The organism is Streptomyces sp. NPDC005551 (genome assembly GCF_042871785.1).
GTDB lineage: Bacteria > Actinomycetota > Actinomycetes > Streptomycetales > Streptomycetaceae > Streptomyces.
The window spans coordinates 112,132-161,270 of sequence record NZ_JBIAJE010000015.1; the positions used below are offsets into that span (position 1 = coordinate 112,132).

46 protein-coding genes and 1 pseudogene (1 of these 47 running past the window's edge) are annotated in these 49,139 nt (G+C 71.9%); 16 read left to right on the plus strand and 31 right to left on the minus strand.

The features are described from left to right. The 12 genes and pseudogenes from ACFYP4_RS32370 to ACFYP4_RS32425 all read right to left on the minus strand — a co-directional run. Positions 1-437: the beginning of a pectinesterase family protein gene (locus ACFYP4_RS32370; RefSeq protein ID WP_358853843.1), read on the minus strand. The gene continues 1,567 nt to the left of window position 1, outside the view; 437 of the gene's 2,004 nt are visible here — the first part of the coding sequence; its start codon is at positions 435-437; its stop codon lies off the left edge, out of view. Between the two features lie 40 nt (positions 438-477). Next, the gene (locus ACFYP4_RS32375; protein ID WP_388790319.1) at positions 478-2,175 is read right to left on the minus strand and encodes a family 43 glycosylhydrolase; all 1,698 of its coding nucleotides are present in this window, start codon (positions 2,173-2,175) and stop codon (positions 478-480) included. After that, entirely contained in the window at positions 2,172-3,014 is an 843-nt protein-coding gene (locus ACFYP4_RS32380; protein ID WP_388790322.1) for a PmoA family protein, read from the minus strand. Before ACFYP4_RS32380 ends, ACFYP4_RS32375 begins: the two co-directional genes overlap by 4 nt. Next, complete coding sequence (locus ACFYP4_RS32385; RefSeq protein ID WP_388790325.1) at positions 3,011-4,186, minus strand: Gfo/Idh/MocA family protein; 1,176 nt, start codon at positions 4,184-4,186, stop codon at positions 3,011-3,013. Before ACFYP4_RS32385 ends, ACFYP4_RS32380 begins: the two co-directional genes overlap by 4 nt. Further along, positions 4,183-4,329: pseudogene (locus ACFYP4_RS32390) on the minus strand (pectate lyase); the annotation flags it as partial. The gene ACFYP4_RS32385 and the pseudogene ACFYP4_RS32390, both read right to left, overlap by 4 nt. A gap of 32 nt (positions 4,330-4,361) precedes the next feature. Continuing rightward, positions 4,362-5,264 carry a carbohydrate ABC transporter permease gene (locus tag ACFYP4_RS32395; RefSeq protein WP_358853847.1) on the minus strand — a complete coding sequence of 301 codons (903 nt, stop codon included), beginning with the start codon at positions 5,262-5,264 and terminating at the stop codon, positions 4,362-4,364. Continuing rightward, positions 5,261-6,196 (minus strand): sugar ABC transporter permease, encoded by a 936-nt coding sequence (locus ACFYP4_RS32400; RefSeq protein ID WP_358853848.1) that lies wholly within the window; start codon positions 6,194-6,196, stop codon positions 5,261-5,263. Before ACFYP4_RS32400 ends, ACFYP4_RS32395 begins: the two co-directional genes overlap by 4 nt. Positions 6,197-6,312: 116 nt before the next feature. Continuing rightward, the gene (araD, locus tag ACFYP4_RS32405) at positions 6,313-8,034 is read right to left on the minus strand and encodes an L-arabinonate dehydratase (protein ID WP_388790329.1); all 1,722 of its coding nucleotides are present in this window, start codon (positions 8,032-8,034) and stop codon (positions 6,313-6,315) included. Next, positions 8,031-8,939, minus strand: a complete 909-nt coding sequence (locus ACFYP4_RS32410) for a dihydrodipicolinate synthase family protein (protein ID WP_358853850.1) — start codon at positions 8,937-8,939, stop codon at positions 8,031-8,033. The genes araD and ACFYP4_RS32410 overlap by 4 nt, the downstream gene beginning before the upstream one ends. After that, positions 8,936-9,592, minus strand: coding sequence for a GntR family transcriptional regulator (locus ACFYP4_RS32415; protein ID WP_358853851.1), 657 nt, complete (start codon positions 9,590-9,592; stop codon positions 8,936-8,938). Before ACFYP4_RS32415 ends, ACFYP4_RS32410 begins: the two co-directional genes overlap by 4 nt. Before the next feature lie 461 nt (positions 9,593-10,053). Further along, the gene (locus tag ACFYP4_RS32420; RefSeq protein ID WP_358853887.1) at positions 10,054-11,223 is read right to left on the minus strand and encodes a hypothetical protein; all 1,170 of its coding nucleotides are present in this window, start codon (positions 11,221-11,223) and stop codon (positions 10,054-10,056) included. 26 nt (positions 11,224-11,249) lie between these two features. After that, complete coding sequence (locus ACFYP4_RS32425) at positions 11,250-12,191, minus strand: 5-dehydro-4-deoxyglucarate dehydratase (RefSeq protein ID WP_388790333.1); 942 nt, start codon at positions 12,189-12,191, stop codon at positions 11,250-11,252. Between the two features lie 286 nt (positions 12,192-12,477). Between ACFYP4_RS32425 and ACFYP4_RS32430 the strand changes: the two genes are divergently transcribed. From ACFYP4_RS32430 to ACFYP4_RS32465, 8 genes are all read left to right on the plus strand, one after another. Further along, positions 12,478-13,302 carry an NAD(P)-dependent oxidoreductase gene (locus ACFYP4_RS32430; protein ID WP_358853853.1) on the plus strand — a complete coding sequence of 275 codons (825 nt, stop codon included), beginning with the start codon at positions 12,478-12,480 and terminating at the stop codon, positions 13,300-13,302. A 253-nt stretch (positions 13,303-13,555) separates the two neighbouring features. Beyond that, a complete protein-coding gene (locus ACFYP4_RS32435) occupies positions 13,556-14,326 on the plus strand; it encodes a DeoR/GlpR family DNA-binding transcription regulator (protein ID WP_358853854.1) in 771 nt (256 codons plus the stop codon). A gap of 113 nt (positions 14,327-14,439) precedes the next feature. Continuing rightward, positions 14,440-15,807, plus strand: a complete 1,368-nt coding sequence (locus ACFYP4_RS32440; RefSeq protein WP_388790338.1) for an ABC transporter substrate-binding protein — start codon at positions 14,440-14,442, stop codon at positions 15,805-15,807. Beyond that, positions 15,804-16,742 (plus strand): sugar ABC transporter permease, encoded by a 939-nt coding sequence (locus ACFYP4_RS32445; protein WP_358853856.1) that lies wholly within the window; start codon positions 15,804-15,806, stop codon positions 16,740-16,742. The genes ACFYP4_RS32440 and ACFYP4_RS32445 overlap by 4 nt, the downstream gene beginning before the upstream one ends. Then, entirely contained in the window at positions 16,739-17,590 is an 852-nt protein-coding gene (locus tag ACFYP4_RS32450) for a carbohydrate ABC transporter permease (protein WP_358853857.1), read from the plus strand. Before ACFYP4_RS32445 ends, ACFYP4_RS32450 begins: the two co-directional genes overlap by 4 nt. Further along, positions 17,587-18,576: a zinc-dependent alcohol dehydrogenase family protein gene (locus tag ACFYP4_RS32455; protein WP_358853858.1), complete on the plus strand. Its 990-nt coding sequence runs from the start codon at positions 17,587-17,589 to the stop codon at positions 18,574-18,576. Before ACFYP4_RS32450 ends, ACFYP4_RS32455 begins: the two co-directional genes overlap by 4 nt. A 41-nt stretch (positions 18,577-18,617) precedes the next feature. After that, on the plus strand, positions 18,618-18,839 hold the full coding sequence (locus tag ACFYP4_RS32460; protein WP_388790343.1) for a hypothetical protein: 222 nt from the start codon (positions 18,618-18,620) through the stop codon (positions 18,837-18,839). Between the two features lie 64 nt (positions 18,840-18,903). Next, the gene (locus ACFYP4_RS32465) at positions 18,904-20,076 is read left to right on the plus strand and encodes a TerD family protein (protein WP_388790390.1); all 1,173 of its coding nucleotides are present in this window, start codon (positions 18,904-18,906) and stop codon (positions 20,074-20,076) included. A gap of 435 nt (positions 20,077-20,511) precedes the next feature. Here ACFYP4_RS32465 and ACFYP4_RS32470 read toward each other — a convergent pair whose 3' ends face one another. From ACFYP4_RS32470 to ACFYP4_RS32485, 4 genes are all read right to left on the minus strand, one after another. After that, complete coding sequence (locus ACFYP4_RS32470) at positions 20,512-21,099, minus strand: TetR/AcrR family transcriptional regulator (RefSeq protein WP_358853860.1); 588 nt, start codon at positions 21,097-21,099, stop codon at positions 20,512-20,514. Positions 21,100-21,204: 105 nt separating this feature from the next. Beyond that, entirely contained in the window at positions 21,205-22,788 is a 1,584-nt protein-coding gene (locus ACFYP4_RS32475) for a TROVE domain-containing protein (RefSeq protein WP_388790346.1), read from the minus strand. Positions 22,789-23,302: 514 nt separating this feature from the next. Continuing rightward, positions 23,303-24,745 carry an alkaline phosphatase PhoX gene (locus tag ACFYP4_RS32480; RefSeq protein WP_358853862.1) on the minus strand — a complete coding sequence of 481 codons (1,443 nt, stop codon included), beginning with the start codon at positions 24,743-24,745 and terminating at the stop codon, positions 23,303-23,305. Positions 24,746-24,909: 164 nt separating this feature from the next. Beyond that, entirely contained in the window at positions 24,910-25,281 is a 372-nt protein-coding gene (locus ACFYP4_RS32485; protein ID WP_358853863.1) for a helix-turn-helix domain-containing protein, read from the minus strand. 84 nt (positions 25,282-25,365) lie between these two features. Between ACFYP4_RS32485 and ACFYP4_RS32490 the strand changes: the two genes are divergently transcribed. After that, entirely contained in the window at positions 25,366-26,274 is a 909-nt protein-coding gene (locus ACFYP4_RS32490; RefSeq protein ID WP_358853864.1) for an NAD(P)-binding domain-containing protein, read from the plus strand. 105 nt (positions 26,275-26,379) lie between these two features. On the opposite strand, the gene ACFYP4_RS32495 is transcribed toward ACFYP4_RS32490, so the two are convergent. Further along, positions 26,380-27,804: a hypothetical protein gene (locus tag ACFYP4_RS32495; RefSeq protein WP_358853865.1), complete on the minus strand. Its 1,425-nt coding sequence runs from the start codon at positions 27,802-27,804 to the stop codon at positions 26,380-26,382. Positions 27,805-28,348: 544 nt separating this feature from the next. On the opposite strand from ACFYP4_RS32495, the gene ACFYP4_RS32500 reads away from it, so the two are divergent. Continuing rightward, entirely contained in the window at positions 28,349-30,175 is a 1,827-nt protein-coding gene (locus tag ACFYP4_RS32500; RefSeq protein ID WP_388790351.1) for an endonuclease/exonuclease/phosphatase family protein, read from the plus strand. 107 nt (positions 30,176-30,282) lie between these two features. Next, positions 30,283-31,305, plus strand: coding sequence for a YihY/virulence factor BrkB family protein (locus ACFYP4_RS32505; protein ID WP_358853867.1), 1,023 nt, complete (start codon positions 30,283-30,285; stop codon positions 31,303-31,305). A gap of 379 nt (positions 31,306-31,684) precedes the next feature. Here the strand turns inward: ACFYP4_RS32505 and ACFYP4_RS32510 are convergent, their stop codons facing one another. Both ACFYP4_RS32510 and ACFYP4_RS32515 read right to left on the minus strand, forming a co-directional pair. Then, the gene (locus tag ACFYP4_RS32510; protein ID WP_358853868.1) at positions 31,685-32,179 is read right to left on the minus strand and encodes a DUF3618 domain-containing protein; all 495 of its coding nucleotides are present in this window, start codon (positions 32,177-32,179) and stop codon (positions 31,685-31,687) included. Then, positions 32,176-32,601 carry a phage holin family protein gene (locus ACFYP4_RS32515; protein WP_358853869.1) on the minus strand — a complete coding sequence of 142 codons (426 nt, stop codon included), beginning with the start codon at positions 32,599-32,601 and terminating at the stop codon, positions 32,176-32,178. The genes ACFYP4_RS32510 and ACFYP4_RS32515 overlap by 4 nt, the downstream gene beginning before the upstream one ends. 317 nt (positions 32,602-32,918) lie before the next feature. On the opposite strand from ACFYP4_RS32515, the gene dapA reads away from it, so the two are divergent. Beyond that, positions 32,919-33,899 (plus strand): 4-hydroxy-tetrahydrodipicolinate synthase, encoded by a 981-nt coding sequence (gene dapA / locus ACFYP4_RS32520; RefSeq protein WP_388790355.1) that lies wholly within the window; start codon positions 32,919-32,921, stop codon positions 33,897-33,899. 108 nt (positions 33,900-34,007) lie between these two features. On the opposite strand, the gene ACFYP4_RS32525 is transcribed toward dapA, so the two are convergent. The 11 genes from ACFYP4_RS32525 to ACFYP4_RS32575 form a co-directional block, all read right to left on the minus strand. Continuing rightward, positions 34,008-35,219 carry a WD40 repeat domain-containing protein gene (locus tag ACFYP4_RS32525; RefSeq protein ID WP_388790358.1) on the minus strand — a complete coding sequence of 404 codons (1,212 nt, stop codon included), beginning with the start codon at positions 35,217-35,219 and terminating at the stop codon, positions 34,008-34,010. Further along, complete coding sequence (locus ACFYP4_RS32530) at positions 35,216-35,773, minus strand: SigE family RNA polymerase sigma factor (RefSeq protein ID WP_358853872.1); 558 nt, start codon at positions 35,771-35,773, stop codon at positions 35,216-35,218. The genes ACFYP4_RS32525 and ACFYP4_RS32530 overlap by 4 nt, the downstream gene beginning before the upstream one ends. Positions 35,774-35,985: 212 nt before the next feature. Further along, positions 35,986-36,975, minus strand: coding sequence for a 2,3,4,5-tetrahydropyridine-2,6-dicarboxylate N-succinyltransferase (gene dapD / locus ACFYP4_RS32535; protein WP_388790361.1), 990 nt, complete (start codon positions 36,973-36,975; stop codon positions 35,986-35,988). A gap of 246 nt (positions 36,976-37,221) precedes the next feature. Further along, a complete protein-coding gene (locus ACFYP4_RS32540; protein WP_388790363.1) occupies positions 37,222-37,575 on the minus strand; it encodes a metal-sulfur cluster assembly factor in 354 nt (117 codons plus the stop codon). Then, positions 37,572-38,036, minus strand: a complete 465-nt coding sequence (sufU, locus tag ACFYP4_RS32545; protein ID WP_358853875.1) for a Fe-S cluster assembly sulfur transfer protein SufU — start codon at positions 38,034-38,036, stop codon at positions 37,572-37,574. Before sufU ends, ACFYP4_RS32540 begins: the two co-directional genes overlap by 4 nt. 15 nt (positions 38,037-38,051) lie before the next feature. Further along, positions 38,052-39,308, minus strand: coding sequence for a cysteine desulfurase (locus ACFYP4_RS32550; RefSeq protein ID WP_358853876.1), 1,257 nt, complete (start codon positions 39,306-39,308; stop codon positions 38,052-38,054). Continuing rightward, positions 39,305-40,090 (minus strand): Fe-S cluster assembly ATPase SufC, encoded by a 786-nt coding sequence (sufC, locus tag ACFYP4_RS32555; protein ID WP_358853877.1) that lies wholly within the window; start codon positions 40,088-40,090, stop codon positions 39,305-39,307. Before sufC ends, ACFYP4_RS32550 begins: the two co-directional genes overlap by 4 nt. Before the next feature lie 7 nt (positions 40,091-40,097). After that, complete coding sequence (locus ACFYP4_RS32560) at positions 40,098-40,427, minus strand: bifunctional 3-phenylpropionate/cinnamic acid dioxygenase ferredoxin subunit (protein WP_358853878.1); 330 nt, start codon at positions 40,425-40,427, stop codon at positions 40,098-40,100. Next, positions 40,427-41,644, minus strand: a complete 1,218-nt coding sequence (gene sufD, locus ACFYP4_RS32565; protein WP_358853879.1) for a Fe-S cluster assembly protein SufD — start codon at positions 41,642-41,644, stop codon at positions 40,427-40,429. Before sufD ends, ACFYP4_RS32560 begins: the two co-directional genes overlap by 1 nt. 61 nt (positions 41,645-41,705) lie before the next feature. Further along, complete coding sequence (gene sufB / locus ACFYP4_RS32570) at positions 41,706-43,127, minus strand: Fe-S cluster assembly protein SufB (RefSeq protein ID WP_358853880.1); 1,422 nt, start codon at positions 43,125-43,127, stop codon at positions 41,706-41,708. Then, positions 43,124-43,846 carry an ArsR family transcriptional regulator gene (locus ACFYP4_RS32575; RefSeq protein ID WP_358853881.1) on the minus strand — a complete coding sequence of 241 codons (723 nt, stop codon included), beginning with the start codon at positions 43,844-43,846 and terminating at the stop codon, positions 43,124-43,126. The genes sufB and ACFYP4_RS32575 overlap by 4 nt, the downstream gene beginning before the upstream one ends. Before the next feature lie 159 nt (positions 43,847-44,005). On the opposite strand from ACFYP4_RS32575, the gene ACFYP4_RS32580 reads away from it, so the two are divergent. From ACFYP4_RS32580 to ACFYP4_RS32595, 4 genes are read left to right on the plus strand one after another with little or no spacing between them, the layout of a single operon-like run. Beyond that, positions 44,006-44,905 carry an AAC(3) family N-acetyltransferase gene (locus ACFYP4_RS32580; RefSeq protein ID WP_358853882.1) on the plus strand — a complete coding sequence of 300 codons (900 nt, stop codon included), beginning with the start codon at positions 44,006-44,008 and terminating at the stop codon, positions 44,903-44,905. 11 nt (positions 44,906-44,916) lie between these two features. Further along, positions 44,917-45,840 carry an ABC transporter ATP-binding protein gene (locus tag ACFYP4_RS32585; protein WP_358853883.1) on the plus strand — a complete coding sequence of 308 codons (924 nt, stop codon included), beginning with the start codon at positions 44,917-44,919 and terminating at the stop codon, positions 45,838-45,840. Continuing rightward, positions 45,837-46,607 carry an ABC transporter permease gene (locus tag ACFYP4_RS32590; RefSeq protein ID WP_388790371.1) on the plus strand — a complete coding sequence of 257 codons (771 nt, stop codon included), beginning with the start codon at positions 45,837-45,839 and terminating at the stop codon, positions 46,605-46,607. The genes ACFYP4_RS32585 and ACFYP4_RS32590 overlap by 4 nt, the downstream gene beginning before the upstream one ends. 42 nt (positions 46,608-46,649) lie before the next feature. After that, entirely contained in the window at positions 46,650-47,657 is a 1,008-nt protein-coding gene (locus tag ACFYP4_RS32595; protein WP_358853889.1) for a COX15/CtaA family protein, read from the plus strand. Between the two features lie 3 nt (positions 47,658-47,660). On the opposite strand, the gene ACFYP4_RS32600 is transcribed toward ACFYP4_RS32595, so the two are convergent. Continuing rightward, the gene (locus tag ACFYP4_RS32600; protein ID WP_358853885.1) at positions 47,661-48,767 is read right to left on the minus strand and encodes an amidohydrolase family protein; all 1,107 of its coding nucleotides are present in this window, start codon (positions 48,765-48,767) and stop codon (positions 47,661-47,663) included. Positions 48,768-49,139: the final 372 nt, after the last annotated feature.

Sequence of the window (49,139 nt, forward strand, 5' to 3'; positions counted from 1 at the left end):
TTGTGCGTGCCGGGCCCGAGGTGCAGTTCGCCGTGCACGATCTCGCCGGTGTCGCCGACGCCGATGAGCGTCTTGTCCGAGGCCACGACGATGTCCGAACCGAAGGGCTCGACGGCGATCGCGCCCCGGACCCGGATGACGTACGGCTCCTCGGCGGCCGCGTACCGGGCCAGCGCGTCCCGGTCGGTGACCGTGACCACCCTGCCGCCCGCGCCGCCGGTGGTGCCGCCGTCGAGGGAGGCGAAACCGTGGGCACGGTCGGTCCAGCGGTCCGCCGTCCCCGCCCCGGCCGCCACGACGTCCTGGACGCCGGGAGCGGGCGCGGCCTCGGCCGGGGTGAGGGCCCCGAGCGCCAGCCAGGCCACGAGGGCGGCGGCGACGGCCGGGGTGCTGCGCGGCCCCGGCCTCGGCAAGCGCTTGCTACGGAGGTGCGTCATTGCGGCTCCCAACAGGCGTACGGCGGAAAGGAGTCGACCCTCAGGGGGTCGCGGTGATGCGGAAGTGCGTGAACGTGGCCGTGCCGGCGTGGCCCGCGCCGGCGGGCGCGACCGCGAACAGCCCGAGCAGGGCGCCGACCCAGCGCCAGGGGGTGGCGGCGAAGACCTGGCCCGACGGCTGTGGGCCGTCTCCGACGTCGTAGGAGAAGCGGCAGCGCGCTCCCGGGCCGATCTCGATCAGCAGCCGCGCCCGTCCCCTGGGGGCGAGCCGCGGATGCGCGGCGTCCCGCTCCCGCTCGGCGACCGACTCGGCGAACCGGTGCACGAGGTGGACCGATCCGTCGGCGCCCCGCTGGAGCCCGATCCAGCTGAACGCGTCCCCGAGGACGGCGAACCCGGCCCGCGCGCCCGCCTCCTCGCCCGCCAGGGCGAGTTCGACCTCGGCCGTGGCGGCGATCCCGGGCAGCCGCTGCGTGAGGACGTTCGGCAGCTTGCGCAGGTCGTGCGCGTCCGCCGTCCGTACGCAGGTCAGCCGCAGCCCGTCCGCGGAGTGCTGGGTGGCCCAGCCCTGCCGCGGGTTGGCGGTCCACTGCCACTGGCGCCCGAACCGCCCGCCGGGGAAGTCGTCGTCGGTGGCCGGCGCGGACGGCGGCTGCCGCGGCAGGTCCGGCTTGCGGTGCACGGCGACGGGAGCGCCGCCGTCACCGAGCACCGGCCACCCGGGCCCGGACCCCGAGCCCGGAGTCCCGCCGGACCCCACACCGGGGCTACCGCCGGACCCCGAGCCCGAACCCCCGCCGGACCCCGTGCCGGGGCCCCCGCCCGACCCCATGCCGGTCCCCACGCCGGGGCTACCGCCGGTCTCCGTGCCGTCGGGGGCGGGAGCGGTCTCCCAGCGCATCGGCTGGAGGTGGACGACCCGCCCGTAGGGGCCGCGTGCCTGGAAGTGCATGAACCAGTCCTCGCCGGACGCGGTGCGCACCCAGCCCCCCTGATGCGGGCCGTTGACCTCCGTGTCCCCCTGCTCCAGCACGATCCGCTCCTCGTAGGGGCCGAAGAAGCCGCGGGAGCGGAGGACGCCCTGCCAGCCGGTCTCCACTCCCCCGGCGGGCGCGAAGATCCAGAACCAGCCGTCGTGCCGGTACAGCTTGGGCCCTTCGAGGGTGAACCAGCCGGGGATCCGGTCGGCGTCGACGATCACCTTGCCCTCGTCGAGCAGCCCGGTGCCGTCGGGCCGCATCCGGTGGCCGGTGAGCCGGTTCTTGACGCCGGAGCGCGACTTGGCCCAGGCGTGGACGAGGTAGGCCTCGCCGGTCTCCTCGTCCCACAGCGGGCAGGCGTCGATGAGCCCCTTGCCCTCCTTGACCAGGTGCGGGCGGGTCCAGGGCCCGCGGATGCCCGGGGCGTTGACCTGGAAGACGCCGTGGTCGGGATCGCCCCAGAAGATCCAGAACCGTTCGTCGTGATGGCGCAGGGAGGGTGCCCACACCCCGCGGTCGTGCCGGGGCACGGCGAACTCCGCCTCGGGCTCGAGGCGTTCGAGTGCGTGGCCGACGAGCGTCCAGTTGACCAGGTCGCGGGAGTGCAGCAGGGGCAGGCCCGGGACGCGGCCGAAGCTGGACGCGGTCAGGTAGAAGTCGTCGCCGACACGGATCACGTCCGGGTCGGACCAGTCGGCGTCGAGGACGGGATTGCGGTAGGTCCCGTCACCGAGGTCCGCGCTGAAGGCGCTGTTCACGTGCCCACCGCCTTGCGCACCAGGGCCGCGGCCCCGTCCCGGTCCAGCCGGCCGTCGGCGACCACGGTGACGATCCGCCGGACGGCCGTCTCGCCGGCCCCGAGGGGCAGCCGGCCGTCGTGGGCCAGGGAGGAACCGACGCCCGGGTACTCGACGGCACGCACGAACCACGGGTCACGGCGGGTCTCCCTGGTGGCACCGGCGAAGACGAGGGTCCAGGAACTGCCGGCGAGGGCGAGCCAGTCGGCGCGGGAGCCGTGGACCGACTCCTCGCCCTCGGCGCCGGCGGTGAACACGTGCGGCGCCCGTGCCTCCTTGCGGGCCCGCCAGAAGAAGCCGCCGTAGGCCGCGCCGGGGCGCCCGTTGGTGGCGGGGCTGCCGATGGACAGCGCCCGCCCGGTCGTGTTGGTGAGGGAGAACGTGAAGTCCAGCGCCCAGGCGCTGTCGCTCAGCCCGGTGGCGGCGACCGTACGGCGTTCGTGCAGCAGCTCGGCGCCCGCGGCGACCCAGCGCAGTTCCTCGACGAAGCCGTCGGGATCGCGCAGCTGGAAGCCGGCGTGCCGCTGGGCGCCGTGGTTGTCCAGTTCGGTGGGGCCCCGGTCGCGCACATAGGTGCGTCCGCCCCAGAAGTTGTACCCCTCGACGTCGGGAACGGCGACACCGACGCCGAGGTGGTGTGCGTGGTCGGCGGGGCCGAGCTCGGTGACCGCGGTGCCCGCCAGCGTGGTGACCGGGTGCAGGTAGGGGCGCGGCGAGAGCCGGGCCGGCAGCTCGGGCCGGGTGATGTACCGGCCGACCGGGCGGCCCGCGACGCGCAGCACCGGCGAGTCGTTGTTCATCGGCTGCTCACCTCGTTCGGCGGCGCCCAGGGGGCGCCCAGTTCGGAGTAGAGGGCGAGGGAGTCGGCGGCGTCCGCCACGAGGGCGTCGATGCCGCGGACCACCCGGCGGTTCTCCCCGGGGACCGTCTCCCAGGCGTCCTTTGGCAGGGCGACCGGGTCCGGGGCCCGCCGGACCGCCTCGACGACCTTCATGAACGCGCCGGTCGACTCCGGTGTGACCAGCAGCCCGGTGCCGTCCGTCAGATGCGCGACCAGGTTCTCCAGCAGGTCCGTCCTGCCGTACTGGATCTCCTCCGGGCCGCGTCCGGACCGCTGTACGAGCACCCGGTCCTGCTTGTACCAGAAGGTGATCCGGCCGCTGCCGCCGTGCACCACGACGTACGGCTCGCCGGGGTGCTCGGCGCACAGCGTGACGGCGACGGTGATCCGGCCGCCGTCCCGCGTCGTCACGCGGACGCAGGAGGTGTCGTCGGACTCGATGTCGTTGGCCCGCAGCAGCTCGGTCTCGATTCCGGCGACGTCCTCGGCGCGCGTGCTGCCGTCGAGCGCGAGCGCGGTGGCGACGGCGTGCGCGAGAGGGTTGGTGAGCACGCCGTCGACGACGTCGGTGCCGTTCATGCGGCGTCTGCCCGCCCAGGGCGCCCGCCGGTAGTAGGCCTCGTCCCGCGCCCACGCCCCGGCCGCCCCGATTCCGGCCACCGGGCCGATGGCGCCCTCGGCGATCAGCTCGCGGACGGCGGGGACGGCGAGGGAGCCGAGGGACTGGAAGCCGATCTGACAGGCGACGCCCGCCGCGGCGATCCCGTCGGCCATCCGGCGGAACTCGGCGTACGACGGTGCGGGCGGCTTCTCCAGGAGCAGGTGCACGCCCCGTTCCGCCGCCGTCAGCGCCAGGTCGGCGTGGGTGGGGATGGGGGTGCAGATCACGGCGACCGCGGCACGGGTGGAGTCGAGAAGGGCACCGAAGTCGGCGGACTGCTCGGGGAGTCGCCCCTCGCCGGTGAAGCCGTCCAGTTCCTCCTCGGTGAGCGGGGCCAGCTCGCAGACACCCGCCAGCCGCACGAGGCCGAGGTCCTGGAGCCGGCGGATGTTCCGCAGGTGCCAGCGGCCGTGTCCGCGGGCTCCGGCGAGGACGACGGGCAGCGGCATGGCGTACTCACGTGCGGTCATCGGATCCTCCCCGCGCCGCGTTCCACGTCGCGGTCGGCCCGCCGGGCGCTGTCGACCGGTCCGTGCAGCGCGGGGGTCCAGCCGACGTCGGCGGTGAGGTCCCGCTCGCTGCCGGAGTCGTAGGCGTTGTGGATGGCCGGCAGGGCTCCGGCCGCCGTCAGGTGCAGTACGCGCCTCATCCCTTCACCGCCCCCGCGCTGAAGCCGGTGATCAGCCACTTCTGGATGAACGCGAACACGATGACCACGGGTACGGCGGCGATGATGCCGCCCGCGGCGAGCGCCCCCAGGTCGACGCTGTCCGAGCTCATCAGGGTGTTGAGGCCGACGGGGAGGGTCTGCTTGTCCTGGTTGCTGAGGAACATCAGGGCGAACAGGAAGTGGTTCCAGGCGTGCACGAACGCGAAGGAACCGACGGCGATCAGGCCCGGCCGCAGCAGCGGCAGGACGATGATCCGGAAAGCGCTGAAACGGTTGCAGCCGTCGACCCAGGCGGCCTCTTCGAGCGAGTACGGCACGTTCCTGATGAACCCGCTGATGAGGATCATCGACAGCGGCAGCTGGAACACCGTCTCGGCGAGGACGACGCTGGCGATCGAGTTGATCATCTGCAGCTTGGCGAAGATCTGGAAGAGCGGCACCAGCAGCAGGGCGCCGGGCACGAACTGCGAGCAGAGCAGCGCCAGCATGAAGGCGCGCTTGACCTTGAAGTCGAAGCGGGCGAGCGCGTAGCCGCCGGCCAGCGCGACGACCGTGGTCATCACGAGGGTGGTGACGGCGATGAGGACGCTGTTCTGGAAGTAGGTCCCGAAGCTTCGCTCGGTCCACACCTTGTCGAAGTGCTCGAAGGTCATCGGCCACGGCACCAGCGAGGTGGAGCCGGCGGGGCGCAGCGCGAAGAGCAGGATCCAGTAGAAGGGGATCAGGGTGAAGAGCAGGTAGAGCCCGAGGGGGAGGTAGATGTGCCAGCGGGGGACCTCGTCCCAGGCGCGGCGGGTGCCGCGCGGGCGCGGGCCGGGCTCCTCGGCGACCGGCGCGGGTACGGCCGGGGCGAGGGTCTCGACGTCCTTGGTGATCACTTGTCTCCGCCTCCGAACTTGCTCAGCCGCAGATAGACGATCGAGCAGAACAGCAGAATCACGAACGCGACCGTGGTCAGGGCCGACGCGTAGCCGAAGTTGTGGGCGTCGACGCTGGTGTTGGCGATGTAGAGCGGGAGCGTGGTCGTCTCGCCCGCGGGCCCGCCGCCGGTCAGGGTGTAGAGGAGGTCGACGTTGTTGAACTCCCACACCGCGCGCAGCAGTGTGGACAGGACGATGGCGTCCTTGATGTGGGGCAGTGTGATGTGCAGGAACTGCTGGAAGCGGCTCGCGCCGTCGACCTCGGCGGCCTCGTACAGGTCCTTGGAGACGGACTGGAGGTCGGCGAGGATGAGGATGGCGAAGAAGGGGACGCCGCGCCACAGGTCGGCGACCACGGCGGCCGGGAAGACGGTGGCCGTGTCGGACAGCCAGCTGGTGCCGTACTCGCCGATGCCCACGTCGGCGAGGTAACGGGTGATGCCCGTCTGGGAGTTGTAGAGCAGCACCCAGATCGCGGAGGTCAGCACTCCGGAGACGGCCCACGGCGAGAACACCAGGGCCCGGCCGATCGCCCGCCCCACGAAGGTCTGGTTGACGATCAGGGCGAGGGCGAGCCCGAACAGCAGCTGGAGTCCCACCTCGACGACGACCCACTTGGCGCTGAAGGTCAGCGTGTCCCAGAACTGGGGGTCGTCGGTGAAGGCGTGGACGAAGTTGTCGAAGCCCGCGAAGCCGTTGCGCCACGGTTTGGTGGGGTTGTAGTGCTGCAGGCTGTAGTAGAAGACGCTGATGACCGGGTAGGCGATGAAGCCCAGCATCAGCAGACCCGCCGGGGCGATCAGCAGGTACGGCAGTTTGCGCGGCGTCGACGAGCCACGGCGCCGCCGGGGTGGCGCGGGCTGTTTCGCCACGGCTGCGGCTTGGGCCATGACTGTTCTCCGATCTCGGGGTGTGCGGGTGGCGCGGAACGCACTGCCCGTAGGAAGCGCTTTCTCGTACGGTGTGCGGGAGCCCGGCCGCCCGGTGCGGGGCGGTCGTGTCGCGGTCAGCCCGCGTACGGGTCCGGTACCTTGCCCGGCCTGGCCAGGAAGGCGAAGTCGCAGCCGGTGTCGGCCTGCGTGATCTGTTCGCCGTAGAGGGCGCCGTAGCCCCGCTCGTACCGCTCGGGCGGTGGTGTCCACGCGGTCCGCCGTCGCTCCAGTTCGGCGTCGTCCACGTCGAGTCGGAGCGAGCGGGCCTCGACGTCGAGGGTGATGCTGTCGCCGGTGCGCACCAGGGCGAGCGGTCCGCCGACGTACGACTCGGGCGCCACGTGCAGGACGCAGGTGCCGTAACTCGTGCCGCTCATGCGGGCGTCGGAGATCCGCACCATGTCCCGGACTCCCTGCTTCAGCAGGTGGTCGGGGATGGGCAGCATGCCGTACTCCGGCATGCCGGGGCCGCCCTTGGGGCCGGCGTTGCGCAGCACCAGCACGCTGTCGGCGGTGATGCCGAGGGCGGGGTCGTTGATGGTCCGCTGCATGGTCCGGTAGTCGTCGAAGACGACGGCGGGGCCGGTGTGCTTGAGCAGGTGGGGCTCGGCGGCGATGTGCTTGATGACGGCGCCGTCGGGGCAGAGGTTGCCGCGCAGGACGGCGACTCCGCCCTCGGCCGCGACCGGGTGGTGCCGGGGGCGGATGACGTCGTCGTCGTGAACGGAGGCGGTCGCGAGCTGCTCGCGCATGCTGTCGTGCGCCACCGTCGGCCGGTCCAGGTGCAGCAGGTCGGTGATCCGGGACAGGAAGCCGGGCAGTCCCCCGGCGAAGTGGAAGTCCTCCATCAGGTACGGGCCGCCGCCGGGCCGGACGTTGGCGAGCACCGGCACGGTCCGGGCGATGCGGTCGAAGTCGTCGAGGGTGAGCGTGACGCCGGCGCGTCCGGCCATGGCGATCAGATGGATCACGGCGTTGGTCGAGCCGCCCAGGCCGAGGACGGTCGTCACGGCGTCCGTGAAGGCGTCCGCGGTGAGGATGTCGGACAACGTGCGGCCCTGGTGGACGAGTTCGACGATCCTGAGCCCGGAGGCCGCGGCCATGCGGTCGTGTCCGGAGTCGACGGCGGGGATGCTGGACGCGCCGGGCACGGTGACGCCGAGCGCCTCGGCGGCGGCGGTGAGCGTGGACGCCGTGCCCATGGTCATGCAGTGACCTGGCGAGCGGGCGAGTCCGCTCTCCAGTTCGGCCAGCTCGCAGTCCCCGATGAGGCCGGCGCGCTTGTCGTCCCAGTACTTCCACATGTCGGTGCCGGAGCCGAGCACCTCGTTGCGCCAGTGGCCGGGCAGCATGGGCCCGGCGGGCACGAAGACGGCCGGCAGGTCGACGGAGGCCGCCCCCATCAGGAGTGCGGGGGTGGACTTGTCGCAGCCGCCCATCAGCACCGCGCCGTCCACCGGGTAGGACCGGAGCAGTTCCTCGGTCTCCATCGCGAGCAGGTTGCGATAGAGCATCGGGGTGGGCTTCTGGAAGGTCTCGCTCAGGGTGGAGACCGGGAATTCGAGCGGGAAGCCCCCGGCCTGCCAGACGCCCCGCTTCACCGCCTGCGCACGGTCGCGCAGGTGCACATGGCAGGGGTTGATGTCGGACCAGGTGTTCAGGATCGCGATGACCGGCTTGCCGAGGTGCTCCTCGGGGAGGTAGCCGAGCTGGCGGGTGCGGGCGCGGTGGCTGAAGGAACGGAGCCCGTCGGTGCCGTACCACTGGTGGCTTCTGAGGTCCTCCGGCCGCTTCATATGGACCACCCCGCGGCTATGGCGGCGACTTCCGACCGCTCGGTCTCGGGGAGCGGCTTGCTGGGCGCCCGGACGTCGCGGCGGCACAGGCCGAGCGAGGCGAGGGCCTCCTTGACGACGGTCACGTTGTTCGCGGAGCCGTTGGCGGCCCGCAGCTCCTCGAAGCGGCGGATCTGCTCCCAGACCTTCATCGCGGCCGGGTAGTCCCCCGACCGGAGCGCTTCGATCATGTTCAGCGAGACGGCGGGGGCGACGTTCACGAGCCCCGAGGTGAATCCCGTGGCGCCCGCGGAGAAGTACGAGGGCGCGTACGGCTCGGCGAGTCCGGCCACCCACACGAACCGTTCGAGGCCGGCGTCCCGGGCGAAGGCCGCGAAGCGTGCCGCGTCCGGGACGGCGTACTTGACACCGACGACGTTCGGGCAGGCGTCGGCGAGTTCGGCGAGCCGGGCGCCCGGGAGCAGCGGGTTGCGCAGGTACGGTACGACGCCGAGTTCGGGCACGGCCTCGGCGATGGCCCGGTGGTAGTCGACCCACCCGCCGTCGGACACGTACGGATGCACCGGCTGGTGGACCATCACCATCTGGGCGCCCAGCTCACGGGCGTGGCGCGCGGAGGCGACGGCGGTCGGCACGTCGTGGCCGACGCCCACCAGGACGACGGCGCGGTCCCCCGCCTCCTCGACGGTCAGTTCCGTGACGAGCTGCCGCTCCCCGGGGGTGAGGGCGTAGAACTCGCCGGTGTTGCCGTTCGGGGTGAGGGTGCGGACGCCGCCGTCGAGCAGCCGTCGCAGCAGCACCCGGTGGGTGTCGCGGTCGATCGTGCCGTCCTCGGCGTACGGGGTCACGGGGATCGCCACGACCTCGGCGAGCGCCGCCCGCTGGGTCTCGTACGTCGCTGTCATGCCTGACCGTCCTCTCCCTGGGCCTCCGGGAAGGCCCGTTGCACGAACGACTCGATGTGCGCGTGGAGGGCACCGGCCGCGCCGTCGGCGTCACCGTCCAGGGCGAGCCGCAGGATCTCGCGGTGCTCGGTCGCCTCGCGCTCCCAGGACGGGTCGGCGGCCCAGGCGACCGCGGAGACCAGGGCGGCCTGGTCCCGGACCTCGTCCAGCATCCGGCCGAGCAGCGGGTTGCCGCAGGACACGTACAGGGCGCGGTGGAACTCCCGGTTGGCGAGGGAGCGTTCGGCGGTGTCGGAGGCCTCGTCGGAACGGCCGAGGGCGTCGCGGGCCGCGTCCAGGGAGGCCCCGCGCCGCACCGCCCGCCGCAGCGCCTCCGGCTCCAGCAGCAGCCGCACGTCGTACACCTCGCGCGCCATGTCCGCGTCCACCATGCGCACCGTGACGCCCTTGTACTGGTTCATCACGACGAGCCCGGTGCCGGCGAGGGTCTTGAGCGCCTCGCGCACGGGGGTCTTCGACACCCCGAACTGTGCGGCGAGCTCGGTCTCGACCAGGGCCTGCCCCGGGGTCAACTGCCCGGTCAGGATGCGGTGTTTGATGCCCTCCAGCACGTACTGCGTGCGGGACGGGATCGGTGTGGGCACAGAGGTCATGCGCGCCTCTCGGATCTCACATGCGGATCGCGTACATCTGATCTCGTGTATCGCGTCTCATATATGACGTACGAAGTACGACGCGTTGAAGCTAGAAGCGCGCCAGGGTTTCGTCAACGCTTCGGACAAAAGAAGTTCCGACAAAAACGGGTGGGGACGGATTCCAACGGCTGCCGAGGGGGCGCGCTCTGACCGAGTTCGTCGGCCGCGACCACCGCGGCGACCGGGGCGGGCAGGTCGATCTTGGCCGCGCGGGTGTCGCCGGTCCAGGCGGCCGGGTCGCGTCGGGCCCCGGCGAGGTCGCCGAGCACCTTCGGCAGCGCCCCGCGCCGGTCGGGCCCGGTGCCGGGCAGGGCGGATTCCGGGCCGGGTCCGTGGGGGCGCAGGCACTTCCCCCACCGGACCGTGCCGACGGTGCCGGGCGCGGCTCCGCCGGTGACGCCCGTGCCACTGCTGCGGGCTCAGTCGCGCCCGGCCAGCGCCTCCTCCACGAGCGCCAGGTCCTCGTCGGACGCCAGTCCCGCGTGGTACAGGCGCACTTCGGTGGCACCGAGTTCCGCGGCCCGCGCCAGGTCCGCGCCCAGCGTCGCGGGGCTGCCGCCCATACCGCGCACCACGGTGAAGTTGGCGGCGAGCACGCTCCCGGCGACGCGCTGCCCGGCGAAGGGGGTCAGCAGCCCGGGTCCCCCGGAACAGGGCACGACGACGCCGTCGGCGACCGACAGGATGTGCCCGGGATCCACTCCCGCGTTCGCGCCGCAGTGGTACGCCACCGGATCCGCGTGGAGCAGGATGCGGAACCCCGCGGGGGCGGCGGCGCGGACGGCGGCGACGGTCTCCGACTGGAGCGAGCGTGCGACGGAGTCCCGCCACGCACGTGTGGCCGCGGCGAGTTCGGCGCCGAGGAGCTTCTCCACCCCCTCCCAGCCCCCGCCGGGCGTCTCCCCCCGCCAGACCGGCTCCAGGGCGCGCCGCACCGCGGCCCCCGTGTCGTCCGGGTCCAGTCCCAGCTCCGCGTATCCGGCACGGCACGCGGGGCAGAAGCACAGCGACATCAGGTACTGCCCGGCCTCGCCGAGGTCGACCCCCGCCGTCTTGTCGTGGGCGTGGAGGTGGGCGAGCCCGTACCAGCCGAGCGACTCCAGCTCGGTGCCGGCGGCTCCGGGCCGCACCGCCGCCTCGACGGCGAGGTCGGCCAGGTACGCGCGCGTGTCGGTCTGCGCGATGCAGGGGGCCCACGGATAGCGGTCCCCGTAGGCGTTGACCACGGAGGTGTCCGGGAACTCCTCGCCCAGCCGGGAGTTGTGGGCGAGCACGACCCAGGTGTGCACGTCGAGCCCGGCGTCCGCGAGGGCGGCGGCGGCCTCCCCGTAGGCGTCCCCGGGCGCCCAGTCCCCGGCCGGGTACGGCCGCAGCCGGCGCCCGTTCCACCGCTCGGCGTCCGGCGGGTACAGCACGGCGGCGTGCGCGGCCGTGACGATCCGGTGCCGGGGGTGCCGCGGAGTGAGGGCGCGGGTGGAGTGGTAGGCGGAGGCGAGTGTCACCGCGCGCACGCCGAGCCGGGCGACGCGGGCCGGGGCGCCGGGGTCGCCGTTGACGTCCCAGGGGTAGACGAAGGCGGACGCCGGCAGCAGCCGCGTCCGGCCGTCCGGCCCGTTCACCGGCCCTCCTCGATCAGCGCGTGGCCCCGGTCGATCAGCTGGGCGAGCTGTTTGACGTGCTCCTCGGGCGGCTCGTGCAGCGGCGGCCGGACCTCTCCCACGTCGAGCCCCCGCAGGCGCACCCCCGCCTTGACGAGGGAGACGGCGTACCCGCGGCCGAGGGCGCGCAGGTCGACGAAGGGCCGGTAGAACCCGTCGAGCAGGCGGTTGGCGATGGTGTCGTCGCCGGAGTTCAGCGCCGTGTGGAAGGCGAGCGCGATCTCCGGGGCGAAGCAGAACACGGCGGAGGAGTACAGGGTGATGCCGATGCCGCGGTAGGCGAGTCCGGTGAGTTCGGCGGTGGGCAGCCCGTTGAAGTACAGGAAGTCCCCAGGCACCTCGCAGCGCACCGCGCTCACGGTGCGCTGCATCAGGTCCAGGTCGCCGAGCCCGTCCTTGAAGCCGATGATCCCTTCGGTACGGGCCAGTTCGACGACGGTCCCGGGCGTGAACACGGCGTTGTCGCGCTGGTAGACGACGACGTCGAGAGCGGTCGCGGCGGCGAGTTCCCGGTAGTGCCGCAGCAGGCCCTCCTGTCCTGCGACGACGAGGTACGGCGGCATGGCGAGCAGTCCGTCCGCGCCGGCCGCCTCGGCGAGCCGGGCGAAGCGGACGGCGAGCGCGGTCCCGTACCCGGCACCGGCGACGACCGGCACCCGTCCCCCCGCCGCCTCGACGGCCGCCCGCACGCACGCCTCGAACTCCTCGGGGGTGAGCGCGTGGAACTCTCCCGTGCCGCAGCAGGCGAAGACCGCCGCGGCACCACCCTCGACGCCGCGGCGGACATGCTCGCGGTAGACGTCCAGGTCGACGGAGCCGTCGGGGCCGTACGCGGTGACGGGGAAGAACAACGGGCCGCTGGGGGCACGCAGTCGGGCGGCGAGCGGGGCTGGCGTCACGGGCTCTCCCTGAACAGGCACGGCGCCCGGCGCGCCACGCCGTCCCCGGCGCTCACGCACACACCACACAGTGCACGTCTCTGATCCACGTCTATATTTCTGAACGCGACCACGCTAAGCCGCGACCTCGGGGCCGGTCAAGCGCGCAAACCCGCGACACAGCGACGGATCTGCCGCCGCCGCGCGACACTTGACGCGGGGCGCCGCGGATCCCTAGCGTGTCCATGAATGTGAATGTCGTACACGCATACGTATGTTGCGGCTGCCGACCCAAGGAGATCCGAGGATGCCCGCTCCGCGAACCGTTCTGCTCACCGGCGCCGCCGGCGGACTCGGCACCCTCATGCGGGAACTGCTGCCGCGGTACGGATACGAGCTGCGACTCCTCGACGTGCTCCCCGTGGACGGCGAACCGGGCGCGATCACCGCGGACCTCTCGGACCGGGTGGCCCTGCGCGAGGCGGTACGGGGCGTCGACGCGATCATCCACCTCGCGGGCATCTCCCTGGAAGCCTCCTTCGACAAGATCGTCAAGGCGAACATCGAGGGCACCTACAACCTGTACGAGGCCGCCCTCGAGGAAGGGGTCCGCCGCATCGTCTTCGCCTCCTCCAACCACGCGGTGGGCTTCACCCCGCGACCGCTGGGCGAGGCGCCGTTCGCCCCCGGCGAGCTGATCCCCGTCGACACCCCCCGCCGCCCCGACACCTTCTACGGCCTCTCCAAGTCCTTCGGCGAGGACCTCGCCCAGTTCTACTGGGACAAGCACGGCCTGGAGACGGTCTCCGTGCGCATCGGCTCCTGCTTCGCCGAGCCCACCAGCGTCCGCATGCTCTCCGTGTGGATGAGCCCCGCGGACGGCGCCCGCCTCTTCCACGCCGCCCTGACCGCGGAGGACGTCGGGCACACCGTCGTCTACGGCTCGTCCGCCAACACCCGCCTGTGGTGGGACCTCACTAGCGCGCGGGCGCTGGGCTACGAACCGCAGGACGACTCCGAGCCGTACGCCGGCAAGCTCGTCGCCGAGCAGGGCGAGCTCGACCCGGACAACCCGGACCACGCGTACCTGGGCGGCCACTTCGTCACCGACCCGCCGATCTGGCCGCACTGACCGGATGACCGGAGCGCAGCAGCGGCGGGCGGGCACCTAACGGGCCCGCCCGCCCCGGCGTCCGGGCACGGCGACTGCCCGAATCCACCCCTCTCCGGGCTCCGTCGCAGGTCCGGCCCGGCCAACCCGCCCGTGAAACGGGCACAGCCGGGCGTCATCGGGCAGGCAACAGGCCTGGTCACTGGCCAGAACCCTGTGTAGAACTTCCCACGTGGGCCTCACCGGGCCCGAACGGGCAGTCCAGCAGGGAGCAATGACCGCCATGACCGCGGAAGAACGTCAGCGCGAGATCGTCCGGGCCGCGCGCCGCACCGGCGCGGTGGACGTCACCACGCTCGCCGCCGAACTGGGCGTCGCCAAGGAGACAGTCCGGCGTGATCTGCGCACCCTGGAGGACCACGGTCTGGTGCGGCGCACCCACGGCGGCGCCTATCCCGTGGAGAGCGCCGGCTTCGAGACGACGCTCGCCTTCCGCACCACCAGCCACGTCCCCGAGAAGCGCCGTATCGCCGCCGCGGCCGCCGAACTGGTCGGGGACGCCGAGACGGTCTTCGTCGACGAGGGATTCACCCCGCAGCTGATCGCCGAGGCGCTGCCCCGGGACCGGCCGCTGACCGTGGTCACCGCCTCGCTGGCCACGGCGGGCGCCCTCGCCGAGGCCGACAACACGACCGTCCTGCTGCTCGGCGGCCGGGTCCGCCCCGGCACGCTCGCCACCGTGGACCACTGGACGACGAAGATGCTCGCCGGCTTCGTCATCGACCTGGCGTTCATCGGCGCCAACGGCATCTCCCGCGAACGGGGCCTGACCACACCCGACCCGGCGGTCAGCGAGGTCAAGGCACAGGCGATCCGGGCCTCCCGGCGCACCGTCTTCGCGGGCGTGCACACCAAGTTCGGAGCGGTCAGCTTCTGCCGGTTCGCCGACGTCAGCGCGCTGGAGGCGATCGTCACCAGCACCCTGCTCCCCTCCTCCGAGGCCCACCGCTACTCGCTTCAGGGCCCGCAGGTCATCCGCGTCTGACCGATCCCGCTCCCCCGGCCCCGCTCACCGCACCCGACGCGCCGTGCAGGGCCCCGCCATGCCCACTGCCATCCCTTGACTCCCCGTAACTCCCCTACGTCCAGGAGCGATCGATGCGAACCCAGAGCCGACGGAGGCCGCGCGCGCTCGCCGCGGCCGCCGCAGGGACGCTGCTCGCCCCGCTGCTCTCCGGCTGCTGGGCCGGGGCGGGCGGAGCCGGTTCCGGCGGCGACTCCATCAACGTCCTGATGGTCAACAACCCCCAGATGGTCGAACTGCAGAAGCTCACCGCCGCCCACTTCACCAAGGAGACCGGCATCAGGGTGAACTTCACCGTCCTTCCCGAGAACGACGTCCGCGACAAGATCAGCCAGGACTTCGCCAACCAGGCCGGCCAGTACGACGTCGCCACCCTGAGCAACTACGAGATACCGATCTACGCCAGGAACGGCTGGCTGCACGAGATGGACTCGTACGTCCGCGAGGACCCGGCGTACGACGAGAAGGACGTGCTGAAACCCATGCGGCAGTCCCTGACCGCCGACGACGGCAAGCTCTACGGGCAGCCCTTCTACGGCGAGTCGTCGTTCCTGATGTACCGCAAGGACGTGTTCGCCGCGAAGGGCCTGAAGATGCCCGCGCACCCGACCTGGCGACAGGTCGCGGACCTCGCCACGAAGGTGGACGGCGCGGAGTCCGGCATGCGGGGCATCTGCCTGCGGGGACTGCCCGGCTGGGGCGAGATCATGGCGCCGCTGACGACCGTCGTGAACACCTTCGGCGGGACCTGGTTCGACCAGGACTGGCAGGCCCGGCTGGACTCCCCCGAATTCGTGAAGGCGACGAAGTTCTATGTCGACCTGGTCCGCGAGCACGGCGAGTCCGGCGCAGCCCAGTCCGGCTTCGCCGAGTGCCTCAACAACCTCACCCAGGGCAAGACGGCCATGTGGTACGACGCCACCTCCGCCGCCGGATCGCTGGAGTCGGCCAAGTCCCCGGTCAAGGGCAAGATCGGCTACGCGCCGGCGCCGGTCGAGAAGACGGAGAGCTCCGGCTGGCTCTACACCTGGGCCTGGGGCATGCAGAAGGCCTCCCACAACCCGGACAAGGCCTGGAAGTTCGTCTCCTGGGCGTCGGGCAAGGAGTACGAGCAGCTCGTCGGGGACAAGGTCGGCTGGTCCGACGTCCCGGCGGGGAAGCGCGCCTCGACGTACACGAACGCCGCGTACCGCAAGGAGGCGGCCGCCTTCCAGGACATGACACGGGCGGCCATCGAGGGCGCCCGGCCCCGCGACCCGGGGGTGCAGCCGCGCCCCGCTCCCGGCATCCAGTTCGTCGGCATCCCCGAGTTCACCGATCTCGGCACCAAGGTCTCGCAGGAGATCAGCGCGGCCGTCGCCGGACGCCAGTCCGTCGAGTCGGCCCTGAAGAAGTCCCAGCGGCTGGCCGAGCAGATCTCCGAGGAGTACGAGGGACGATGACCGCCACGACGACAGCCCCGATCGCCACCGCTCCCGCGCGCACCACCCGCGAGCCCTCCGGCCGGCTGCGCGCCTGGGCCACCCGGGCTCCCCTGCTCCCCGCCCTGATCTTCATGATCGCCGTGACCCAGCTGCCCTTCGTGGCCACGCTGGTGATCTCCTTCTTCGACTGGAACTCCCTCTATCCGAACGCCCGGCACTTCACCGGCTTCGCCAACTACGCGGACGTCCTCACCGACCCGGACCTGCGCAAGTCGGTCCTCACCACGATCCTGCTGACCGCCACCGTGGTCATCGTCAGCCTGCTCGTGGGGCTCGGCCTCGCCCTGCTCATGGACCGCAGGTTCCGGGGCCGGGGCCTGGTCCGCACGCTCCTCATCGCCCCGTTCCTGGTGGTCCCGGTGGCCGCGGCGCTCCTCTGGAAGCATGTGCTCTACAACCCGGAGTACGGCCTCTTCAACGGGCTCCTGCACTATGTGGGCGGCCCCCAGCCCGACTGGATTTCCAATACTCCGCTGCTGGCGGTCGAGGCCTCACTGATCTGGCAGTGGACGCCGTTCATGATGCTGATCCTGCTGGCCGGGCTGCAGAGCCGCTCCCACGAGCAGGTCGAGGCGGCCCGCGTCGACGGCGCGAGCGAGTGGCAGGTCTTCCGCCACCTGACCCTCCCCCACTTGCGCCGCTATCTGGAACTCGGCGCCCTGCTGGGCTCGATCTACATCGTGCAGAACTTCGACGCCGTCTTCACCATCACCTCGGGCGGCCTCGGCACCGCGAACCTGCCCTACACCGTCTACCAGAGCTTCTACCAGGCCCACGAGAACGGCCTCGCCTCCGCCGCGGGCGTCCTCGTCGTCATCGGCTCGATCATCATCGCGACCTTCGCCCTGCGCGTGGTGTCGTCCCTGTTCAGCGAGGAGGCGTCCCGCGCATGAGCGCCACCGCCGCACCCGTACGCAGCCGCCGCACCCGCGGCGCGGGCCTCGGCCTGCTCGCCTGGCTGGCCGGCCTGGTCTTCTTCCTGCCCGTCGCCTGGATGGCCCTGACGTCCTTCCACTCCGAATCGGACGCGGCGACGAACCCGCCGTCGTTCGCCGCCTCCCTCACCCTCGACGGCTACCGCGAGTTCTTCGGCTCCGGCGGCGGCGCGAGCCCCTGGCCGTCCCTGATCAACTCCACGGTGGCGTCCGTCGTCTCCACACTGTGCGTGCTGCTGCTGGCGCTGCCCGCCGCGTACGCGCTGTCCATCCGGCCGGTGAGGAAGTGGACGGACGTCCTGTTCTTCTTCCTCTCCACGAAGATGCTCCCGGTCGTCGCGGGCCTCCTGCCGATCTACCTGTTCGCGAAGAACACCGGCCTGCTCGACAACATCTGGCTCCTCGTCATCCTCTACACCTCCATGAACCTGCCGATCGCGGTGTGGATGATGCAGTCCTTCCTCGCCGAGGTCCCTGTCGCGGTCATCGAGGCCGCGCGGATCGACGGCGCCCGGCTGCCGACGGTCCTCACCCGCATCGTGGCCCCGATCGCCGCCCCCGGCATCGCGGCGACCGCGCTGATCTGCTTCATCTTCAGCTGGAACGAGCTGCTCTTCGCCCGGGTGCTCACCGGAGTGGTGGCCGAGACGGCGCCCGTCTTCCTGACCGGCTTCATCACCAGCCAGGGCCTGTTCCTGGCGAAGGTGTGCGCCGCGTCGCTCGTCATCTCCCTGCCGGTGCTCGCCGCGGGGTTCGCCGCCCAGGACAAGCTGGTCCAGGGCCTGTCACTGGGAGCCGTGAAATGAAGGCCGCCGTCATCGAGTCCGTGGGCAAGGCCGTCGTCGCCGAGGTCCCGGACCCGACGCCAGGGCCCCGCGAGGTCGTCGTCGAGGTCGCGGCCTGCGGTCTGTGCGGCACCGATCTGCACATCCTCCAGGGCGAGTTCGCGCCGAAGCTGCCGATCGTGCCGGGACACGAGTTCGCGGGCGAGGTGGTCGGTGTCGGCACCGGCGTCACCGAACTGGCCATCGGCGACCGGGTGGCCGTGGACCCCTCCCTCTACTGCTACGAATGCCGCCAGTGCCGCAACGGCCACAACAACCTCTGCGAACGCTGGGCCGCCATCGGCGTCACCACCGCGGGCGGCGCCGCCCAGTACGCGGTGGCGCCCGTCGCGAACTGCGTGAAGCTCCCCGAGCACGTCCGCACCCAGGACGCGGCCCTCGTCGAACCCCTGTCGTGCGCGGTCCGCGGCTACGACGTCCTCAACTCCCGCCTCGGCGCCCACGTCCTGATCTACGGCTCGGGCACGATGGGCCTGATGATGCTGGAGCTGGCCAAGCGCACGGGCGCGGCGAGCGTGGACGTGGTGGACCTCAACCGGCAGCGGCTGTCCACCGCCCAGCTGCTCGGCGTCTCCGCGTCGGCCACCAGCGCCGACGAGCTGGACCGCCCCCAGGGCTGGGACGTGGTCGTCGACGCCACCGGCAACGGCGCCGCGATCCAGGACGGCCTGGACCGGGTGGCCAAGGCCGGGACCTTCCTCCAGTTCGGCGTCGCCGACTACGCGACCCGCGTCACCATCGACCCGTACCGCATCTACAACCAGGAGATCACCATCACCGGCTCCATGGCCGTCCTGCACAGCTTCGAGCGGGCGGCCGAGCTCTTCGCGAACGGTGTCCTCGACCCGGACGTCTTCATCAGCGACCGGCTGCCGCTGACGAGCTACCCGCAGGCCCTGGAGCAGTTCGCCGCGGGCGTGGGCCGCAAGATCGTCGTGACCCCGTAATTCGCTGTCCCCGGTCATGGCCGGGCCTCTAGCATCCGGCCATGCCACCACCCCAGGGATTCCGGTACGAGGAGCACGCGGACGGCACGGTCGTGATCACGCATCGCCACCGCCCCGCGGGCACGCTGCGGGGCGGCCGGGCCGGGCGGTTCCTGGCCGAGATCGCGGCCGGGGACCCCCAGCTCGTCATGGCCCGCTGGACCGGGAACTACCGGCACGGCAACGAACGCACGGCCCGCGGCCACCCCCGCAACCGACGATGACCCGATTGGCCGTCGGGTAAGGGAACGGTAAAGCGGTGTCGGTCGTTCACCCGGCATGACAGTCATGACCCCCGGCTCGAACATCCCTCTCCCCGTCACCCGCGTGACGGTGGACGTCGCCGCTCCCGTGCGGCTCGACGTTTCGGGCCTGCTGCTCACCGCCGACGGCAAGGTGCGCTCCGACGACGACTTCATCTTCTACAACCAGCCCGCGGGCCCCGGTGTCACCTACCGCTCCGGCGGGGGTTCGGCACCGGACGCGATCACGGTCGACACGGCCGCGGTCCCCCCGGGCATCGAGAAGATCGTCGTCACGGCGAGCCCCGACGCCGCGGGCCAGACCTTCCAGGGCGTCGAGCCCACGGCCACCATCCGCAGCGCGGACGACAACTCCGTCCTGGCGTCCTTCACCCCGCCCCGGCTGGGCACGGAGACGGCCCTGGTGATCGTCGAGATCTACCTGCGCAACGGCGCCTGGAAGGCCCGCGCGGTCGGCCAGGGCTATGCGAACGGCCTGGCCGGCATCGCCACGGACTTCGGCGTGACGGTCGAGGAGCCGGCGCCCGCCGCCGCCCCGGCCGCACCCCCGGCGCAGCCCGTGGCGGCCCCGCCCGTCCCGGCCGCACCGCCCGCCGGCGCGCCCGCCGCCCCCTCCTCCGGGAAGATCAACCTCGACAAGGGCCGGGTGAGCCTCCAGAAGAACCAGACGGTGTCCCTGGTCAAGGGCGGCCGCCCGCTCCTGTCCCAGGTCAAGATGGGCCTCGGCTGGGAGCCCGCGTTCCGCGGCAAGGACATCGACCTGGACGCCTCGGTCATCGCGTACGGACCGCAGCGCAACCACATCGACAGCTGCTACTTCGGCAAGCTCTCCATCGTGAACGGCGCGATCAAGCACTCCGGCGACAATCTCACGGGCGAGGGCGGCGGTGACGACGAGGTGATCGTCGTCGACCTCGGCCGGCTCCCCCAGGAGGTCACCGGGCTCGTCTTCACGGTCAACTCCTTCTCCGGCCAGAAGTTCACCGAGGTCGCCAAGGCCTACTGCCGCCTGATCGACGCTGCCTCCGGCGAGGAGCTGGTCCGCTTCGACCTCACCAACGCCGAGGCCCAGACCGGCGTCATGATGGCCAAGCTGATCAAGCAGTTCTCCGGCGAGTGGGAGATGACGGCGCTGGGCGACTTCGTCAAGTCCCGCACGGTCCGCGGCATGGTCAAACCGGCCGCCGGCGCACTGTAGCCCCGAAGCGCCGGGCCCCCTGCGCACCAGCCCCTCGACGCGTCAGCGGTCGCCGGGGCGGGCGGGGAGCCCGGCGCCGACAGGACGCCGCCCGCGCCCACCGTCCCCGGCCGGTTGCCCGCACCGCAATCGGTACGGCCGGCACCCGCCCTCCCGCCTGAGGGGCCGTGCCGGTACATCAGATGCCCGTTGCAGGTCGGGCAGGAGACGCCGGTCCACCCCTGTGACCAAGGTGCACGCCCGACCTGCAACGGGCGGATGTACCGGCGCGGCCCCGACCCGCCACCGCAGCGTGGGCGCCCCACCCACCGGCGCGGCCCGACCCACCCACCGGAGCGCGGGCGCCCCGCCCCGGCCGACGCGGACGCGGACGCACCGACCCGAGCCGACCCCGGGGCGGCAAGGAATCCCGCCCCGCACCCCGGCCGGCAAGGCCTACCCCGGCCCCCGCAACCCCTCCGTCAGCAGCGACAGATACCGCCGGATGCACGTCCCCCCACCGCTCCCCAGCTCCGACGCCGTCACCACCCCGTGCACCAGCCGCAGCACCTCGACCGGCTCCACGTCCCCCCGCAGCGTCCCCTCCCGCTGAGCCGCGCCCACCAGCCGCCCGGCCGCCCCCTTCACCGAGTCCCCGCACGTACTGAGCACCGCGGCACTCCCGCCCGCGACAGCCGGCCCCAGCAGCGCCTTCAGCCCGCGGACCTGGATCATGCCCTCGCCCAGCTCGTACAGCCACTCCACCAGCGCCTCGCCCGGCGGCAGCTCCCCCGCGATCTCGTCCGCCCGCGCCGCGATGGCCTCGACGCGGTCGACGTACACCGCCTCCAACAACGCCTGCCGCGTGGGGAAATGCCGGTACAGCGTGCCGGACCCGACCCCCGCCCGCCTGGCGATGTCGTCCAGCGACGCACCCGCCCCGTGCTCGGCGAAAGCGACCGCGGCCTCCCTGCGCAACCGCTCGTGGTTCCGCCGGGCGTCGGCCCGCATCGGCTTGGCCGCACCCGCGCCCACCTGTGCCATTCCGCCGCTCCTCGCCAACCGGGGACCCTCTCCGCATCCTAGCCACCCCTGGACGGAGGCGGCCCCCGGCTCACGTGCCCGCGCAGTAGCGCTGGTCCAGTGAGCTCAGGCGGCCCACGGCCACTCGGCGTCCCGCGCTCCCTCCAGCAGCGGCACCATCCGGAAGGCCGCGTCCGAGAGTCCCCCGAAGGTGTGCCGGTTCGCGTTTCCCGAGGGGCCGTGCCCCGGACGGTAGCCCGCCAGGTTCCACGTGTAGACGGGGACATCGGCCGGGACCTGCTGGGTCGGGTCGCCGTAGTGGCTGTACATGGCCTGCTCGTCGGTCACGATCAGCACCCGGTCGTGCCCGCGGTAGTGCCGGCGCACCGCCTCGACCGTGTCGGTGCCGCCGAGGTCGCCGAAGCGGTCCAGCACCTTCAGCACCGACTCGCCCCTGCGGAACGGCACTCGGTTGCTCGACGTCCCGAACTCGACGAGGTCCGCGTCCGCCGCCCGCAGCGCGAGCGCCGTGCCGAAGACCGCGGCCGCGTCGGCCCGGTTGAGCTCGGACCGCTCCGAGAGCCGGGAGTGGAACATCGAGCCGGACCGGTCGACGAGGACGAGCGTCCGTCCGCCCAGCGCCGGCACGTTGGCCAGCGAGTGGGCGAGCGCCTGCTCCAGCGGGTACGACCAGCGCAGCGACGGCGCGTGCCGGTACGCGGCGAGGTAGCGGAAGGGGAACTGGCGCGAGCGCGCCACCTCCGCCGGGTCGCTGATCCTCGCGGCGACCCGCGCCGCCACCTCGTCCCCGATCCCGGCCTCGTCGAAGTTGCGCAGGTTGCGCACGAGGGCCATCGCGCCCATGGACGGGATCACGGCCTCCCAGGCCGCCCTGTCCATCGGCCCCTGCAGCCATCCCGCCAGCGCCTCCCACGTCAGCCCGGCCGCCGCGAGCCGCTCGGCACCGTCGGGCGCCGTCACCACGGCCCGCCGCTCACCGAGCGGCAGCGCCATCAGCTCGCGGTGTGCGACGAGCACCCGGTTCGACGCGGGCGGGACGGCGGTGTCGGGGTTGTGGCGCCGGTCGAGGGCGTACCGGAACAGGTCGCCCTGCCACGGCTTGTCCGGGTCCGGCGCCGCGTGCACCAGGTTGAGGATGTCGCCGAAGCGGTACCCCTTGGACGCGGTGTCGTACTTCAGCAGCGACCTGCCGTGGTACAGACGCCGTACGGCGTCGGCGACTCCGCGCTTGACGGGCTTGGGCACGTTGCGACCGTGGCGCGAGGTCCAGTACGCGAGCAGCTCACCGGGCTCGTCCGGGCGCCGCAGGACGGAGGCGACGACCTCGCGGTTGGCGGGGCCTTCGGTGGCACCGGCGTCCAGCCGTGCCTTCACGTACTCGGCGGCGCCCACGAGGGAGGCCGTACGGAGACCGCCCTCCCCGCGCAGCCAGCCGAGCAGTCCCGCCGTCCACGACGGGTCCTCGACGGCGAGTGTGCGCACCAGCGCGGCGAACCGGTCGTCCCGGTCGGCGCCGGACTCGTAGAAGGTGTTCTGCGAGACGAGGTTCGCTGTCGCCAGCAGGAAGAGTTCGGAGCGCGTGTCGCGCTCCCGGCCACGGCCGCCCTCGTAGGTGCGAAGGACGCGCCCGGTCGAGGTGACCCGCGACGTGCCCGCGGGCTTTGCGGTCCTGAGGTTGAATCGCGCCATGATGAATTCCCCCGAATTCGTCGGCGACGGTGACGTCGCCTTTCCGGAGGGAGGCGCAGCGAATGGAGGGTGCCCGAGATCAGGGGTCGGCGACGGACTTTGCCGGATGCTCCACCGATTGAGCTACCTCGACCCTGGGCCGATGACGGGATTCGAACCCGCAGCCGTCCGATCCGAATGAAGTAACCGTTGCCTGCGCACCGGGCACCCACCATGAGCTGCGCCTCCCGAGATCAAGTCGGCGGCGGCAGGGTTCTGTTGGAGAGAAGGAGCCGCGGCCCGCGCACCGGGAGGTGCATGAAGTTGTGGTGTCCAGAGTTCAGGTCGGCGGAACCGACGTAGGTGCTCTGCCCCTGAGCTACACCGGCGCGTTGTACCGGTGACGGGATTCGAACCCGTGGCCGCCCCATTATGAGTGGAAGTAGGTCCTGCCTTCGCACCTGGACAGGCATCACTCTAGGAGGGCGGCCGCGGCACCGGCCAACGAATTAAATCACCGGCTTCCGGCGGGACTTCAGCCGCGCTTCTGGCGCTTCCAGGGGCCGGTGACGGCCAGCATGATGCCCGGCGTCTGAATGTTGGCGAACAGGGTCCGGCCGTCGGGTGAGAACGTGACGCCGGTGAATTCGCTGTATTCCGGCGCCTCTTCGGTGCCGATGTTCAGCTCGTTGCGCGCGATCGGATACGTGCGGCCGCTGTCGGTGGCGCCGAACAGGTGCTGGACGCCCTCGCCGTCCTCGGCGATGACGAGTCCGCCGTACGGGGAGACGGTGATGTTGTCGGGGCCGTCGAAGGCGCCGTCCTCGGCGGGGGCGGTGTTGACGCCGAAGAGCACCTTGAGGGTCATGGTGCGGCGCTTGGGGTCGTAGAACCAGACCTGGCCGTCGTGCTGGACGGGGCTCTCCGCGCGGGCGAACGAGGAGACGATGTAGACGCCGCCGTCGCCCCACCACATGCCTTCGAGCTTGCGGGCCCGGGTGACCTGGCCCGCGCCGAACTGCTTGCGCACGGACACGGTCTTCGCGTCGCGGTCCGGGACGTCCACCCAGTCCACGCCGTAGACGGTGCCGATCCGGGTGGCACGCGAGAGGTCGTCGACGAACTGGCCGCCGGAGTCGAAGCACTTGAACGCCTGGAGCGTGCCGGCGTCGTCGGCGAGGGCGCGCAGCCGGCCGTGGCCGTGCTCGAAGCCCTGCGGCGGGGTCCAGCGGTACAGGAGACCGTTCGGGTTCGAGGCGTCCTCGGTGAGGTAGAGACGGCCGCGCCTCGGGTCGACGACGACCGCTTCGTGGGCGTAGCGGCCAAGGGCCTTGACGGGCTTGGGGTCGCGGTTGCGGCGGCGGTCCTCGGGGTCGACCTCGAAGACGTAGCCGTGGTCCTTGGTCATGCCGTTCTGGCCGGCCCTGTCCTCGGTCTCCTCACAGGTGAGCCAGGTGCCCCAAGGAGTGCTGCCGCCCGCGCAGTTGGTGGCGGTACCGGCGATGCCGACCCATTCGGCGACCTTGTCGTGGCGCACCTCGACGACCGTGCAGCCGCCGGACGCCGCCGGGTCGTAGACCAGGCCCTCGGTGAGCGGGACGGGGTACTGCCACTTGGACCGGGCGCCGCCCAGCTCGTGGTTGTTGACCAGCAGGGTGGCGCCGCGCGGCCCGTCGAAGGTGGCCGTGCCGTCGTGGTTGGAGGGGGTGAACTCGCCGGACTCCAGCTTGGTCCTGCCGCTGTAGGTGATGACGCGGTACTTGAAGCCGGCGGGCAGGGCGAGCAGGCCGTCGGGGTCGGGGATCAGCGGTCCGTAGCCGACACCCCCGTGCCGGTCCGCCGACTCGTCGCCCTGCTCGGTGTCGGTGGACGCGAGGGCGTTCGGCGCGGTGGCGAGGGCGCCGACGCTGCCGGCCAGGGCGACACCGGCGCCGGTGAGCGCGGATCGTCTGGCGAAGTCCCTGCGGGTGAGCGACATGCTGTCTCCTGTGACGGTGGAGTGGGACTGCGTGCGGGGGGTGGCGGCCTCGTTGTGGCGCCACCGTCCCGCCCGTGCCTGAACGAGAGTTGAACACGGCCCGACTTCAGGGGTCCCCCTTGCGTGAATCCACCGGCCACCGGCGGCCGACGCGGCCGGGGCGCCTATCCGGGCGGGGTCCCGGCCGCATCGTCCGTCTGCTGATCCTCGCGGCGCATCCGCTCACTTCCCCAGGCACCGAGCGGCACGAGTGCCTGGTTGAGCGTGCGCCCGTGTTCGGTCAGGGAGTACTCCACCCGCGGCGGCACCTCGGCATACACCTCGCGGTGCACGAGGCCGTCCTCCTCCATCTCCCGCAGGTGCTGCGTCAGCATCTTCTCGCTCACTCCCGGCAGACCGCGGCGGAGCTGGGCGAAGCGGCGTACGCCGTGGGCGTCGAGTTCCCACAGGATCAGCCCCTTCCACTTGCCGCTCACCACGTCCAGCGCGGCGTCGATGCCGCAGATGTACGGCCCGCGTCTCGGTGCCCTGGTCATCGCTGATCCCCCTTACGAAAAGGTGAGTACCGCAGGAAATAGTAGGTACTTCCGGGAAGGGCGGCCTTCTTCGAGCATGGCGGGGTGAACGAACGACGGAACCACACCCATCCGCAGAACAGCGCGGTCACCGTGCTCGGGCTCGGCCCGATGGGCCGGGCCATGACCCGCACCCTCCTCGCGGCCGGCCACCCGGTCACCGTCTGGAACCGCACCGCCGGCCGGGCCGACGGCGTCGTCGCCGACGGGGCGACGCTCGCGGCGACTCCGGGCGAGGCGGTCGAGGCGAGCGACCTGGTGATCCTCAGCCTCACCGACTACCAGGCGATGTACGGCATCCTGGACGGCGCCACCGCGTCGCTCGCCGGGCGGACGCTGGTCAATCTGAGCTCCGACACTCCCGACCGCTCACGCGGTGCGGCGGCCTGGGCGGCGGGCCACGGCGCCGCCTTCCTCACCGGAGGTGTCATGGTCCCCGCGCCGATGGTCGGCACGGAGGCCGCCCACGTCTACTACAGCGGCCCCGACGAGGTGCTGAAAAGCCACCTGCCGGCCTTGGAACTGCTCGGGACGCCGCGGTATCTGGGCGAGGACCCGGGCCTCGCCCAGATGATGTACCAGGCCCAACTCACGGTGTTCCTGACCACCTTGTCCGCTCTCATGCACGCCACCGCGATGCTGGGCACCGCGGGGATGAGGGCCGGGGAGGCGCTGCCCGAGTTGCTCTCCTCCGCCGACTCGATCGGCGCCGTCCTGAGGGCAGGCGAGGAGCACCCCGGCACCGCGCTGGACGCCGGAGAGCATCCCGGCGACCTCAGCACGGTCACCATGATGGGCGCGACGGCCGACCACATCGTCGAGACCAGCAGGTCACTCGGCCTCGACCCGGCTCTCCCGCTGGCCGTGCAGGCCCATTACCAGCGCGTGATCGAGAACGGACACGGGGGCGACAACTGGACCCGCATCATCGACAGCATCCGTGAGCCGCGCTGACCGGACGCGGGCGGACGCCCGAAGGGGGCCACGGCCGACTCGGCGGCGTCTTCCTGCCGGACGGACCGCGCGGGTCACTCCGCGGCGGTCCGCCCCCGGCCGGCCTCAACCCCCCTGCTGCGACCGTGCCTTGAACGCCGCCTTGCGGGCCTCCTTGGCCACCTTCCGGTCCGGGTGCAGCCGCCCCATCGCCTCCAGGACGTCCGGCGTGGCCGGGTGGTCGACCCGCCACGCCGTCGCGAAGAAGCCGCCGTGCTGCCGGGCGAGGCCCTCCACGAGACCCTGCAGCTCGTCGGAGTTGCCTTCGGCCGCGAGCTGCGCGGCCAGGGTGTCGATGGTCAGCCAGAACACCATCGACTCGGAGGGCGCCGGCACGTCGGCCGCACCGCGCTCCGTGAGCCAGACCCGTGCCAGCCCTCCGAGTTCCGCGTCGTCGAGCACCTCACGCAGGGCGGGCTCCGCCCCGGACCCCACGAGCGACAGGGCCTGCTGGCAGCGCAGCCGGCGCAGTGGTGCGCCCGCGTCGGTGCCCCGGGCCGCCGCCAGGAGTTCCCTGGCCGCGGCGAGCGCCTCCCGCCGGGCGAGCCACTGCTCGGTCTCGGCCTGGGCGGCCGCCGCGGGAAACGCGGACGTGCCGTCCAGCAGCGCGTCGGCCCCCTTGTCCGCGAGGTCACCGACCGCGGGCGCCTCGATCCCGGACTCCAGCAGCCGGGCCCGCAGCCCGTACAGCCCGAGCGGGGTCAGCCGCACCATCCCGTAGCGCGAGACGTCCGTCTCGTCCACCGTCGCCGGTTCCTCGTCGGCGTCCGCCATCAGCGCCTCGTCGACGGGCTGGAACTCGACGAGCCCGATCGGTTCGAGGAGGCGGAACTGGTCGTCGAGCCGCATCATCGCGTCCGACACCTGCTCCAGCACGTCGTTCGTGGGCTCGACCATGTCGTCGGGGACGATCATCGACGCGGCCAGCGCCGGCAGCGGCACCGGGCTGTCGCCGGGGCCCTCCCCACCGACGGTCAGCAGGTAGAGGTTGCCGAGCACGCCGTCGAGGAACTCGGCCTCCGCCTCGGGGTCCCAGTCGAGTCGGGAGAAGTCGACCGTGCCGTTCTCGTCCATCGCGCCGACCAGGTCGTCCAGGTCCGGCACGCTCGCGTCGGCCAGCACCGTCTCCAGGGCGGCGAGCCAGACGCCGAGCACGTCGTGGGGCGCGCCTGCCGTGAGCTGTCCGAGGTCGGCGCCCGCGGCGACGGTGCCCTCCTCCTCGTCCACGACCTCGACAAGGCCGGCGTCCACGGCCACCCGCCAGGCCTCGCTCGCGAGGGCCACCGCCTCGTCCCCGGTGAGACCGAGCTCGCCGGCCGCCCCCGGGAGCTGCTCCTCGACGAGTTCACCGCCCGCGCCCACTCGTGTGTCCGGCCCGGCCCAGCGGGCGAGCCGCGCGGCGCGGGAGAGCAGCGGGGTGGCGAGCGCGTCCCGCGCCAGCTCCGCTTCGGACGACAGCCGCACGGGCGGCAGGGGGGAGCTGTCTGACATCGGCTGAATCTCCTCCGGACAAGCAGGACAGGCGGGGGGTTACGGCGTACAGGCGGAAGAACGGACGGACGACGGGCACGGGCGGAGCGGAACCGGCGGGCACCACAGGGGGCCGTGAGCGGTCGGGCGGGCGAGCGGGACGGGCGCCACCGGCGGGCACTCCGGACGGGCGGGACGGACGGACGAGGGGGACGGGCCGGGCACGGCGGGGCGGGCAGAACGGACAGAACAGGGCGGTGGGGGGGGGGGGGGGGGGGGGGGGGGGGGGGGGGGGGCCCCCCCCCCCCCCCCCCCCCCCACCGCCTCAGCGGCTCAGCCTAGACGGATTTGGACCCATGCCGCCCGGTTCATGTCCCTGTCAGGAGTCGTACACCACCGAAACCTTGACAACTCCCCCGGCCACGCACGAGATTGACGCGCGTAGAAGTCGAACGGGCACCCGCCCAGCTGCTTCTCCGCGCGTCACCGGCTCGCACGCAGGTCGCGCTCCCGTCACCTTTCCACCCTCGTCCCGGCGCTCACGTACGTCCCCGGAGGGATTCCCTTGCCGAGCAGGAGAACCGCGCGCATCGCCGCGCTGACCGTCGCCGCGGTCTGTTCCACCGTCTCCGCCGTGGTGCTCACCGCACCCGCCCACGCGGACACCGTCCACATCCACGACATCCAGGGCAGCACCCGTATATCCCCGTACGCGGGCCAGAAGGTCACGGACGTGACCGGCATCGTCACGGGCGTACGGACCTACGGTTCGTCGAAGGGGTTCTGGATCCAGGACCCGGACGCGGACGACGACCCGGCCACCAGTGAGGGCGTGTTCGTCTTCACCGGCTCCGCCCCGAAGGCCGCCGTCGGCGACTCGGTCACGGTCACCGGCACCGTCTCGGAGTACGTGCCGGGCGGCGCCTCCACCGGCAACCAGTCGCTGACGGAGATCACCAAGCCGACGGTGACCGTGGTCTCCGGCGGCCACGCGGTCCCGGCCGCGACGGTCGTCGACGCCGAGTCGGTCCCGGACACGTACACCGCCCCCGGTGACACCGCGGCGGGCGGCTCGGTCAACGGTCTGACGCTGGAACCGGCGACGTACGCGCTGGACTACTACGAGTCGCTGGAGGGCATGAGCGTCCAGGTCTCCGACGTGCGCGTGGTCACCGCCACCGACCCGTACGCCGAGCTGTGGGTCACGGTGAAGCCGCGCGAGCACGCCGACCGCCGCGGCGGCACGGTCTACGGCTCGTACACCTCGCAGAACACCGGACGCCTGCAGATCCAGTCCCTCGGCGCCGCCGCCGACTTCCCCACCGCGAACGTGGGCGACGAGCTGACGGGCACCACCGCGGGCCCGCTCGACTACAACCAGTTCGGCGGCTACACCCTCGTCGCCGGCCGGCTCGGCACCCTGGACAAGGGCGGTCTGGAGCGGGAGACGACCGAGAAGCAGGGCCGCAGGGAACTGGCCGTCGCGACGTACAACGTCGAGAACCTGGACCCGGGCGACGCGACGTTCGACGCCCACGCGTCCGCGATCGTGCAGCACCTCCAGTCGCCCGACATCGTGTCGCTGGAGGAGATCCAGGACAACAACGGCGCGACGAACGACGGCACGGTCGCCGCCGACCGGACGATGCAGAAGCTGGTCGACGCCATCGTGGCGGCGGGCGGCCCCGCCTACGAGTGGCGCTCCATCGACCCGGTCGACCTCGCGGACGGCGGCGAGCCGGGCGGCAACATCCGTCAGGTGTTCCTCTTCAACCCGGAGCGGGTCTCCTTCACCGACCGCGCCGGCGGTGACGCGACGACGGCCGTCGGCGTCACGAAGGAGCACGGAAAGGCGGCGCTGACCGTCTCTCCCGGCCGGATCGACCCGGCCGGCGAAGCCTGGAAGAACAGCCGCAAGCCGCTCGCGGGCGAGTTCGCCTTCCGCGGCAGGACGGTCTTCGTGATCGCCAACCACTTCGCGTCGAAGGGCGGCGACCAGTCGCTGCACGGGCAGTTCCAGCCGCCGGTGCGCAGCTCGGAGACCCAGCGCCACCTCCAGGCGACCGCGGTGAACTCCTTCGTCAAGGACATCCTGACGACGCAGAAGAACGCCGACGTCGTCACCCTCGGCGACATCAACGACTTCGAGTTCTCCGGGACCGCGAAGCTGCTGGAGGGTGATGGCGAACTCTGGTCGGCGATCAAGTCGCTGCCGAAGAGCGAGCGTTACACCTACGACTACCAGGGCAACAGCCAGGTCCTGGACCAGATCCTGATCAGCCCGTCGATCCGCAGGGGCTGCGACTTCGAGTACGACAGCGTGCACATCAACGCGGAGTTCTCGGACCAGATCAGCGATCACGACCCGCAGGTGCTGCGCTTCAGGCCGTAGCCCCCAGGCGGCGTTCGCCGACCCGGCCGGACGGCCCCCGGGGGCCTCGGACGAGATTCGGTTCCCGGAACGGCTTCACCCCGCCGTTTCGGGAGACACGTGAGGTCATGGACGAGAAGCGACCGGAATCGGGGACGGAGGGGCTGACCGCGAAGGACAGCCCCTCCGAGTTGAGCGCGGGCTCCTGGTGGGCGGTGGTGCGGCGCACGGCGAAGGAGTTCACGGACGACGAACTCTCCGACCGCGCCGCCGCCTTGACCTACTACGGCGTGCTGTCGATGTTCCCCGCGCTGCTGGTACTGGTGTCCCTGCTGGGCGTGGCCGGACAGCGCACCACGGACAGACTGCTGGCCAACGTGGGTGACCTGGCGCCCGGTCCGGCCCGCGACATCCTGCACGACGCGGTGCTGCAACTCGGTGACAGCGGCGGCACGGGGAGCGTGCTCGCGATCGTCGGCCTGCTGTTCGCCCTGTGGTCCGCGTCGGGTTACGTCGCCGCGTTCATCCGCACCTCGAACGCGGTGTACGACCTTCCGGAGGGCCGTCCGGTCTGGAAGCTCACCCCGCTGCGGCTGATCCTGACCGTCGCCCTGATGGTGATGCTCGCGGCGAGCGCCACCATCGTCGTGTTCACCGGGCCGCTGGCCGAACGCGCGGGCACGGCCGTCGGGCTCGGCCACGCGGCGATCACCCTCTGGTCCATCGCGAAGTGGCCCGTGCTGCTGGTGCTGGTGGTCCTGATGATCGCCCTGTTGTACTGGGCCGCTCCCAATGTCCGCGGCCGCGGCTTCCGTTGGGTGAGTCCCGGCAGCGTCGTCGCCACGCTGGTCTGGCTGGCCGCCTCCGCCGGATTCGCCCTCTACGCCGCCAACTTCGGCTCGTACAACAAGACGTACGGCACTCTGGCGGGCGCCGTCATCTTCCTGGTGTGGCTCTGGCTGACCAATCTGGCGATCCTGCTGGGGCTGGAGTTCGACGCGGAACTGGCACGCCAGCGGGCCATCACCGGCGGGCAGCCTGCCACGGAGGAGCTGTACGTCGAGCCGCGGGACACCCGCAAGTGGCCGCCGCGGCTGCGGGCGCTGCGTGAGGCCCGGGCCCGGGCGGCGCAGGGCGGCAGGACGAGCTGACGCGCCCGGCCGACACGACGGGCGGCCGACACCCCGAGTCACCGGACGACGAGCGGTCGGCAGACCAACCGCGGCACCACGAGCGAACGACACCACGAACAGCGACAACACGAACCGCGACACCACGAGCGGCGGGCCCGATCCGGCCCCGCCGCTCGTCTTTCTGCCGCGGGCCCGCTCGGCGGTGGCCGGCCGTCCGCCCGGCGGCTGCCGCCCACCACTGCCGCGCGCCCCCGCGGAGCGGCCGGGGCCTGACGCCCGCCGACCCCGGCCCCGCACGCGGGAAAGCGCCGACGCCGGTGAATCGTCACCGGCACCGGCGCTTCGCCAGGGTGCCCCGGAACCGGCGGGCGTCAGGCGTGCCGCCGGCTCCGTCGTGTCAGTGGTGGTTGTGGCGCCGCAGCAGCAGCGCCGCGAGAATCATGCCCGCGCCGATCAGGAGCGGCACGGGGTTCCGCCGTCCGGCCTGGACGACCGTGCTGGCGGCGTTCTTCACGGGTTCCGGCAGGTTCTCCTGCACGACGTGCCCGGCCTGGACGGCCTTGCCCTGCACGATCTGGCCCGCCTGGCCGGCCGAGCCCTTCATCTGGACCGTCATGGCGCCCGCCCGGTCCTTGAGGTCGGCGGCGCGGGCTCGCGCGCGGGCTTTGACGTCCGCCTTCGCGGCCAGCTCCTCGACGGTGTCGCCGAGCTGGCTCCTGGTCTCCTCGATCTGCCGCCGCAACTCGTCGGGGCCCTTGGCGCCCACCGACTCCGCGGCGTCCGAACCGGGCTTCGCGCCCGGCGTCCCGGCCCCGCCGGCGCCCGGCTGCACGGCGGGGACCTGCGCTCCGGCCGCCTTCGCGGCGTCCGCGCCGGTGTTGTCGTTCGTCATCGATGCGCCCTTTCCTTGATCTCGTCGACATCGGCCTTGACGCTGTCGAGCGCCTTTTCGGGGGTGGGCGGTGTGGCCTGGCGCAGCTGCCCCCGGCCCATCACCGCCAGTACGGCGGCGATCGCGAGGAGCACCGCGGTCACGATGAGCGCCGCGGCCCACACGGGCAGCACCAGGGAGAGCGCGGCCACGCCGGTACCGGCCAGGGCCATCAGCCCGACGTATCCGACGGCGCCCGCCGCTCCGATCATCCCGCCGCCCCGCCCCGCGCGCCGGCCCTTCTCGGCCAGCTCCTCCTTCGCGAGGTGCAGCTCCTGCCGTACGAGCTGGGAAAGCTGTTCGGTGGCCTGGCCGACGAGTTCGCCCACCGACTGATTCCCGTGTTCGTCCCGCACGGGCCTGCTGTTCATGGTCCCGGTCACGGTGTCCCGCCTCCTCTCGCGCCTGAGGAAGGGCGGGTACCCGGACCGGGCCGGGCTACCCCTTCGATCCCCGTTCGTCCACAGGTGCCAACTGGCGCCGGAACCAGTCGAGGCGGGCCCGTCGAGGCGGTCCGGGACCATCGCGGCCTCCGCGACCGGCCCCGGCGATCCTCTCGGCGTCCACGAGCGGCAGGGGGCACCAGGGCATCCCCGCACCGCCGTCCGGCCCCGCCACCCAGGACCGTTTAGCAATCGACCCGAGTATCCCGTAGCAGAATTAAGTAGCGCTTCACAGTCAAGTTGCCGACACTGACGACATGACGACTCCAGGCACCCCGGCCGGCCCCGCACCGCGCGCCGCCTCCGGCGCCGCACCTGCCCCGGCGCCCGGCACCCCGCGGGTGACCCCGGGCGCACCCTTCGGCCGGGCGCTCTGCGCGATGGTCACCCCCTTCACCGAGGCGGGCGCGCTCGACCTCGACGGGGCGCAGCGGCTCGCCGCCCGACTGGTGGCCGAGGGGTGCGACGGCCTGGTGCTGTCCGGCACCACGGGCGAGTCGCCCACGACGTCGGACGCGGAGAAGACCTCGCTCGTGCGCGCGGTACGGGCCGCGGTCGGCGAGCACGTCCCGATCGTCGCGGGGGTCGGCACCGCCGACACACGGCACACCGCAGAACTGGCGCGGGCGGCCGAGAGGGCGGGCGCGGACGGCCTCCTCGTGATCGCGCCGTACTACAGCAGGCCGCCGCAGGACGCGGTCGAGGCCCACTTCCGGGACGTCACGGACGCGTGCGGTCTGCCGGTCGTGCTGTACGACATCCCAGGGCGCACGGGTACCCGCATCGAGCCGGAGACGATGATCCGGCTGGCGGAGCACCCGCGGATCGTGGCGGTCAAGGACTGCGCCTACGACCTCCTCGGCACCCAGCAGGTGCTGGCGCACACGGAGTTGGCGTACTACGCGGGCTGCGACGAGCAGGTCCTCGCCCTGTACGCGGTCGGCGGCGCGGGCTTCATCGGTACGGTGGCGAACGTGGCGGCCCGTCAGTTCCGGTCCGTGCTGGACGCCTTCGACGCGGGCGACACGGCGGGAGCGGCCCGCATCCAGCGGCGGACCATCGAGCTGACCGGGGCGATGATGTCCGCCGGACTCCCGGGAGCGGTCACGGCCAAGGCCCTCCTCGGCAGGCTCGGTCTGCCCTCCGGGCCGGTCCGCGCCCCCCTGCGGCCCGCCGGCCGCGAGGCGGCCGACGGGCTGCTGGCGGCGTACGAGCGCCTGGCCGCGGAGGTGTCGTGACGGGTGGGGCCGACCCCCGTCCGCCCCCACCGTCCCGTCGGGCCGGGGCCGACCCCCGTCCGCCCCCTGCCCCCTCCGCGCGGCGCCCGACGCGCAACGCTCAGCGCCTCAGCGCTTCGCGAAGACCGGATTCCAGCGCCCGCCCGCGCCGTCGTCGCCCTTGCGGAAGCCACTGAGCGGGACGACCTTGTCGCTGCCGATGGTGACGAGCATCAGCCGGTTGTGGAACTCGTTCGTGCCCGGCTCGATGTCCCAGGCGATCAGCCGCTTGTCGTCGGCCCAGGCCAGCAGCTGCTGGCCGTGCACCTTGGCGACCCGCTCGCCGGTGTAGGGGTCGACGATCTCGGAGGCCGTCGTCCTGCTGCCGCCCGCGAAGTCACCGGCGGCCAGCTTGCCGTCGGGGGAGAGCCGGGCGTCGATGTGCCAGTGCAGGTACTTCTCGTTCGCGGGCTTGGCGACCTTGTTGCCCTCGAAGTCGTAGAACTGGTCGGTGGGCGTCGTGGTGAGCCCGGCGTAGACCAGCCCGGCGTCGGCGCTGAACGCGAAGTCCTGGCGGGGGTTGACGTCCTGCGTGTCCGTGACCGCGGCCCAGGAGCTCTTGCCGGAGTCCGCGTCGATGACGTAGAAGCCGGTGCGGTCCGTGTGGCCGAAGTCCCCCTGCCAGTCGTTCTTCCTGCCGTCGCCGTCGCTGTCGTAGTCCACCTTGTGGAGCAGGTCCGGATTCTTGGCGTACGTCGTCGCGACGAGCTTGGCGCCGTCGGACGAGAACTCGACACTCGCGACGCCCCGCTCGGCCGGGATCCAGCGTTCGACCTTTCCGGTGAGCAGGTCGAGCATGCCGATCCGCCGGGCGGGCAGCTGGTCCTCCAGGACGGCGGCGGTCCGCATCCCGGGGGCGACGCTGAGGTAGGACCACTTGTCGGTCTTCACGTACTTTCCGCTCTCCTGGTCGAGAAGCGAGTACGTGCGGGCGTTGACGGCGGTCGTCGCCGTGAGCGGGACCCGGTGCAGGGTGTAGTAGGCGGCCAGCGCGGTGTCCCCCGCCGCGATCAGGTCGCGGGGCGGTGTCTGGTCCGGGTGGGCGATGATGTCGCTCCGGTTCATCTCGCTCGCGAGACGCACGTCGTCCTTGCCGGAGCCCAGCAGCGGGACCGCCACCGCGACGGCGACCACGGCGGCGGTGGCCGCGGCGACGGACGCGAGGGTACGGGTGCGGCGGCGCCTGGCGGTCAGCACCCGGTCGGCGAAGTCCGGTTCGAGTGGCGGCTGTTCGCCGGCCTGCTCCCGCAAGGACGCGCGTACCAGTTCTTCGACGTTCACGGGCGCGCCTCCATCGGGGAGAAGTCACGGGACGGCCGCTGTTCGACGTCGGCCGGGCCGAGCGGGGCGAGTTCGGGGGCAAGGGTCCGCAGCCTGGCGAGGGAGCGGTGCGTCGTGGACCGGACGGTTCCGACGGAGCAGTTCAGGAGACGGGCCACGTCGGCCTCGGGCAGGTCCTCGAAGTAGCGCAGCACCAGGACCGTGCGCTGGCGTGCGGTGAGACGGGCGAGCGCCCCGCGCATCAGCACGCGGAGTTCGGCGGTGGCCGAGGCGTCCGTGTCCTCCGTCGCCTCCGGCGGTTCGGCGACGCTGAGTTCGCGGCGCGGCCACTTCAGCCGCCAGCGGCTGACCTGCTGGCGGTACAGGATCTGCCGTACGTACGCCTCGGGTTCGTCGATGCGATGCCAGCGTCCGGCGGCCTTGATCAGGGCGTTCTGCAGCAGGTCCTCGGCCGCGTGCCGGTCCCCGCCGCTGAGCAGTACGGCCGTCTTCAGCAGTGCGGACGACCGGTTCGCCACGAACTCCCGGAATCTTTCCTGCCCTTCGGCATCCATCGTCACCTTCTCTTCCCCGGCGGGCGCTGCGCCCGGCCCCTCTGCCTTCTTTGACGCTTCCGGCCGGCCCCCGCTATGCCTGCGACCGTGAAGAGAATCCGTCGCGAACCGGGTCGGCACGCTCCCGGCGGGGGCGGAACGCCGAGCGCCCTCCCGTCCGGTGGACGGGAGGGCGCTCGGACAAGGCGGAGAGCCGCGAAGGCGGAGAGCCGCTAGTTGTGGCTGTGCAGGACGTCGTTCAGACCGCCCCAGACCGCGTTGTTCGGGCGGGCCTCGACGGTGCCCGTGACCGAGTTGCGGCGGAAGAGGATGTTCGAGGCGCCGGACAGTTCGCGGGCCTTGACGATCTGGCCGTCGGGCATCGTGACGCGGGAGCCGGCGGTGACGTACAGACCGGCCTCCACCACGCACTCGTCGCCCAGTGCGATGCCGACGCCGGCCTCGGCACCGATCAGGCAGCGCTCGCCGATGGTGATGCGGACGTTGCCGCCGCCGGAGAGGGTGCCCATCGTCGAGGCGCCACCGCCGATGTCCGAGCCGTCGCCGACCACGACGCCGGCCGAGATGCGGCCCTCGACCATCGAGGTACCGAGGGTGCCCGCGTTGAAGTTCACGAAGCCCTCGTGCATGACGGTCGTGCCCTCGGCGAGGTGCGCGCCGAGCCGGACCCGGTCGGCGTCGGCGATGCGGACGCCCTTCGGGGCGACGTAGTCGGTCATGCGCGGGAACTTGTCGATCGAGGTCACCTGGAGGTGCAGGCCCTCGGCGCGGGCGTTCAGGCGGGCCTTCTCGACGTCGTCGACGGCGACCGGGCCGAGCGAGGTCCACGCGACGTTGGCGAGGTGGCCGAAGATGCCGTCCAGGCTCTGGCCGTGCGGCTGCACCAGACGGTGCGAGAGCAGGTGGAGGCGCAGGTACACGTCGTGCGCGTCGATCGGCTTCTCGTCGAGGGAGGCGATGACCGTGCGGACGGCGACCACCTCGACACCACGGCGGGCGTCGGGACCGACGGCCTTGGCGGCGCCCTCACCGAGCAGCTCCACGGCACGCTCGGTGGGCAGCCGCTCGGTGCCGGCCGGGCCGGGCTCGGCGGACAGTTCGGGGGCGGGGAACCAGGTGTCGAGGACGGTGCCGTCGGCGGTGAGCGTGGCGAGCCCGGCGGCGACGGCGCCGGTGGTACGAGTAGCAGTCGTGTCGGTCATGAGGGCAACCTAACCGCCCGGGGCCCGCGGAGGCCAACCCGTGCGCGGGCGTCTCGCGGGGCGGGCCGTACGAGCTTCCCGGAATCGCCCGTGGAGGTCACCGGAACACCACCGGCAGGGCAAGGCCACCGGGTGCAAGCCACCGGCAGGGCACCGGGCCGCGGGCGCGCCGCGACACGCACGAGGCCCCCGGCGGGATGCCAGGGGCCTCGTGCAGGGCTGTCGCCCGGACGTGCGGCGTACCGGTCAGACGTTGAACCCGAGCGCCCGAAGCTGCTCGCGGCCGTCGTCCGTGATCTTGTCCGGACCCCACGGCGGCATCCAGACCCAGTTGATGCGCAGTTCGTTGACGATGCCGTCGGTGGCGGACCTGGCCTGGTCCTCGATGACGTCGGTGAGCGGGCAGGCCGCGGACGTCAGCGTCATGTCGATCGTCGCGATGTTCGCGTCGTCGATGTGGATGCCGTAGATGAGGCCGAGGTTGACGACGTCGATACCCAGTTCGGGGTCGACGACGTCGTACAGCGCCTCGCGGACTTCCTCCTCCGAGGCCGGCTTCGTCGTCAGGCCCTCTGCGGGTGTCACGGTGTTCTCGCTCATGCCGTCTTCCTCTCGGCGCTCTCGCCCAGTGCCTGGGCCGTCGCGTCCTTCCATGCCATCCAGCTCAGGAGGGCGCACTTGACCCGGGCCGGGTACTTGGAGACACCGGCGAACGCGACCGCGTCCTCCAGCACCTCCTCCATCGCGTCGTCCGGCTCGAGCCGGCCCTTGGACTGCATCAGCTCCAGGAAGGTCTCCTGGACCTGCTGCGCCTCGGACAGCTCCTTGCCGACGAGCAGCTCGTTCAGCACGGAGGCCGAGGCCTGGCTGATCGAGCAGCCCTGACCCTCGTACGAGATGTCCGCGATCCGCTCGCCGTCGTACTTGACGCGCAGCGTGATCTCGTCGCCGCACGTGGGATTGACGTGGTGCACCTCGGCGTCGCCATCCCTGAGACCGCGCCCGTGCGGGTGCTTGTAGTGGTCCAGGATGACTTCCTGGTACATCGAATCAAGCTTCACGACTCAGCCAGCTCCTCAGCCGAAGAAGTTCCGTACGTGCTCCAGGCCGTCGACCAGTGCGTCGATCTCGGTCGGCGTGGAGTACAGGTAGAACGACGCCCGCGTGGTCGCGGGAATTCCGTACCGCAGGCAGACCGGACGGGCGCAGTGGTGTCCGACCCGGACGGCGATGCCCTGCTCGTCCAGGACCTGGCCCACGTCGTGCGGGTGGATGTCACCGAGCGTGAACGAGATCGCGGCGCCGCGGTCCTCGGCCGTCGCCGGACCGATGATCCTGAGGTCCTGGACCTCCGTCAGCCGCCGTACCGCGTACTCGGTGAGCGCGTGCTCGTGGGCGAGGATCCTGTCCATGCCGATCGAGCTCAGATAGTCGATGGCCGCGCCGAGACCGACCGCCTGAGCGATGGGGGGCGTGCCCGCCTCGAACTTGTACGGCGCGGGAGCGTACGTCGACGAGTGCATCGACACCGTCTCGATCATCTCGCCGCCGCCGAGGAACGGGGGAAGGTCCTCGAGCAGCTCCTGGCGGCCCCACAGGACGCCGATGCCGGTCGGCCCGCACATCTTGTGGCCGGTGAACGCCACGAAGTCGGCCTGCAGGGCCTGGACGTCCAGCGGCATGTGCGGCGCGGCCTGCGAGGCGTCGATCAGGACCAGGGCCCCGACCTCCTGCGCCCGGCGCACTATCGCCTCGACGGGGTTGACCGTGCCGAGGATGTTCGACACCAGCACGAAGGAGACGATCTTCGTCTTCTCGGTGATGACCTCGTCGATGTTCGACAGGTCGAGCCGGCCGTCGTCGGTGAGGCCGAACCACTTCAGCTTCGCGCCCGTGCGCTGCGACAGCAGCTGCCACGGCACGATGTTGGAGTGGTGCTCCATCTCCGTGATGACGATCTCGGTCTCGTGGTCCACGCGGTAGGGCTCGTCGGCCCAGCCCAGCATGTTCGCCACGAGGTTGAGCGACTCGGAGGCGTTCTTGGTGAAGATCACCTCGTCGCGGCTCGGCGCGTTGATGAACGCGGCGACCTTGTCGCGCGCGCCCTCGTACAGCGCCGTGGCCTCCTCGGCGAGCACATGCACACCGCGGTGGACGTTGGCGTTGTAGCGCTCGTAGTACTCGTTCAGGGCGTCCAGCACCTGGCGCGGCTTCTGCGAGGTCGCCGCGTTGTCCAGGTACACGAGCTTCCTGCCGTCGTGGACCTGCCGGTCCAGGATGGGGAAGTCCTTGCGGATCGCCTCGGTGTCGAGGAGGCCCGGCAACTGCGTCACGCGGATACGCCACCCTTCGTGTCGGCGTCGTCGAGCTTCGCGTATGCCTCGTAGCCCTCGTTCTCCAGCTTGTCGGCGAGCTCGGCGCCGCCGGACTCGACGATGCGGCCGGCGGAGAAGACGTGCACGAAGTCGGGCTTGATGTAGCGCAGGATGCGCGTGTAGTGCGTGATCAGCAGGGTGCCGACCTCACCGGACTCGCGGACGCGGTTGACGCCCTCGGAGACGATGCGCAGCGCGTCGACGTCCAGACCGGAGTCCGTCTCGTCGAGGATCGCGACCTTGGGCCTGAGCAGTTCGAGCTGGAGGATCTCGTGGCGCTTCTTCTCACCGCCGGAGAAGCCCTCGTTGACGTTGCGCTCGGCGAAGGCCGGGTCCATGTTGAGGCGCTCCATGGCCTCCCTGACCTCCTTCACCCAGGTGCGCAGCTTGGGGGCCTCGCCGCGGATGGCGGTGGCGGAGGTGCGCAGGAAGTTGGAGACCGAGACGCCGGGGACCTCGACCGGGTACTGCATCGCCAGGAACAGGCCGGCGCGGGCGCGCTCGTCGACGGACATCTCCAGGACGTCCTCGCCGTCGAGGGTGACGGTGCCGCCGGTGATCGTGTACTTCGGGTGACCCGCGAGCGAGTAGGCGAGCGTGGACTTGCCGGAGCCGTTCGGGCCCATGATGGCGTGCGTCTCGCCCTGCTTCACGGTGAGGTCGACGCCCTTGAGGATCTCCTTCGTGGCGTTGTCGGCCTCGACGGTGACGTGCAGGTCTCGGATTTCAAGCGTTGCCATGGGTGCCTCAGGACTCCTGGGAGAGGGAGACGAGCACGTCGTCCCCTTCGATCTTTACGGGGTATACGGGGACGGGGCGCGTCGCGGGAAGGCCGGACGGCTTGCCGGTGCGGAGGTCGAAGGCGGAACCGTGCAGCCAACACTCGATCTGACAGTCCTCCACCTCGCCCTCGGAGAGCGAGACGTTCGCGTGCGAGCAGATGTCGTTGATCGCGAACACCTCGCCCTCGGTCTTCACGACCGAGACCGGCGTGCCGTCGAGTTCCACCCGCTTGGGGGTGTCCTCCTCCAGCTCGCTCAGCGCACAGGCGCGTACGAAGGCCGACGGGGCAGTCATCAGACCGACGCCTCCAGCTCCTCGTCGATCCTGGCGAGGAGCCGCTCCTGGATGTCGGCGACCCCGATCTGCTGGACGAGCTCGGCGAAGAATCCGCGGACCACCAGACGGCGGGCGTCGTCGGCCGGGATGCCGCGCGCCATCAGGTAGAAGAGCTGCTCGTCGTCGAAACGGCCGGTCGCCGAGGCGTGCCCGGCGCCGACGATCTCGCCGGTCTCGATCTCCAGGTTCGGCACGGAGTCGACGCGGGCGCCGTCGGTCAGAACCAGGTTGCGGTTCATCTCGTAGGTGTCGGTGCCCTCGGCCTTGGCCTCGATGAGGACGTCGCCGATCCACACCGCGTGGGCGCCGTCGCCCTGGAGCGCGCCCTTGTAGGCGACGTTCGACTTGCAGTGCGGGGTGTTGTGGTCGACGAGGAGGCGGTGCTCCTGGTGCTGACCGGCGTCCGTGAAGTACAGGCCGAAAAGCTCGGCCTCGCCGCCGGTGCCCGCGTAGTGGACGCGCGGGTGGAGGCGCACCAGGTCGCCGCCGAAGGTGACCACGAAGGACTTGAAGGTGGCGTCCCGGCCGATGAGGGCGTTGTGCTGGCCCACGTGGACGGCCTTGTCGTCCCAGTCCTGGACGGAGACGACGGTCAGCTTGGCGCCGTCGCCGATCACGTAGTCGACGTTGGCGGCGAGCACCGCGTCACCGGTGTGGTCGATGACGACGACGGCCTCGGCGAAGGCTCCCAGTTCGATGACCTGGTGGCCGTAGGCGACCCCGCCCTCGCCGTGCACGGCGATGCGGATCGGCTCGGTGAGCACCGTCTCCTTGGGGACGGTGACGACGCCGGCCTTCTCGAACGCCGAGTAGGCCTGGGCGGCGACCCGGTCCACGGGGGTGCCGGCCCTGCCGAGCCGGGCGTCGTCGCGGCCGACGGTCTCGACGGTGACGCCCTCGGGGGCCTCGATGTCCACCTTGACGCCGTCGCCGGTGGCGACAGCGGTGCCGTCGTGCAGCCCGCGCAGCCGCTCCAGGGGCGTGAACCGCCACTCCTCCTCACGGCCGTGGGGGACCGGGAAGTCCGCCACGTCGAAGGAGGCGGGCGCGCTCATGCGCGTGGCGACGGTCGACTCTGCGGCCACCGCGATCTGGCCGGCGGTGGTGGACCCCAGCGGTGGGGGACCCCCCGCTCGAGCGGAGTCGAGAGTGGGGGAATTCGTAGCCTCAGCCATGGCTGTCGGTCTGCTCTCTTTCCTGCGTCAGTGTTCGCTGGCTGTGTCCGGACGGCGGGTCTTAACCGACCGCGCCTTCCATCTGCAGCTCGATCAGCCGGTTGAGTTCGAGGGCGTACTCCATGGGCAGCTCCTTGGCGATCGGCTCGACGAAGCCCCGCACGATCATGGCCATCGCCTCGAACTCGGTCATGCCGCGGCTCATCAGGTAGAAGAGCTGGTCGTCGCTGACCTTGGAGACGGTCGCCTCGTGCCCCATGGACACGTCGTCCTCACGGACGTCCACGTAGGGGTACGTGTCCGAGCGCGAGATCGTGTCGACGAGCAGCGCGTCGCACAGCACGTTGGACTTCGAGCCGTGCGCGCCCTCACCGATCTCGACGAGGCCGCGGTAGGAGGTACGGCCGCCGCCGCGCGCCACGGACTTGGAGACGATGTTGGACGACGTGTTCGGCGCCATGTGGACCATCTTGGAGCCGGCGTCCTGGTGCTGGCCCTCGCCCGCGAAGGCGATGGAGAGGGTCTCGCCCTTGGCGTGCTCGCCCATCAGGTAGACGGCCGGGTACTTCATGGTGACCTTGGAGCCGATGTTGCCGTCGATCCACTCCATGGTCGCGCCCTCGTACGCCACGGCGCGCTTGGTGACCAGGTTGTAGACGTTGTTCGACCAGTTCTGGATGGTCGTGTAACGGCAGCGGGCGCCCTTCTTCACGATGATCTCGACCACCGCGGAGTGGAGCGAGTCCGACTTGTAGATCGGCGCCGTGCAGCCCTCGACGTAGTGCACGTAGGCACCCTCGTCGACGATGATCAGGGTCCGCTCGAACTGGCCCATGTTCTCCGTGTTGATACGGAAGTAGGCCTGGAGCGGGATCTCCACGTGCACGCCCGGCGGCACGTAGATGAAGGAGCCGCCGGACCACACCGCGGTGTTCAGCGACGCGAACTTGTTGTCGCCGACCGGGATGACGGTGCCGAAGTACTCCTTGAAGAGCTCCGGGTGCTCCTTGAGGGCCGTGTCGGTGTCCATGAAGATGACACCCTGCGACTCCAGCTCCTGGTTGATCTGGTGGTAGACGACCTCGGACTCGTACTGGGCCGCGACACCGGCGACGAGGCGCTGCTTCTCCGCCTCGGGGATGCCGAGCTTGTCGTACGTGTTCTTGATGTCGTCCGGCAGGTCCTCCCAGGACTCCGCCTGCTTCTCCGTGGAGCGCACGAAGTACTTGATGTTGTCGAAGTCGATGCCCGACAGGTCCGAGCCCCAGTTCGGCATGGGCTTCTTCTCGAACAGGCGCAGGCCCTTGAGGCGGAGCTTCGTCATCCACTCCGGCTCGGACTTCTTGGCGGAGATGTCCCGGACGACGTCCTCGTTGATGCCGCGCTTCGCAGAGGCGCCGGCCGTGTCGGAGTCGGCCCAGCCGTACTCGTACTTGCCCAGACCCTCGAGTTCGGGGTGAGCAGTCTCCGTGGGGAGCGTCATGCGGGGTTCCTCCCGGCCGTGCTTGCGGATGCGTGATCAGTGGTATGGGAAATCTTGGGGATGAACGTGGTGCACACGCCGTCGCCGTGCGCGATGGTCGCCAGGCGCTGCACATGCGTACCGAGCAACTGGGAGAAGATCTCGGTCTCCGCCTCGCACAGCTGCGGGAACTGCTCGGCGACATGGGCGACGGGGCAGTGGTGCTGGCACAGCTGCTCGCCGACCGGTGCGCTGCGCGCCGTAGCAGCGTACCCGTCCGCGCTCAGGGCCCTGGCCAGCGCTTCGGTGCGCTCCTCGGGGGCCGCGGCCTCGACGGCGGCGCGGTACGCCCCGGCCTGCGCGGCGATCCTGGCGCGGGCGAACGCAACGACCGCCTCGTCGCCGCCCTCGCGCTCGGCGATCCAGCGCAGCGCGTCCGCGGCGAGCTTGTCGTAGGACTGATCGAAGGCGTCCCGGCCGCAGTCGGTCAGGGCGAACACCTTCGCGGGGCGCCCCCGGGTACGCGCGCCGTAGATCCGCTGCTCGCGGGCCTCCACGACGGTGTCGGCGACGAGCGCGTCGAGATGCCGGCGGACGGCGGCCTGGGTGAGTCCCAGCCGCCCGGCGAGGTCGGCCACCGTGGACGGGCCGTGGTCCAGGATGGAGCGCGCGACGCGATTGCGGGTGGACCGCTCACCGGTCGCGAGTTCCTCCTGCGGAGCCTCGCCAACGTTTTTCACAACGCCATTGTTGCGTAATTCCTTCGGGCCTGACAACCCGCACCCGAGGCGTGGACGGTGCCCTGCGTCACTTAGGCATACCTAATACGACCTGCGGAAACGATCTTTGATCGATCAATCCGGTGGCGTTCCCGGGGGCGTTCCAGCAGACTGCCGGACGTGTCTGTACCACCTCCGACCGGCCCACTCGTCACCCGAGCCGGGCTCGCCGCACAGCTGCGCGAGCTCGGTGTCCGCCCCGGCGGGACACTCCTCGCGCACTCCTCGCTCAGCTCCCTGGGCTGGGTCTGCGGCGGCGCGCCCGCCGTCGTCCAGGGACTGCTCGACGCGCTCGGTCCCGACGGGACGCTGGTCGTCCCCACCCAGTCCGGCGATCTCTCCGACCCGGCCCTGTGGGGCGATCCACCGGTTCCCGAGGAGTGGTGGCCCGCCATCCGCGCGACGATGCCCGCCTACGACCCGCTGATCACGCCCAGCCGCGGGGTCGGCGTGATCCCGGAGACCGTCCGCACCTGGCCGGGCGCCCTGCGCAGCGCGCACCCGCAGACCTCGTTCGCCGCCCTCGGGGCCCGCGCGGCGGAAGTGGTCGAGGGGCACGCCCCCGACTGCCGTCTCGGTGAGCGCAGCCCGCTGGCCCGCCTGGAGGCCATGGACGCCCACGTCCTGCTGCTCGGCGCCGGATACGAAACGTGCACCGCCTTCCACCTCGCCGAGTACCGCATCCCGTCCCCGGTGGCCGAGGTGGGCCGGCCGGTCCTCGGACCGGACGGAACGGCGCGCTGGGAGGTGGTGACCGAGGTGTCGGTCACCTCCGAGCGCTTCGACGAGCTGGGCGCCGACTTCGAACGGGACCGTCCCGTCGTACGGGGCCGGGTGGGCGCCGCCGACACACGGCTGTTCCCGGTCGCCGCCGCCGTGGCGTACGCGGAGCGGTGGCTGGCGCTGCACCGCCCGCGCGAGGCGTGGATCGCCGACGGGGAGCCGCGGCGCCGCCCCGGGCGGCCGGACGGTGCCCGGGTCGCGGGCCCCGCGCGCCCCGGCACCCGGACGCGTCCCTAGACTTGTTCCTCATGCGAAGCGAGCCCGTGGTCCAGGTCCAGGCCCTGGTGAAGCGGTACGGCACGAAGACCGCGGTGGACGGCCTCGACCTGGTGGCCGAAGCGGGCATCACCGCCGTACTCGGACCCAACGGAGCGGGCAAGACCACCACGGTCGAGACCTGCGAGGGCTACCGGAAGCCGGACTCCGGCACGGTGCGCGTCCTGGGCCTCGACCCGGTCCGGCAGTCCGGGCGGCTGCGTCCGCGGATCGGGGTCATGCTCCAGTCCGGCGGTGTCTACTCGGGCGCCCGCGCCGACGAGATGCTCCGCCACGTGGCGAAGCTGCACGCCCACCCGCTGGACGTGGACGCGCTGATCGAGCGGCTCGGCCTCGGCGGCTGCGGCCGCACGGCGTACCGCCGGCTGTCCGGCGGCCAGCAGCAGCGGCTCGCGCTGGCGATGGCCGTGGTCGGCCGTCCCGAGCTGGTCTTCCTCGACGAGCCCACCGCGGGGCTCGACCCGCAGGCCCGCCGCGCGACCTGGGACCTGGTGCGCGACCTGCGCGCCGACGGCGTCTCCGTCATCCTCACCACGCACCACATGGACGAGGCCGAGCAGCTCGCCGACGACGTGGCGATCATCGACGCGGGCCGGGTCGTCGCCCAGGGCTCCCCCGACGAGCTGTGCCGCGGCGGCGCGGAGAACACCCTGCGCTTCAGCGGCCGGCCCGGGCTCGACGTGGGGTCCCTGCTGAAGGCCCTCCCGGCGGACTGCACGGCGGTCGAGCTGACGCCGGGCGCCTACCGGGTCGGCGGCAAGGTCGATCCGCAGCTGCTGGCGACGGTCACCTCCTGGTGCGCCCAGCACGGCGTGATGCCGGAGAAGATCTCCGTCGAACGCCACACCCTCGAAGACGTCTTCCTGGAACTCACGGGCAAGGAGCTGCGCGGATGAGCGCCGCCGGTACGTACTCCCCGCGGCCCGGAGCCGCGCCGCTCCCCCGGATGATCGGCGCCCAGGCGGTGCTGGAGACGAAGATGCTGCTGCGCAACGGCGAGCAGCTCCTCCTCACGGTCGTCATCCCGACCCTCCTGCTGGTCCTGTTCAGCACGGTGGACATCGTCGACACGGGCAGGGGCGACGCCGTCGACTTCCTCGCGCCGGGCATCCTCGCGCTGGCCGTGATGTCGACCGCGTTCACCGGGCAGGCCATCGCCACCGGCTTCGAACGCCGCTACGGCGTCCTGAAGCGGCTCGCCGCCTCCCCGCTGCCGCGCTGGGCCCTGATGACCGCGAAGACCGCGTCCGTCCTGGTCACCGAGGTCCTCCAGGTGATCCTCCTGACGGCGATCGCCCTCGCCCTCGGCTGGTCCCCGCACGGCAGCCCCCTCGCCGTGCTGCTCCTGCTCGTCCTCGGCACCGCCGCCTTCTCCGGCCTCGGACTGCTGATGGCCGGCACGCTGAAGGCGGAGGCCACCCTGGCCGCCGCCAACCTCGTCTTCCTGCTGCTCCTGGTGGGCGGCGGCGTCGTCGTCCCGCTCGACAAGTTCCCCTCCGGCGCGCAGGACGTGCTCGGACTGCTGCCGATCTCCGCCCTGTCGAACGGTCTGCGGGACGTGCTCCAGCACGGGGCCGGGATGCCGTGGGGCGACCTCGGGATCCTCGCCGTGTGGGCGGTCGCGGGGCTCGGCGCGGCTGCCCGATTCTTCCGGTGGGAGTAGAGACCTCCCCCTCGTGAAGGCATGCACAAGCGCCCGCCTACCATGGTGTCCGTGCCCAACGTGACCCGAGCCGACGCGACCCGAGCCGCGCGCAACCCGCTCGCCTTCATCGCCGACCGCTGGACCCCCGCCCCCCGGACCGTGCGGCGGGCGGCCCTCGCCGCCCTCGTCATGGCGGTGGCCATCGTGGTCACCGGCGGTGCCGTGCGGCTGACCGGCTCCGGGCTCGGCTGCCCGACCTGGCCCAAGTGCACGGACGATTCGCTGACCACCACCAGCGCGATGGGCCTCCACGGCGTCATCGAGTTCGGCAACCGGATGCTGACCTACGTGCTGTGCGCCGCGGTCGGCTGGGCGATCATCGCGGCCCGCTCGCAGAAGCCGTGGCGGCGCGGCCTCACCCGGCTCGGCTGGGCGCAGTTCTGGGTGGTCATGGGCAACGCGATCCTCGGCGGGATCGTCGTGCTGGTCGGCCTGAACCCGTACACGGTCGCCGCCCACTTCCTGCTCTCCACGGCACTGATCGCGGTCGCCACGGTGATGTGGCAGCGCACCCGGGAGGGCGACGCCGAGCCGCGTCCGCTGGTCGGCGCGGCCGTGCGGCAGCTCGTGTGGTTCCTGGTCGCCGCGTCCGTGCTGCTGATCGCGGTCGGCACCGTCGTCACCGGCGCGGGTCCGCACGCCGGGGACTCCAGCGACGTCGACCGCATGCCGCTGGACTGGGAGACCGTGACGAAGCTGCACGCCGTGCTGGCGTGGATCGTGGTGACGCTGACGTTCGCCCTGTGGTTCGTCCTCAAGGCCGTCGACGCCCCCAAGGGCCCGCTGGACCGCACCCGTGACCTGTTCGTGATTCTCCTCGCCCAGGGCCTCGTCGGTTACGTCCAGTACTTCACGGAACTCCCCGAGGTGCTGGTCGGCCTCCACATGTTCGGCTCCTGCCTGGTGTGGATCGGCGTCCTGCGTGTACTGCTGTCCCTGCGCGAGCGTCCGGACACCCCGGCCGGTCTGCCGGACCCCGCGACGGAATCGGCGCTCACGCGCGCGTGAGCGTCACCCCAGGGCGTACACCCGGTGCGCGTTCCCGGCGGCGATGAGTCCCGCCACCCGCTGAGCGTCCGCGAGGGACCAGGCGCCCTCGGCGACCCAGGTGCCGAGCACCCGCGCGAGGGCCTCACGGAAGAGGCGTGCGCCCACCACATGGAGTTCGGGCAGACCGTGTGCGCCGCTGGAGAAGAGGAGCTTGCCGAAGGGCGCCAGCTCCAGGATCTCCGCCAGCACGGCCGCCGCCCGCGCCCCGGTGCGCACCAGCGCGGCGCCCAGGTCGGCGTACACGTGCGGGAAGACCCCGGTCAGGTGGGCCGCGTGGCGGTGGTACGGGTAGCCGTGCAGCAGCACGAGATCGGTGCCGAGTCCGGCCGTGGCGCGGGCGAAGTCGGTGAGCAGGGCGGGATCGGTGCGGTCGATGCGCGGACCGGGCTCGCCCATGCCGGCGTGGAGCTGGATCGGCAGTCCCGAGGCGACCGCGCTCCACAGCAGGTGCCTCAGCAGGACCGGGTCGCTCAGCTCCCCGCCCACGCGCCGTCCGGCCAGCCAGCGGCCCGCCGCGCCCCGCACCTCCCCCGGTCCCGGCGGCTCGGGAGCCAGCGCGAGACCGTGCCGCATGCCCGCCACGGAGGTGAAGGCGACGGCGTTCGAGGCCGCGCCGTGGACGGACTCGGCGAGATTGGCGAGGAACGACTCGACGGTGCCGGAGGTGTCGGCGACCTGCTCGGCCAGCAGTTCCAGCCGGACCACCTCGTGGGCCCGCGCGTCCCCCGCGGAGGCCATCTCGCCCGGTCCCGTGAGGTCGCCGGGCAGCCCGGCGTCGACGAGATACGTCGTGATGCCGCTGCCCCGCAGGAGCCTGCGGCCGGCCTCCAGTACGCCCAGTTCGCGGCGCCTGGCGAGGTAGTGGGCGGGCGGGCAGTGCGGCTCGAGGCCCAGCAGGGGCGGGCACCAGCGGCGTACCGCGAAGCCCGTCTGGGTGTCGAAGAAGGTGGTGCCGGGGGCGGCCGGGCCCTCGGTGCGGGACAGGTGGGCCTCGAAGGTTCCGAGTCCCAGCTCCGTGCGGAGCACTCCGTGGCAGTACTGGTCCACGAGGGACGGCGTTTCGATCATCCGGACTCCCGTGAGCGGACCGTGGGTTCTCAGGTCCTAACGGGTGAACGGGGGTGCAGGTGCTGCTGTCGCACACCCCGTGCGAAAGCGCTCCGCTGTGTCACCTGGTCCCGGGGCGGGCGGCCGGGTTTCGTCCGCGGGTGCGTGGGGGTTGAGCGCGCCGTTCCCCGCGCCCCTGGACGGGGCGCGGCTCCGACTTCGTCCGCGGGTGCGTGGGGGTTGAGCGCGCCGTTCCCCGCGCCCCTGGACGGGGCGCGGCTCCGACTTCGTCCGCAGGTGCGTGGGGGTTGAGCGCGCCGTTCCCCGCGCCCCTGGACGGGGCGCGGCTCCGACTTCGTCCGCAGGTGCGTGGGGGTTGAGCGCGCCGTTCCC

Excerpts from the sequence above, each read along its gene's own strand:
- ACFYP4_RS32380 (WP_388790322.1), bottom strand. The coding sequence starts at position 3,014 with ATGAACAACGACTCGCCGGTGCTGCGCGTCGCGGGCCGCCCGGTCGGC.
- ACFYP4_RS32385 (WP_388790325.1), bottom strand. The coding sequence starts at position 4,186 with ATGACCGCACGTGAGTACGCCATGCCGCTGCCCGTCGTCCTCGCCGGA.
- ACFYP4_RS32400 (WP_358853848.1), bottom strand. The coding sequence starts at position 6,196 with ATGGCCCAAGCCGCAGCCGTGGCGAAACAGCCCGCGCCACCCCGGCGG.
- araD (WP_388790329.1), bottom strand. The coding sequence starts at position 8,034 with ATGAAGCGGCCGGAGGACCTCAGAAGCCACCAGTGGTACGGCACCGAC.
- ACFYP4_RS32410 (WP_358853850.1), bottom strand. The coding sequence starts at position 8,939 with ATGACAGCGACGTACGAGACCCAGCGGGCGGCGCTCGCCGAGGTCGTG.
- ACFYP4_RS32415 (WP_358853851.1), bottom strand. The coding sequence starts at position 9,592 with ATGACCTCTGTGCCCACACCGATCCCGTCCCGCACGCAGTACGTGCTG.
- ACFYP4_RS32430 (WP_358853853.1), top strand. The coding sequence starts at position 12,478 with ATGCCCGCTCCGCGAACCGTTCTGCTCACCGGCGCCGCCGGCGGACTC.
- ACFYP4_RS32435 (WP_358853854.1), top strand. The coding sequence starts at position 13,556 with ATGACCGCCATGACCGCGGAAGAACGTCAGCGCGAGATCGTCCGGGCC.
- ACFYP4_RS32440 (WP_388790338.1), top strand. The coding sequence starts at position 14,440 with ATGCGAACCCAGAGCCGACGGAGGCCGCGCGCGCTCGCCGCGGCCGCC.
- ACFYP4_RS32445 (WP_358853856.1), top strand. The coding sequence starts at position 15,804 with ATGACCGCCACGACGACAGCCCCGATCGCCACCGCTCCCGCGCGCACC.
- ACFYP4_RS32450 (WP_358853857.1), top strand. The coding sequence starts at position 16,739 with ATGAGCGCCACCGCCGCACCCGTACGCAGCCGCCGCACCCGCGGCGCG.
- ACFYP4_RS32455 (WP_358853858.1), top strand. The coding sequence starts at position 17,587 with ATGAAGGCCGCCGTCATCGAGTCCGTGGGCAAGGCCGTCGTCGCCGAG.
- ACFYP4_RS32460 (WP_388790343.1), top strand. The coding sequence starts at position 18,618 with ATGCCACCACCCCAGGGATTCCGGTACGAGGAGCACGCGGACGGCACG.
- ACFYP4_RS32465 (WP_388790390.1), top strand. The coding sequence starts at position 18,904 with ATGACCCCCGGCTCGAACATCCCTCTCCCCGTCACCCGCGTGACGGTG.
- ACFYP4_RS32470 (WP_358853860.1), bottom strand. The coding sequence starts at position 21,099 with ATGGCACAGGTGGGCGCGGGTGCGGCCAAGCCGATGCGGGCCGACGCC.
- ACFYP4_RS32475 (WP_388790346.1), bottom strand. The coding sequence starts at position 22,788 with ATGGCGCGATTCAACCTCAGGACCGCAAAGCCCGCGGGCACGTCGCGG.
- ACFYP4_RS32480 (WP_358853862.1), bottom strand. The coding sequence starts at position 24,745 with ATGTCGCTCACCCGCAGGGACTTCGCCAGACGATCCGCGCTCACCGGC.
- ACFYP4_RS32485 (WP_358853863.1), bottom strand. The coding sequence starts at position 25,281 with ATGACCAGGGCACCGAGACGCGGGCCGTACATCTGCGGCATCGACGCC.
- ACFYP4_RS32495 (WP_358853865.1), bottom strand. The coding sequence starts at position 27,804 with ATGTCAGACAGCTCCCCCCTGCCGCCCGTGCGGCTGTCGTCCGAAGCG.
- ACFYP4_RS32505 (WP_358853867.1), top strand. The coding sequence starts at position 30,283 with ATGGACGAGAAGCGACCGGAATCGGGGACGGAGGGGCTGACCGCGAAG.
- ACFYP4_RS32510 (WP_358853868.1), bottom strand. The coding sequence starts at position 32,179 with ATGACGAACGACAACACCGGCGCGGACGCCGCGAAGGCGGCCGGAGCG.
- dapA (WP_388790355.1), top strand. The coding sequence starts at position 32,919 with ATGACGACTCCAGGCACCCCGGCCGGCCCCGCACCGCGCGCCGCCTCC.
- ACFYP4_RS32530 (WP_358853872.1), bottom strand. The coding sequence starts at position 35,773 with ATGGATGCCGAAGGGCAGGAAAGATTCCGGGAGTTCGTGGCGAACCGG.
- dapD (WP_388790361.1), bottom strand. The coding sequence starts at position 36,975 with ATGACCGACACGACTGCTACTCGTACCACCGGCGCCGTCGCCGCCGGG.
- ACFYP4_RS32540 (WP_388790363.1), bottom strand. The coding sequence starts at position 37,575 with ATGAGCGAGAACACCGTGACACCCGCAGAGGGCCTGACGACGAAGCCG.
- sufC (WP_358853877.1), bottom strand. The coding sequence starts at position 40,090 with ATGGCAACGCTTGAAATCCGAGACCTGCACGTCACCGTCGAGGCCGAC.
- ACFYP4_RS32560 (WP_358853878.1), bottom strand. The coding sequence starts at position 40,427 with ATGACTGCCCCGTCGGCCTTCGTACGCGCCTGTGCGCTGAGCGAGCTG.
- sufD (WP_358853879.1), bottom strand. The coding sequence starts at position 41,644 with ATGGCTGAGGCTACGAATTCCCCCACTCTCGACTCCGCTCGAGCGGGG.
- sufB (WP_358853880.1), bottom strand. The coding sequence starts at position 43,127 with ATGACGCTCCCCACGGAGACTGCTCACCCCGAACTCGAGGGTCTGGGC.
- ACFYP4_RS32585 (WP_358853883.1), top strand. The coding sequence starts at position 44,917 with ATGCGAAGCGAGCCCGTGGTCCAGGTCCAGGCCCTGGTGAAGCGGTAC.
- ACFYP4_RS32590 (WP_388790371.1), top strand. The coding sequence starts at position 45,837 with ATGAGCGCCGCCGGTACGTACTCCCCGCGGCCCGGAGCCGCGCCGCTC.
- ACFYP4_RS32595 (WP_358853889.1), top strand. The coding sequence starts at position 46,650 with ATGGTGTCCGTGCCCAACGTGACCCGAGCCGACGCGACCCGAGCCGCG.
- ACFYP4_RS32600 (WP_358853885.1), bottom strand. The coding sequence starts at position 48,767 with ATGATCGAAACGCCGTCCCTCGTGGACCAGTACTGCCACGGAGTGCTC.